Source organism: Streptomyces sp. NPDC042346, from assembly GCF_055581845.1.
Genome location: NZ_JBVJEH010000005.1, coordinates 256,075 through 313,745, shown reverse-complemented (window position 1 = coordinate 313,745; position 57,671 = coordinate 256,075). Strand labels below are relative to the sequence as shown.

42 protein-coding genes and 1 riboswitch (1 of these 43 running past the window's edge) are annotated in these 57,671 nt (G+C 74.1%); of the genes, 25 read left to right on the top strand and 17 right to left on the bottom strand.

All coding sequences use genetic code 11. The annotated features are described in order from the left end of the window. Positions 1–230: 230 nt before the first annotated feature. Genes ACZ6K0_RS22870 through ACZ6K0_RS22860 form a run of 3 tightly spaced genes read left to right on the top strand, consistent with a single transcriptional unit; the run spans position 231 to position 4,470 of the window. Complete coding sequence (locus ACZ6K0_RS22870) at positions 231–1,784, top strand: FGGY family carbohydrate kinase (protein WP_469229982.1); 1,554 nt, start codon at positions 231–233, stop codon at positions 1,782–1,784. Then, on the top strand, positions 1,781–3,205 hold the full coding sequence (locus ACZ6K0_RS22865) for an FAD-dependent oxidoreductase (protein ID WP_469229980.1): 1,425 nt from the start codon (positions 1,781–1,783) through the stop codon (positions 3,203–3,205). The genes ACZ6K0_RS22870 and ACZ6K0_RS22865 overlap by 4 nt, the downstream gene beginning before the upstream one ends. A 41-nt stretch (positions 3,206–3,246) precedes the next feature. Further along, positions 3,247–4,470 (top strand): FAD-dependent oxidoreductase, encoded by a 1,224-nt coding sequence (locus ACZ6K0_RS22860; RefSeq protein ID WP_469229978.1) that lies wholly within the window; start codon positions 3,247–3,249, stop codon positions 4,468–4,470. A gap of 138 nt (positions 4,471–4,608) precedes the next feature. On the opposite strand, the gene ACZ6K0_RS22855 is transcribed toward ACZ6K0_RS22860, so the two are convergent. After that, positions 4,609–6,063 carry a hypothetical protein gene (locus tag ACZ6K0_RS22855; protein ID WP_469229977.1) on the bottom strand — a complete coding sequence of 485 codons (1,455 nt, stop codon included), beginning with the start codon at positions 6,061–6,063 and terminating at the stop codon, positions 4,609–4,611. A 353-nt stretch (positions 6,064–6,416) separates the two neighbouring features. On the opposite strand from ACZ6K0_RS22855, the gene ACZ6K0_RS22850 reads away from it, so the two are divergent. Together ACZ6K0_RS22850 and ACZ6K0_RS22845 are read left to right on the top strand one after the other, a co-directional pair. Then, positions 6,417–6,893: an NUDIX hydrolase gene (locus ACZ6K0_RS22850; protein ID WP_469229975.1), complete on the top strand. Its 477-nt coding sequence runs from the start codon at positions 6,417–6,419 to the stop codon at positions 6,891–6,893. A 62-nt stretch (positions 6,894–6,955) separates the two neighbouring features. Next, entirely contained in the window at positions 6,956–7,201 is a 246-nt protein-coding gene (locus ACZ6K0_RS22845; protein WP_469229973.1) for a hypothetical protein, read from the top strand. Between the two features lie 10 nt (positions 7,202–7,211). Here the strand turns inward: ACZ6K0_RS22845 and ACZ6K0_RS22840 are convergent, their stop codons facing one another. Beyond that, positions 7,212–8,417, bottom strand: coding sequence for a cytochrome P450 family protein (locus ACZ6K0_RS22840; RefSeq protein WP_376403922.1), 1,206 nt, complete (start codon positions 8,415–8,417; stop codon positions 7,212–7,214). A gap of 106 nt (positions 8,418–8,523) precedes the next feature. Then, positions 8,524–10,563 (bottom strand): potassium channel family protein, encoded by a 2,040-nt coding sequence (locus ACZ6K0_RS22835; RefSeq protein ID WP_469230619.1) that lies wholly within the window; start codon positions 10,561–10,563, stop codon positions 8,524–8,526. Positions 10,564–11,011: 448 nt separating this feature from the next. Between ACZ6K0_RS22835 and ACZ6K0_RS22830 the strand changes: the two genes are divergently transcribed. Beyond that, on the top strand, positions 11,012–12,274 hold the full coding sequence (locus ACZ6K0_RS22830; protein WP_469229971.1) for a D-alanyl-D-alanine carboxypeptidase family protein: 1,263 nt from the start codon (positions 11,012–11,014) through the stop codon (positions 12,272–12,274). A 59-nt stretch (positions 12,275–12,333) separates the two neighbouring features. Here ACZ6K0_RS22830 and ACZ6K0_RS22825 read toward each other — a convergent pair whose 3' ends face one another. Together ACZ6K0_RS22825 and ACZ6K0_RS22820 are read right to left on the bottom strand one after the other, a co-directional pair. Beyond that, entirely contained in the window at positions 12,334–14,769 is a 2,436-nt protein-coding gene (locus ACZ6K0_RS22825; RefSeq protein ID WP_376403455.1) for an ATP-binding cassette domain-containing protein, read from the bottom strand. 157 nt (positions 14,770–14,926) lie between these two features. Beyond that, positions 14,927–15,169 (bottom strand): DUF5133 domain-containing protein, encoded by a 243-nt coding sequence (locus tag ACZ6K0_RS22820; RefSeq protein ID WP_376403458.1) that lies wholly within the window; start codon positions 15,167–15,169, stop codon positions 14,927–14,929. A 138-nt stretch (positions 15,170–15,307) separates the two neighbouring features. On the opposite strand from ACZ6K0_RS22820, the gene ACZ6K0_RS22815 reads away from it, so the two are divergent. Then, positions 15,308–16,345, top strand: a complete 1,038-nt coding sequence (locus tag ACZ6K0_RS22815; RefSeq protein ID WP_376403460.1) for an NAD-dependent epimerase/dehydratase family protein — start codon at positions 15,308–15,310, stop codon at positions 16,343–16,345. Positions 16,346–16,431: 86 nt separating this feature from the next. On the opposite strand, the gene ACZ6K0_RS22810 is transcribed toward ACZ6K0_RS22815, so the two are convergent. Beyond that, the gene (locus tag ACZ6K0_RS22810) at positions 16,432–17,292 is read right to left on the bottom strand and encodes a glutathione S-transferase C-terminal domain-containing protein (protein WP_376403463.1); all 861 of its coding nucleotides are present in this window, start codon (positions 17,290–17,292) and stop codon (positions 16,432–16,434) included. Positions 17,293–17,856: 564 nt separating this feature from the next. Between ACZ6K0_RS22810 and ACZ6K0_RS22805 the strand changes: the two genes are divergently transcribed. From ACZ6K0_RS22805 to ACZ6K0_RS22790, 4 genes are all read left to right on the top strand, one after another. Continuing rightward, complete coding sequence (locus ACZ6K0_RS22805) at positions 17,857–18,312, top strand: RrF2 family transcriptional regulator (protein WP_376403466.1); 456 nt, start codon at positions 17,857–17,859, stop codon at positions 18,310–18,312. 228 nt (positions 18,313–18,540) lie between these two features. Beyond that, entirely contained in the window at positions 18,541–19,821 is a 1,281-nt protein-coding gene (locus ACZ6K0_RS22800; protein ID WP_469229968.1) for an acyl-CoA dehydrogenase family protein, read from the top strand. A gap of 136 nt (positions 19,822–19,957) precedes the next feature. Then, the gene (locus ACZ6K0_RS22795) at positions 19,958–20,830 is read left to right on the top strand and encodes a universal stress protein (protein WP_376403472.1); all 873 of its coding nucleotides are present in this window, start codon (positions 19,958–19,960) and stop codon (positions 20,828–20,830) included. Between the two features lie 138 nt (positions 20,831–20,968). Beyond that, positions 20,969–22,036, top strand: a complete 1,068-nt coding sequence (locus ACZ6K0_RS22790) for a CAP domain-containing protein (RefSeq protein WP_469229966.1) — start codon at positions 20,969–20,971, stop codon at positions 22,034–22,036. 18 nt (positions 22,037–22,054) lie between these two features. On the opposite strand, the gene ACZ6K0_RS22785 is transcribed toward ACZ6K0_RS22790, so the two are convergent. The 5 genes from ACZ6K0_RS22785 to ACZ6K0_RS22765 all read right to left on the bottom strand — a co-directional run bounded on the left by ACZ6K0_RS22785 (position 22,055) and on the right by ACZ6K0_RS22765 (position 29,403). Beyond that, positions 22,055–23,509, bottom strand: a complete 1,455-nt coding sequence (locus tag ACZ6K0_RS22785) for a sigma-70 family RNA polymerase sigma factor (protein WP_469229965.1) — start codon at positions 23,507–23,509, stop codon at positions 22,055–22,057. Positions 23,510–23,619: 110 nt separating this feature from the next. After that, positions 23,620–23,910, bottom strand: a complete 291-nt coding sequence (locus tag ACZ6K0_RS22780; RefSeq protein WP_376403481.1) for a hypothetical protein — start codon at positions 23,908–23,910, stop codon at positions 23,620–23,622. A gap of 110 nt (positions 23,911–24,020) precedes the next feature. Next, on the bottom strand, positions 24,021–26,240 hold the full coding sequence (locus ACZ6K0_RS22775) for an NADP-dependent isocitrate dehydrogenase (RefSeq protein WP_469229962.1): 2,220 nt from the start codon (positions 26,238–26,240) through the stop codon (positions 24,021–24,023). Positions 26,241–26,285: 45 nt separating this feature from the next. Beyond that, positions 26,286–27,356, bottom strand: coding sequence for a phosphatase PAP2 family protein (locus ACZ6K0_RS22770; protein ID WP_469229961.1), 1,071 nt, complete (start codon positions 27,354–27,356; stop codon positions 26,286–26,288). 196 nt (positions 27,357–27,552) lie between these two features. Next, positions 27,553–29,403 (bottom strand): glycoside hydrolase family 15 protein, encoded by a 1,851-nt coding sequence (locus tag ACZ6K0_RS22765; RefSeq protein WP_376403490.1) that lies wholly within the window; start codon positions 29,401–29,403, stop codon positions 27,553–27,555. A gap of 156 nt (positions 29,404–29,559) precedes the next feature. Between ACZ6K0_RS22765 and ACZ6K0_RS22760 the strand changes: the two genes are divergently transcribed. The 9 genes from ACZ6K0_RS22760 (at position 29,560) to ACZ6K0_RS22720 (ending at position 42,543) form a co-directional block, all read left to right on the top strand. After that, positions 29,560–30,333, top strand: coding sequence for a glycosyltransferase family 2 protein (locus ACZ6K0_RS22760; protein WP_376403493.1), 774 nt, complete (start codon positions 29,560–29,562; stop codon positions 30,331–30,333). Positions 30,334–30,953: 620 nt separating this feature from the next. Further along, entirely contained in the window at positions 30,954–31,703 is a 750-nt protein-coding gene (locus tag ACZ6K0_RS22755; protein ID WP_376403926.1) for a glycosyltransferase, read from the top strand. Between the two features lie 5 nt (positions 31,704–31,708). Then, entirely contained in the window at positions 31,709–33,316 is a 1,608-nt protein-coding gene (locus ACZ6K0_RS22750) for a glycosyltransferase family 4 protein (protein ID WP_469229958.1), read from the top strand. Then, on the top strand, positions 33,313–35,742 hold the full coding sequence (locus ACZ6K0_RS22745) for a lipopolysaccharide biosynthesis protein (protein WP_469229956.1): 2,430 nt from the start codon (positions 33,313–33,315) through the stop codon (positions 35,740–35,742). The genes ACZ6K0_RS22750 and ACZ6K0_RS22745 overlap by 4 nt, the downstream gene beginning before the upstream one ends. Beyond that, positions 35,739–37,586, top strand: a complete 1,848-nt coding sequence (locus tag ACZ6K0_RS22740; RefSeq protein WP_469229954.1) for a glycosyltransferase — start codon at positions 35,739–35,741, stop codon at positions 37,584–37,586. Before ACZ6K0_RS22745 ends, ACZ6K0_RS22740 begins: the two co-directional genes overlap by 4 nt. Beyond that, positions 37,568–38,509, top strand: a complete 942-nt coding sequence (locus ACZ6K0_RS22735) for a PIG-L deacetylase family protein (RefSeq protein ID WP_469229952.1) — start codon at positions 37,568–37,570, stop codon at positions 38,507–38,509. Before ACZ6K0_RS22740 ends, ACZ6K0_RS22735 begins: the two co-directional genes overlap by 19 nt. Beyond that, complete coding sequence (locus ACZ6K0_RS22730) at positions 38,506–40,188, top strand: phospholipid carrier-dependent glycosyltransferase (protein ID WP_376403508.1); 1,683 nt, start codon at positions 38,506–38,508, stop codon at positions 40,186–40,188. Before ACZ6K0_RS22735 ends, ACZ6K0_RS22730 begins: the two co-directional genes overlap by 4 nt. After that, positions 40,175–41,266 carry a glycosyltransferase family 4 protein gene (locus tag ACZ6K0_RS22725; RefSeq protein WP_469229950.1) on the top strand — a complete coding sequence of 364 codons (1,092 nt, stop codon included), beginning with the start codon at positions 40,175–40,177 and terminating at the stop codon, positions 41,264–41,266. Before ACZ6K0_RS22730 ends, ACZ6K0_RS22725 begins: the two co-directional genes overlap by 14 nt. Beyond that, entirely contained in the window at positions 41,263–42,543 is a 1,281-nt protein-coding gene (locus ACZ6K0_RS22720; RefSeq protein WP_469229949.1) for a beta-galactosidase, read from the top strand. Before ACZ6K0_RS22725 ends, ACZ6K0_RS22720 begins: the two co-directional genes overlap by 4 nt. A gap of 4 nt (positions 42,544–42,547) precedes the next feature. Here the strand turns inward: ACZ6K0_RS22720 and ACZ6K0_RS22715 are convergent, their stop codons facing one another. From ACZ6K0_RS22715 to ACZ6K0_RS22695, 5 genes are all read right to left on the bottom strand, one after another. Further along, the gene (locus ACZ6K0_RS22715) at positions 42,548–43,351 is read right to left on the bottom strand and encodes a class I SAM-dependent methyltransferase (protein ID WP_469229947.1); all 804 of its coding nucleotides are present in this window, start codon (positions 43,349–43,351) and stop codon (positions 42,548–42,550) included. Continuing rightward, a complete protein-coding gene (locus tag ACZ6K0_RS22710) occupies positions 43,351–47,895 on the bottom strand; it encodes an aminotransferase class I/II-fold pyridoxal phosphate-dependent enzyme (protein ID WP_469229945.1) in 4,545 nt (1,514 codons plus the stop codon). Before ACZ6K0_RS22710 ends, ACZ6K0_RS22715 begins: the two co-directional genes overlap by 1 nt. Before the next feature lie 161 nt (positions 47,896–48,056). Beyond that, on the bottom strand, positions 48,057–49,091 hold the full coding sequence (locus tag ACZ6K0_RS22705; protein ID WP_469229944.1) for a LacI family DNA-binding transcriptional regulator: 1,035 nt from the start codon (positions 49,089–49,091) through the stop codon (positions 48,057–48,059). 141 nt (positions 49,092–49,232) lie between these two features. Further along, entirely contained in the window at positions 49,233–49,565 is a 333-nt protein-coding gene (locus ACZ6K0_RS22700) for a putative quinol monooxygenase (RefSeq protein ID WP_376403523.1), read from the bottom strand. Between the two features lie 45 nt (positions 49,566–49,610). After that, positions 49,611–50,453: an IclR family transcriptional regulator gene (locus ACZ6K0_RS22695; RefSeq protein WP_469229942.1), complete on the bottom strand. Its 843-nt coding sequence runs from the start codon at positions 50,451–50,453 to the stop codon at positions 49,611–49,613. Between the two features lie 172 nt (positions 50,454–50,625). Between ACZ6K0_RS22695 and ACZ6K0_RS22690 the strand changes: the two genes are divergently transcribed. The 5 genes from ACZ6K0_RS22690 to ACZ6K0_RS22670 all read left to right on the top strand — a co-directional run bounded on the left by ACZ6K0_RS22690 (position 50,626) and on the right by ACZ6K0_RS22670 (position 57,204). Beyond that, on the top strand, positions 50,626–52,365 hold the full coding sequence (locus ACZ6K0_RS22690; protein WP_469229940.1) for a VanW family protein: 1,740 nt from the start codon (positions 50,626–50,628) through the stop codon (positions 52,363–52,365). A 118-nt stretch (positions 52,366–52,483) separates the two neighbouring features. Next, a complete protein-coding gene (locus ACZ6K0_RS22685) occupies positions 52,484–53,515 on the top strand; it encodes a serine hydrolase domain-containing protein (RefSeq protein WP_469229938.1) in 1,032 nt (343 codons plus the stop codon). 146 nt (positions 53,516–53,661) lie between these two features. Continuing rightward, positions 53,662–54,354 carry a GNAT family N-acetyltransferase gene (locus ACZ6K0_RS22680; protein ID WP_469229937.1) on the top strand — a complete coding sequence of 231 codons (693 nt, stop codon included), beginning with the start codon at positions 53,662–53,664 and terminating at the stop codon, positions 54,352–54,354. Positions 54,355–54,381: 27 nt separating this feature from the next. After that, positions 54,382–55,827 (top strand): glyceraldehyde-3-phosphate dehydrogenase, encoded by a 1,446-nt coding sequence (locus tag ACZ6K0_RS22675; RefSeq protein WP_469229935.1) that lies wholly within the window; start codon positions 54,382–54,384, stop codon positions 55,825–55,827. A 90-nt stretch (positions 55,828–55,917) separates the two neighbouring features. Further along, positions 55,918–56,012: riboswitch (ZMP/ZTP riboswitch) on the top strand. Between the two features lie 34 nt (positions 56,013–56,046). After that, positions 56,047–57,204: a phosphoribosylaminoimidazolecarboxamide formyltransferase gene (locus tag ACZ6K0_RS22670; RefSeq protein ID WP_469229933.1), complete on the top strand. Its 1,158-nt coding sequence runs from the start codon at positions 56,047–56,049 to the stop codon at positions 57,202–57,204. A 47-nt stretch (positions 57,205–57,251) separates the two neighbouring features. On the opposite strand, the gene ACZ6K0_RS22665 is transcribed toward ACZ6K0_RS22670, so the two are convergent. After that, positions 57,252–57,671 carry the 3' end of a glycosyl hydrolase family 8 gene (locus ACZ6K0_RS22665; RefSeq protein WP_469229931.1) on the bottom strand. 1,269 nt of this gene lie beyond the right edge of the window, so 420 of the gene's 1,689 nt are visible here — the last part of the coding sequence; the start codon falls outside the window, past its right edge; its stop codon occupies positions 57,252–57,254.

Below are 57,671 nucleotides of genomic sequence, written 5' to 3'. Positions count from 1 at the left end.
TTCCTGCCGTTGATCGGCGATCACTATAGAGGGCACTGGACTCGACCAGTCCACTCTTCTGGGCGACAGTAACTATTAAGCCAGCGACTGAATTTGACTTGCTGTCAGGAAGGCCGGTCCGACCTGACGGTGTCGGCCGCCGATGCTTGACGCCGGGCCCGGACAGCGGCACCCTGACCCTTTTCGGTGATCGGACGATCACCCTCCGATCCTGCGACGGGAGCAGCGCAATGACGGGCGGCCCGGTACTCGCCGTCGACCAGGGCACCTCGGGCACGAAGGCGCTCGTCCTCTGCCCGGAGCGCGGGGTGATCGGCACGGGCACGGCCCCGGTCCGGCCCCGGTACCTCCCGGGCGGTCTGGTCGAGGTCGACCCGCGTGAGCTGTACGACTCCGTCGTCGCGGCCGGCCGGGCGGCACTGGCCGAGGCGGGCACCCCGGTCACGGCCGTGGGTCTCGCCAACCAGGGCGAGACCGTCCTCGCCTGGGACCCCGCCACCGGCGAGCCCCTCACGGACGCGCTCGTCTGGCAGGACCGCCGGGCCGCCTCCGTCTGCGACGGGCTCGACGACCACGCCGAGCAGCTGCGCCATCTCACCGGCCTGCCCGTGGACCCCTACTTCGCCGCACCCAAGATGGCCTGGATCCGCCGTCACGCCACCGGCGCCGGGGTGGTCACCACCAGCGACTCCTGGCTCGTCCACCGGCTGACGGGCGCTTTCGTCACCGACGCGGCGACCGCCGGGCGCACCGGACTGCTCGATCTGGACACGGTCGCCTGGTCGGAGACGGCCCTCGACCTGTACGGCCTGGGCGGCGAGCGGCTGCCCCGGGTGGTGGACTGCGACACCCCGGTCGGCACGACGACGGCCTTCGGCCCGCCGCTGCCGCTGACCGGCCTCCTCGTCGACCAGCAGGCCGCCCTGCTCGCGCAGAGCGCGAGCGACCCGGCCGCCGCCAAGTGCACCTACGGTACGGGCGCCTTCCTCCTCGCGCAGACCGGGCCCGAGCCCCGGCGCGGCACCTCCGGCCTGGTGAGCTGTGTCGCCTGGCGGCTCGGCGGGCGCGTCGCCCACTGCCTGGACGGCCAGGCGTACACCGTCGCCTCGGCGGTCCGCTGGCTCACCGACCTGGGCGTCCTCGCCGGGGCGGAGGAGCTCGACGCGGTCGGCGGCGGTGTGCCGGACACCGGCGGGGTCACCTTCGTGCCCGCGCTCGCCGGCCTCGCCGCGCCGTGGTGGCGGGGGGACGTGCGCGGCTCGCTCACCGGGCTCGGCCTGGACACCTCCCCCGGCCATCTGGTCCGCGCGCTGTGCGAGGGCATCGCCGCCCAGGTGGTGGAGCTCGCCGCGGCGGTCGCCTCCGACCGGGGCGCACCGCTGACCTCGCTGCGCGCGGACGGGGGCCTGACCCGGTCCGCGCTGCTCATGCAGACCCAGGCCGATCTGCTGCAACTGCCCGTCGAGGTCTCGTCGTTGCCCGATGCCACGGCCCTCGGGGTGGGCGCGGTGGCCCGGCTCGGCCGCCACCCGGGGCTCACGCTCCGCGAGGCGGTCCCGGAGTGGAAGCCCTCGGCCGTCTACGAGCCCCGCATCCCGGCCGACGAGGCCGCCGCACGACTGGCCGCGTTCCGCGCGGAGGTGTCGGCACTCGTCGACCGCGGCAGCGGCGGCGGGGCGGGGGGTGGCGGCGGGGCGGGGGGTGGCGGGCGTACAGGCCCGGGGGACGCCGGGAGCGCCGGCGCGGGGAACGCCGGAAATGCCGGCGCGGGCAGCGCCGGATGAGCGTCACGCGCACCGGCCCGCTGCCCGCGGAACAGGAAGCCGAGTACGACGTCGTGGTCGTGGGGGCGGGGGTCGTGGGCTGCGCCATCGCCCGCGCCCTGGCCCGCCACCCGCTGCGGGTCGCGCTCGTGGAGGCCGCGAACGACGTCGGCGACGGCACGTCCAAGGCCAACACCGCCATCCTGCACACCGGTTTCGACGCCGTCCCGGGCACGCTCGAAGCCCGCCTCGTCCGCGAGGGGCACCGGCTGCTCGGCGCGTTCGCCGGCGAGGCGGGGATTCCCGTCGAGCCGCTCGGCGCGCTGCTCGTCGCCTGGGACGAGCAGCAGCTCGCCACGCTCCCCCGGCTCGCGGAGAAGGCCGAGCGCAACGGCCACCGCACCACCCGGATGCTGTCCGCCGAGGAACTCCGGTCCCGTGAGCCCCACTTGGGCCCGGGGGCGCTCGCCGCGCTCGCCGTTCCCGGCGAATCGGTGATCTGCCCGTGGACGACCACCCTCGCGTACGCGACGCAGGCCGTCCGCTCCGGAGTCGACCTCCACCTCAACTGCCGGGTGGAGAAGGTGCGTACGGGCGATCCGTGGCACCGGCTCGTCACCGGGCGCGGGGTGCTGCGGACCCGGTACCTGGTGAACGCCTGCGGGCTCCACGCGGACGCCTTCGACGCGCTGCTCGACCGCCACGACTTCGCCGTCACCCCCCGCCGGGGCCAGCTGCTCGTCTTCGACAAGTTCGCCCGTGACCTGGTCCGCCACATCCTGCTCCCGGTCCCCGGGCCGCTCGGCAAGGGCGTGCTCGTCTCGCCCACGGTGTACGGGAACGTCATGCTCGGGCCCACCGCCGAGGACCTCGACGACAAGAGCGCCACCGGCACGACGGCGGAAGGGCTCGCCGGCCTCCGCGAGCAGGGCGGACGCATCCTTCCCGCGCTGCTCGACGAGGAGGTCACGGCGGTCTACGCGGGGCTGCGGGCCGCGACCGGGCAGGAGGACTACCGGTGCGCGGCCCATCCCGTGCTGCGGTACGTCACGGTGGGCGGCATCCGCTCCACCGGGCTCACCGCCTCCCTCGCGCTCGCCGAGCACGTCCTCGAACTCCTCGCGGACTGCGGGCTCGCCCCCGGGCCCGAGCGTCCGCTCGCCCCCGTCCGCATGCCGAATCTCGGCGAGGCCTTCCCCCGCCCGTACCGCGACGCGCAACTCATCGCCAAGGACCCCGAGTTCGGCGCGGTCGTCTGCCACTGCGAGCGGGTGACGCGGGGCGAGATCCGGGCCGCGTACGCGTCGACGATCCCCCCGGCGGGCCCGGACGGACTGCGGCGCCGGACGCGCGCCCGGGGCGGGCGGTGCCAGGGCCACTTCTGCGGCGCGGAGGTACGGGCGCTGAGCGAGGAGTACGGGCGGGGGCGGGAGTCGCGGTGAAGGAGGGGCAGGTCAACGGAGGTTCGGCGCAGGGGGTTCCGGTGAGCCGGACGGTCGACGTGCTCGTCGTCGGCGCGGGGCCAGCCGGGCTCGCCGCCGCCGCGCGGCTCGCCGCGGCGGGCGCGGAACGCGTCGAGGTGCTGGAGCGGGAGCGCACGGCCGGCGGCGTACCGCGGCACTGCGGGCATCCCGGTTTCGGCGCGGACCACCGGGGGCGGCCGCTCGACGGCCCGGCGTACGCGCGCCGCACGGTCCGGGCGGCGCTGCGCGCCGGAGCCGTGGTCCGTACCGGGGTCTCCGCGACCGGCTGGGCCGGGCCGCTCACCCTCGACGTCACCGCGCCGACCGGGCTCGAACGGATCCGGGCGCGCGCCGTGGTCCTCGCGACGGGGGCCCGCGAGCGACCGCGCAGCGCCCGGCTCGTACCGGGCTCCCGGCCGTCCGGGGTTCTCACCACGGGCGAACTCCAGCAGACGGCAAGGCTGTTCGGGCCGCGCGACGGGGACGTGCGCGAGCGCGTCGGGCGGCGGGCGGTGGTCGTCGGCGGTGAGCCGGTGGCCCGGCACGCGGTACGGGCGCTGCGCGCGGCGGGCGTGGACGTGGCCGCGGTCGTCACCGAACTGCCGCGCGCGGCAGCCGGGTTCGGAGCCGTACCCGTCCTGACCCGGACGGCGGTGGCCGAGCTGCTCGGCCGGGGCCGGCTGACCGGGGTGGCGGTCCGGGGCCGGGACGGGCGGACGTCCGTGCTGCGCTGCGACACCGTGGTGTTCACCGGGGACTGGATCCCCGACCACGAGCTGGCCCGGGCGCGCGGTCTGGCACCGGCGCCGGGGACCCGCGGGCCCGTCACGGACGACGGGTACCGCACGGCCGAGCCGGGGGTCTTCGCGGTCGGCAACCTGCTGCGCGGGGTGGAGCCGGCGCCGGTGGCCGCCGCCGAGGGCCGGGCGGTCGCCGCCGCCGTCCTCGACCTGCTCGCCGGGGTGCCCCGGGCCGCCGCGGGAGTGCCGGTGCTGACGGAGGGGCCCCTGCGGTGGGTGACACCCGGTCTCCTCGGCCCGGCGTCCGTCCCCCTGCTCGTCCGACCGGACCGGCGTCTCGTACGACCGCTCCTGACCGTCGCCCAGGAGGGCGTCCCGCTCCGGCGGGAGCGGCTGCGCGGGGAGCTCGTGCCCTGGCGTTCGGTGCGGCTCGGGCCGGAGTGGACGAGCGGCGTGGACCTGGCGGGCGGACCGGTCGTGGTCGGCGCGGCGGAGTGCCCCTGATCCGGAGGGGAACGGCATCGGCTCCCGCCACGCGCGATCCGCGCGGCGGGAGCCGATGCTGGTGGGGCCGATGCCAGTGGGGCCGATGCCGCCGAGGGCTGGGCCGCCGAGGACGGGGTCGGCGAGGGCGGGGCCGGACTACGGGGCGTCCAGCTGCGCCTTGCTGTGGGCGTAGAGAACGCGCTCGCACACGAGACCCAGGCACTTCGCCGACTCGCCGTCCTCAAGGGCCTCGGCGTTCACCGCAGGGCCGTAGTGCTCGGAGACCGACCACAGGCGCTGCGCGCCTCGTTCGTAGGAGAGGTCCTCGGCGCCCATGGCGGTCTTGATCGCGCTGCCGTTGGACACCAGCGCGCCGTTGCTCCACTTGTAGCGCCACAGGTTGCCCGGACTGTTGTGACCGGCGCTCTGGTTGACGTACAGCTTGTCGCCCATCGCGAGCGCGCCCTGGGCGCCGCCGTCCGTCATGGGCAGGTAGTTGGCCCAGCCCTCGGCCGCCACCTCGCCGGAACGGTTCTCCAGGCTCTTGACGGGGAACGAGGCGATGCGGCCGGGCGAGGGGTAGCCGCTCTCCGGACGGCAGTACTCGCCCATGATCAGCCGGTCCGGGGTCGTGCTGCGGTCGAGCGACAGGTAGGACGCCTTCGGGGCGCCCGTGCTCACGCACTTGAACGTACCCGTGGGGTTGGTCTGGTCGACCTTGAACTTCCAGGCGGCCACCTGCGGCATGACGTAACGGTAGCCGAAGCTGTACCAGACGTTGTTGTCGCGGCCGACCTTCGTCTTGTCCTCGACGTTGGACGTGGTCTGCACCCCGTCGGTGTCCGCGCCCATCGCGTCACCGGCCTTGCCGTCCCCGTTGGGATCCAGGTCCATGATCTTCTCCATGTCGAAGATCCGGATGCCGTTGCGGGTGTCGGCGACGTAGAGGTAGTGGCCATACCAGACCATGCCGCCCGCGTGCAGCCCGTTCTGCATCTCCTTGTCCGGGTTCGGGACCGTCGAGCCCTCGGAGGCGTGCACGCCGTCGAAGGAGATGTGGTCGGCACCGTTCTCGTACGCCCAGCCCAGCAGCACGTGCCGGTACTTCACCGTGCCGTCGGCGCGGCGCTGCACGAAGGAGACCCGCACGCCCTTCTGGTTGCAGGCGTCGTTCGCCTTCAACTCGTCGGCACTGCAGTCGCCGACCTCGTTCCCGTTGCTGTCGCGTCCCGGGTCCCAGTTGTCGCAGGATGCGTAGAGCTGGATGTTCGTGTCGTTGCCGGTGCCGTACTGCTCGTTGTCCGCGGCGTCCGAGACCCCGGTCATGGCCTGCGGGATCCACTCGCGCGAGGTCGAGTCGTCGTTCTCCAGGCACCACTTGAGGGCCGGAGCCGGCGCCGTGCCGAACGGGTCACGGGCGCACGACGTCGTGTTCACGGTGCGGTTGGCGTCGGCGAGGAGCTTCGACACGCCCGACTTGGGCAGGACGCCGTCGAGGCGGGCGACGCGCTCGGCGGTCGTCCCGTTCATCGCGCCGGCCTGCAGGGTGAAGTCCGAGGGGTCGGCGGCCCCGCCGGGCCCGGTCCATCCCAGGGCACCCACGGGTGCCACGGCGCTCACCGTCGCCTGCGGTTCCTGAAGCCCCGACGGCGCGGCCGTCTCCCCGGCGTGGGCCGGGGCCGACAGACCGGTCAGAGCCAGCGTGACCGCGGTGGCGGCGGTCAGCCACGCCCGGGCCCTACGGGTCCGGGACGTGCGGGGGGGGGATGTGTGGGGGGACATGCGTGGGGGCATGCGGTTCTGCCTCCGTTGTTGCTGCTGCGACAGCCGAATCGAACGAAGGCTTTCAGGACGCTCACGCGGAGGCAAGCCGTTCGATGGGTCAACCACGCACACCTGGACGGGATGTGGGGTGTTGCACCGGAACCTCCGATTCCGGGTGTCGTTCCGTCAGACTTGGCCGTATGTCGGACAAGCGCAGTGCGGGTCTTGTGGTCTTCCGTCGGACGGCGGACAGCGGAGTCGAGGTCCTCATCGGCCACATGGGCGGGCCCTTCTGGGCCTCCCGGGAGCGGGAGGCCTGGTCGATTCCCAAGGGGGAGTACGAGCCGGACGAGCCACCCGAGGCGGCGGCGCGGCGGGAGTTCCTGGAGGAGCTGGGGCTGCCGGCCCCCGAGGGCACCTGGATCGACCTCGGGGAGGCGCGGCAGCGCAGCGGGAAGACCGTCACCGTCTGGGCGGTCGAGGGTGACCTCGACCCGGCGGCGGTGGTGCCGGGCACCTTCACCATGGAATGGCCGCCCCGGTCCGGTGTCCACCAGGAGTTCCCGGAGATCGACCGGGTCGGCTGGTTCGCCCCGGAGACGGCCGCTCCACTGCTCGTCGCCGGCCAGCGGGTCTTCCTGGAACGGCTGGCGGAGCACCTCGGCACACAGGCCTGACCCCCCGTTGTCAGACCCGTGCGAGAGGGTGGTGAGCGCAGACTGTCGAGAGGGAGCCCGACATGACCACGATGACCGCCAACGAGCGCGCGGCGGCCCAGGCGTACCTGCGGCTGCTCGAGTCCACGCAGGCCGTGCTGACCGACCCGCAGCTCGCCCCGTACGCCGGGGTGATGCTCACCCATCCGATGGCGGAGGCCGACGAGGCGCTTCGCGCGGCGGGCCTCTCGGGGAACGAGGACCGACTACTGCGCCTCGTCTCCTCGCTGCGGGCCTCCCCCGCGAACGCCTGGGGAAGGACCGGGTAGGGGGAGTCCGTCAGGGGGTCGGGCGGACCGGGAGCGCCCGGACGCTGTTGCCGACGAAGCCGGAGTGGCGGGTCAGCTCGGCCTCCGGGACGGCCAGGTCCAGGTCGGGGAAGCGGGTGAAGAGCGCCTCCAGGGCGATCGCGGCCTCCATGCGGGCGAGCGGGGCGCCCAGGCAGTAGTGGGGGCCGTGGCCGAGGGAGAGGTGCTTCGCCGCCGACGTGCGGGTGATGTCGAAGCGGTCGGCGTCCGGGCCGTGCGCCTTCGCGTCGCGGCCCGCCGCCGAGTAGCCGGCGAGGACGGGGGTGCCCCGGGGGATGAGGGTGCCGTCGACCGTGAGGTCGCGGGTGGGGTAGCGGAACGGGAAGTAGCTGACCGGGCTGTCCCAGCGCAGGGTCTCCTCCACCACGTCCGCCCACGCGGCCCGGCCTTCGAGGACGAGGGCGAGCTGCTCGCGGTGGCCGCAGAGGGCCCGTACGGCGTTGGTGACGAGGTTCAGCGTGGTCTCGTGGCCCGCGACGATCATCAGGAGCAGGGTGCCGATCAGCTCGGGCTGGCTCAGCCGGTCGCCGCCCTCGTCCCGGGCGGCGATGAGGGCGCTGGTGAGGTCGTCGCCGGGTGCGCGGGCCTTGTCGCCGGCGATGGAGGCGAGGAGCTCCACGAGTTCGCGGTTGGCGGCGACGGCCTGTGCGGGCTCGGTGTCGGTGGCGACGACGAGGCTGGAGAGGTGGTGCAGCCGGTCCTGGTGGGCGGGGTCGACGCCGAAGAGTTCGCAGATGACCCCGAGGGGCAGCGGGAGCGCGTAGTGGCGGCGCAGGTCGGCGACGCCGCCGCCGGTCCCGGCCGCCTCGGCGAGTCCGTCGAGGAGCCCCGCCGTGACGGCCTCGACGCGCGGGCGGAGCTCCTCGACCCGGCGTGCGGTGAAGGCGCTGCTGACCAGGGCGCGCAGGCGGCGGTGGTCGGCGCCGTCCGCGGTGATCATGCCCGGCACGGTGGCGAAGGTGCGCAGGGGCCAGCCGTCGGGTATCCGGCCCTCGGCGAGGGCGGTGAAGTGCTGGGGGCCCTTGGCGACGTCGGGGTGGGAGAGGAAGTCACGGAGGGCGTCGTGGCCGAGCACGGCCATGCCCTCGATGTCGCCGGGCAGGACCACCGGGGTCACGGCGCCCTCGGCGAGGAGCCGGGCGTTGGCCGCGTGCGGGCAGCCGCCGGCCGGGTCCATGCGGTGCGGCGGCCGGCCGGGGGCGGCACTGTGCGGGGTGTTCACGGAAGGCACTCCTGACTGCGGAGGCGGGCCGGTGCGGCACGCGAGCGGTCAGATCCTACGGTCAACCCGACGGTGGTTGTACGGAGTTGTCCGGTGTACGGACGGCGGCGGCGCGGCCCGTCGCGGCCCCGCGGTCCGTCGCGGCCCCGCGGTCCGTCGCGGCGCCACGGCCCGTCGGGGCGCTGCGGCCCGTCGCGGCCCCGCGGCCGAGGAGTTCGGCCAGGCCCCGGCGGGTCGCGGCCACGATCACCCGGTCGGACGGGCCGAGGACGCGCTCCGGGGCGAGGCGCCAGTCCTGGCCCCGGGCCGCGGCCCCGGTGCCGTGCCGGGCGCCGTACGCGGGGGCGGTCCGGTCCAGGGCGATGACCCGCCAGGCTCCCGGCGTGAAGGCCTCGGCGACCGTGCGGTCCTCCAGGAGCGGATGGTCCGCGACGTCGACGGCGGCGAAGAGCAGGACCCGGCGCTCGACGGGGACGGCACCGAGGACCTGGCGGCCCATCATGGCCCCGGCGAAGGCGGGCGCGGCGAGGTGGGAGACGCTGCGGCTGCGGGTGAGCGCCTCGGGGTGGGCGGTGCGCAGGGTGCGGTAGACGGCGGTGGCGAAGTCGTCGTCGTACAGGCGGAGCACGACCCGCAGGTCGGGGGCGACGGAGCGGGCGGAGAGCGCGGCCTCCAGGTTGGTGATGTCGACGCTGGTCAGGGCGAGGAGGGCGTGGGCCCGGTGGATGCGGGCGGCCTCCAGGACGCCTTCCTCCGTGACGTCGCCGATGACGGTGGGGACGCGCAGCCGCCGGGCGACGGCGACGCCGCGCGCCTCCGGGTCGGACTCGACGCACACGACGGGGATGTCCATCCGGCGGAGCCGGGCGAGGACCCGGGTGCCGACCTTGCCGAGGCCGAGGAGGACGACGTGGCCGGAGAGTCCGCGGGGCGGCCGGCGCAGTGTCGTCGCCGTGCGGAAGGTCCCGAGGCCTTCGAGGAGGGCGGCGACGATCACGGGCAGCAGGAGCAGTCCGACGAACCCGGCGAGGATCTGGAGGACCTGACGGCCGGTCGGCTCGCCGACGGCCGGGTCGCCGATGGCGAAGACGTCGAGGAGCGTCAGATAGGCGGCGTGCAGGGGGTGGTCGCCGGTGGTGAAGGTGGAGGCGAGGGCCAGGGCGAGGACGGCGGCGGCCGCCCCGCCGAGGGACCAGCGCAGGCGGCGGGAGAAGAGCGAGGCGACGGGCAGCCCGGAGCCGCCGAAGCGGCCGGCCGGGAGGGTCGGGGCGGCCGAGGTGACCGCTTCGAGGGTGACGGCGGCCCGGCCGGTGGCGGCGGCCACCGTACGGTCGTCCGGCAGGAGGCGCGGGCCCTCGTCGCCGCTGCGCTCGGAGCCCTCGCAGCCCGCCGGGTCGCCGGCCGTGGCGGACAGCAGCGCGAGCGTGCACCGGCCGGGGTCGGGGGCCTCGCCCGCGGGCGGCGTCCGCTCGACGGCGTGCAGCAGGAGTCCGCCCGCCTGGACGACCTTGCTGGTGCCCGCGACGGCCGCCGCGGTGAGCCCCGGGGCGGCGGTGTCGACATCGGAGAGGACGGTGGTGGCGGCGTCGAGCTTCTCGGGGTCGAGGCCCGGTTCGGCGACGGCCGCGGCCTGGTCGAGGAGGGTTTCGAGGTGCTGGCCGAGCTTGCGGTTGTAGAGCCGGATGACCAGGCGCAGCCGGGGGTTGAGGCGGCGGGCGGTGAGCGCGGCCCGGATGTTGGTCTCGTCGTCCTCGTGGACGAGGGCGAGCGCGGCGGCGCGCTCGACTCCGGCGTCCACCAGGGCCCGGTCGTCGGCCTCCGCGGCCTCGACGACCCGCAGCGTGCCGGTCGGCTCGGCGCCGTCCTGGTCGCCGCCGGCCGCGCCCGTGGTCCCGGCCGCGGTGGCGGTGGCGCCGCCGGTGGTGCGGGTGACGGCGGCGGTGACGCGTCCGAAGAGGGCGAGGGCCCTGCCGGTGCGGGCGGTGGGGGTGCGCGGGGCGTCGGGCCGTACCGGTACGAGGAGGGTGACCCGCTCTCCGTACACCCCGTGTAGTTCGCCCGCGAGGCGGTGGGCGAGGGCGTCGTCCCCGCAGACGATCATGTGGCCCGCGGGGGCGGTGCGGGGCTGCCGGTCGGTCCGGAACGCGGGCGCGCCGAAGGGCCCGCCGGCCGGGCTTCCCGGGGCCCGCGCGGGACCGGGCACCGGCCGGGTGGCCCCTTCGGCGGGCGGCAGGGCGGCAGGCGGCACTGCGGTGGGAGGCACGGCGCCGGGAGGCACGGCGGTGGGCGGCGCTCCGGCCTCCGGCGTTCCTGCGGGTGGGGCTCCTCCGGGTGGGGCGTCGGCGCTGCCGGCCGGAACGGCGTTGTTCTGGTTCGGGTGTGAGGGCACGTCACCAGGATGCCCTGTGGCTCGGACAGCGGATGCGGGTGGCCGTGCGGTCCCGTCCTCCCCCGGGCGGGCGCACGCCGTGCGGCCGTCCGCCGGAACCTCTACGCCGGTCGGCGCACTCCGTCCTGCGCGGGACGCACCTCCTCCCTACGGTGACTGAATGATCGTCACGTCAGCTGTCCGTCATGCTGCCGCCGGTACCGCGGCGCTGCTGTTCGTGCTGTCCGCTCCGGCGGCCACGGCCTCCCCCGCTCCTCCCCTCTCGCCCGGATCCTCCGTGGAGGAGCCGACTCCCCCCGCGCCCCGGTTCGTCGACCCGGCGCGGCTCCACCGCCAGGGCACGCAGGTGGAGCGGCTGCCGGGCGCGCCCTCCACGCCGGAGCTCTCCGCGCTCTCGTGGGTGGTCGCGGACGCGTCCTCGGGCGAGGTGCTCGCCGCGCGGAACGCCCACCGGAAGCTGCCGCCGGCCAGCACCCTCAAGGCGCTCTTCGCGCTCACGGCGCTCCCCCACCACGACCCCTCCGAGCAGCACACCGTGGCCGATTCCGAGCTGACCGGGATCGGGGCGGGCAGCAGCCTCGTCGGAGTCAAGGAGGGGTACACGTACAAGGTGTCGGACCTGTGGAACGGGGTCTTCCTCAGCTCGGGCAACGACGCCGTGCACGTCCTCGCCGCGATGAACGGCGGCTGGGACGGGATGTCCGGGCAGATGCAGGAGAAGGCCCGGTCCCTCGGCGCCCGGGACACCCATGTCGTCTCCCCCGACGGGTACGACGCGCCCGGGCAGGTGTCCTCCGCGTTCGACCTCGCGGTCTTCGGGCGGGCCGGGCTCCAGGACCCCGCGTTCACCCGGTACTGCTCCACGCCGTACGCGGACTTCCCCGCGGGTTCCTGGTCGTACGGCATCGCCAACACCAACCGTCTCCTCACGGGCGCGGACGGCGTCGCCCGCTACCCGGGGCTCCTCGGGATCAAGAACGGCTACACGACGAACGCCGGCAACACGCTGATCTCCGCCGCGCGCCGGGGCGACCGGACGCTGGTCGTCTCGGTGATGAACCCGCAGGGCGGCGGCGGGCTCGCCGTCTACGAGGAGGCCCGCGAGCTGCTCGACTGGGGCTTCGAGGCCGCGGGGCGGGTGGAGCCGGTGGGCTCGCTGCTGCCGGGCCGGACGAAGGCCGCGGCCGAGGCGGGCACCCGGGCCGTGACGGCGGGACGGGACGGTGGCCGCGCGGAGGAGGCCGTCTCCGTGGCGGCCGGCGGAGCTCCGCGTGCCGGGGCCGAGGCGGCGTCCGCGTCCGCCGAGGACTCCTCGGGGGAGGGCCCGTCGGCCGGGCTTCCGCTGGCCCTGGTGGGCTCGGCCTGCGCGGCGGCGCTCGCGCTGTGGGCCTGGCGGCGCAGGACGGCCGGCCGGGCCGCCTGACGACGCCGGAGGGGGGTGCCCGGCGATCCGCCGGGCACCCCCTGGGACGGGACGTTCGGTCAGGCGCCCACGTAGGCGGCGAGGTGTTCGCCGGTGAGGGTGGAGCGGTCGGCGACGAGCTTCGCGGGCGGGCCCTCGAAGACGATGGTGCCGCCGTCGTGGCCGGCGCCGGGGCCGAGGTCGATGATCCAGTCGGCGTGGGCCATGACCGCCTGGTGGTGCTCGACGACGATGACCGACTTCCCGGAGTCGACGAGACGGTCGAGCAGGCCGAGGAGCTGCTCGACGTCGGCGAGGTGCAGACCGGTGGTCGGCTCGTCGAGGACGTAGATCCCGCCCTTGTCGCCCATGTGCGTGGCCAGCTTGAGCCGTTGCCGCTCGCCGCCGGACAGGGTCGTGAGCGGCTGACCGAGGCTGAGGTAGCCGAGGCCGACGTCGGCGAGCCGTTCGAGGATCTTGTGCGCGGCCGGCGTGCGCGCGTCGCCGTCGCCGAAGAACTCCTCGGCCTCGGTCACCGACATCGCGAGCACCTCGCTGATGTCCTTGCCGCCGAGGTGGTACTCCAGGACGGAGGCCTGGAACCGCCGGCCCTCGCACTCCTCGCAGGTGCTCGCGACCCCGGCCATCATCCCCAGGTCGGTGTAGATGACGCCCGCGCCGTTGCAGGTCGGGCAGGCGCCCTCGGAGTTGGCGCTGAACAGCGCCGGCTTCACGCCGTTGGCCTTGGCGAACGCCTTGCGGATCGGTTCGAGCAGCCCGGTGTACGTCGCGGGGTTGCTCCGGCGCGAGCCGCGGATGGCGCCCTGGTCGACGGAGACGACGTCCTCGCCGGGCGGGATCGAGCCGTGTACGAGCGAGCTCTTGCCGGAGCCGGCGACTCCGGTGACGACCGCGAGGACGCCGAGCGGGATGTCGACGTCGACGTCGCGGAGGTTGTGCGCCGACGCGCCGCGGATCTCCAGCGTGCCGGTGGGCGTCCGTACCGTCTCCTTGACGGAGGACCGGTCGTCGAAGTGCCGGCCGGTGATGGTGTCGCCCGCCCGCAGCCCGTCGACGGTGCCCTCGAAGCAGACGGTGCCACCGCCCGTACCGGCGCCGGGGCCGAGGTCGACGACGTGGTCGGCGATCGCGATGGTCTCCGGCTTGTGCTCCACGACCAGCACCGTGTTGCCCTTGTCGCGCAGGCGCAGCAGCAGGTCGTTCATCCGCTGGATGTCGTGGGGGTGCAGGCCGATCGTCGGCTCGTCGAAGACGTACGTGACGTCGGTCAGCGAGGAGCCGAGGTGCCGGATCATCTTGACGCGCTGCGCCTCGCCGCCCGACAGAGTGCCCGCGGGCCGGTCGAGCGAGAGGTAGCCGAGGCCGATCTCCACGAACGAGTCGAGGGTGTCCCCGAGGGCGGTGAGCAGCGGTGCCACCGAGGGCTCGTCGAGTCCGCGGACCCACTCGGCCAGGTCGCTGATCTGCATGGCGCAGGCGTCGGCGATGCTGACCTTCTTGATCTTCGAGGCCCGGGCCCCCTCGCTGAGACGGGTGCCGTCGCACTCGGGGCAGCTGGTGAAGGTGACCGCCCGGTCGACGAACGCCCGGATGTGCGGCTGCATGCCCTCCTTGTCCTTGGCCAGGAAGGACTTCTGGATCCGCGGGATCAGCCCCTCGTAGGTCATGTTGATGCCCGCGATCTTCATGCGGGTCGGCTCGTGGTGGAGGAAGGCGTGCAGTTCCTTCTTGGTGTACTTGCGGATCGGCTTGGCCGGGTCGACGAGGCCCGACTCGCTGTAGAGGCGGTAGTTCCAGCCGCCCGGGGTGTAGCCGGGGATGGTGAGCGCGCCCTCGTCGAGCGACTTGGAGTCGTCGTAGAGCTGGGTGAGGTCGATGTCGGAGACGGAGCCCCGGCCCTCGCAGCGCGGACACATGCCGCCGGTGCGCTCGAAGTCCGCCCGGACGGCCTTCTTGTCGCCTCGCTCGACGGTGATCGCTCCGCTCGCGCGGACCGAGGGGACGTTGAAGGCGTAGGCGCTGGGCGGGCCGATGTGGGGCTTCCCGAGGCGGCTGAAGAGGATGCGCAGCATCGCGTTGGCGTCGGTGGCGGTGCCGACGGTGGAGCGGGGGTCGGCGCCCATCCGCTGCTGGTCGACGATGATCGCGGTCGTCAGGCCTTCGAGGACGTCGACCTCCGGCCGCGCGAGGGTCGGCATGAAGCCCTGGACGAAGGCGCTGTACGTCTCGTTGATCAGTCGCTGGGACTCCGCGGCGATCGTGTCGAACACCAGGGAGCTCTTGCCCGAGCCGGAGACGCCCGTGAAGACCGTGAGCCGGCGCTTCGGGATCTCGATGCTGATGTCCTTGAGGTTGTTCTCGCGCGCGCCGAGCACGCGGATCGTGTCGTGGCTGTCGGCGGCGTGCTCCGTGACCTGCTGCTCTGCCGTGCTCTTCGCCGGCCCCTTCGCCGGCGCCTTCGCCGTCTTCTTCGCCGTCCTCGGGGTCTGGCTCATCGTTTCTCCTCCGTCGGACGGGCCGATTCGTGATCTTCGCGACTTTCGTGATCATCGCATCGGGTCGGCTCCGACGTCCGGGAAATCGCGATGTCCACGACGGCCACGCTAACCGGCGCCCGTGGGCCACGCTTCTCGATTCCTGACCGGACTCCGGTCAGCTCCCCGCCAGGCCCCCCAGGGCCTCCCGGGGTGCGGGCGGCCCCTGGGAGACGTACCGCTCGGCCGCGCGGACGGCCTCGTGGGCGGTCCGCTCTCCCATCAGGACGCAGAGGGTGTACGCCGTGTCCTCGAAGCGCCGGCGGACCGACAGGTCGCACGGCCTGGCGAGCACGGACCGCTCCTGGGTGCGGTAGCGCCGGAGCAACCGGTCGACCGTGTTCGTGTCGGGCAGCAGCATCGCGTCCTCCTGGCTCCTGACTCCCGAGTCGCTCCATCCTGCGCGTGGTCGACCACGCCCGCGACCCGCACGGGCACGCTGTGTGACGGGAGGGGTCCCGGAGTGCGCTTCCGCCGCCCATGGCGGAGGGTCGGAGACATGAACCCGAGCACGCAGCAGCGGGTGGTCGTCACCGGCGCCACCGGCAATGTCGGTACGAGCCTGGTGCGGGCGCTCGCCCGCGAGCCGCGGGTCGGCTCCGTCCTCGGGCTCGCCCGGCGCAGGCCCGGCCTGGAGCTGCCCGGCGTGGAGTGGGCCGAGGTCGACCTCTCCCGGGAGGGGGACGAGCCCCGGCTCGCGCAGTACGTCGCGGACGCGGACGCGGTCGTCCACCTGGCCTGGCGGTTCGGGCCGACGCACGATCCGGTGGAGACCTGGCGGACCAACGTCCTGGGCGCGGTGCGCGTCTTCGACGCGGTCGCGGCGGCGCGGGTGCCGGTGCTGGTGCACGCCTCCTCGGTGGGGGCGTACTCCCCCGGTCCGAAGGGCGGGGCCCCGGTGTCCGAGGCCTGGCCGACGCACGGCTGGCCCGGCGCCGCGTACACCCGCGAGAAGGCGTATCTGGAGCGGGTCCTCGACACCTTCGAGCGGGACCATCCGCTGACCCGGGTGGTCCGGATGCGCCCGGCCTTCCTCTTCAAGGAGGAGTCGGCGAGCGGGCAGCGGCGGATCTTCGCGGGCCGGTTCTTCCCCGGCCAACTGATGCGGCCTGAACTGCTGCCGCTGCTCCCGGAGTTCGAGGGACTGCGCTTTCAGGTCCTGCACACCGAGGATGCCGCGGACGCCTACCGGAGGGTGCTCCTCCGGGACGTCCGCGGCGCGTTCAACCTCGCCGCCGAGCCGGTGCTCGACGCCGCGGCCCTCGGCAGGCTGCTGCACGCCCGGCCGGTGAAGGTCCCGGCCGGTGCGGTGCGCGGGGCGCTGTCGGCGGCCTGGCGGCTGCGGCTCGCCCCGGCCTCCCCCGGGCTCTTCGACGCGCTGCGGCAGATGCCCCTGCTCGCCACCGAGCGGGCCCGGCGGGAGCTGGAGTGGGAGCCCGCGGCGACCTCGCTTGAGGCCGTGGAGGCCTTCCTGCGCGGGGTCCGCGCGGGCTCCGGCGACGACACCGCTCCCCTGGCGGGTCACCGCATCGGCTGACACCGCTCAGGGAAGCGACGTGGGCAGCGACAGGGGAGCGACGGGGCAGGGGAGCGACGGGCAGCGAGGACGGCGGCGCCCCGGCGTCAGCCCGTGGTGCCGGACCAGTCGACGATCCGTATCCCGGCGCCCGCGGCCTCGTGGCCGCGACAGTGGGCGCGGTGCCGGCGCAGGACGGCGTCGATGTCGAGGTGGCGGGCGAACTCGGGGCGGGCAGCGAGGCGTTGGGCGTACGCCCAGAGCGCGGGGTGCGCGGCGACCCGCTCCATCGCGGCGGCGTCCAGGTGCCAGCGGTGGACGGTGTCGAGCTGGACGAGGGTGACCCAGACGTGGACGTCGGCGGCGGTCGGCCCGTCGCCGAGGACGTACGGGCGGCCGGTGAGGCGCCGTTCCAGGGAACCGAGCGCCGCGAAGAGGACGCCGAGCGGGTCGTGGTGGGCGGCGTCGCCGTCGAGGCCGAGTTCGCCGGCGCGCTGGGCGGCCCGGTTGACGCTCCGCTCGCACAGGTCGGCGATGGCCTCGATCTCGCCCCGGTGCTCCTCGGGCAGCAGGTCGGGGCCGTCGCCCCGGAAGCGCAGGGCGAGGTCGCGCAGGATGTCGGGCACGTGGGTGCTGACGATGCGCCCGGTCCACCCGTCGCTCAGGACGGGCGCGGCGGCCGGTCCCCGGTACAGGTGGGCGCTGGCCTCGTACAGCGGGCGGAGCGCGGCGTATCCGCCGTCGGGTGTGTCGGGGGCCGCGGGGAGCACGGTGAGCGGAAGCGTGTCGTCGAGACCGAGCAGGCCGTGGGTGAGGGCGATCCTCAGACAGTCGGGGCCGGACGGCGCCAGGTGAAGGCGATAGCGGTGCGGTACGGCGTAGTGGCCGCTGCGCACGTCGCGGCCGATCCGGCCGCGGAAGGCGGGCACGGCGGAGGCCGGCAGGAGCGAGGAGGGAATGACGGACATGCTTCTCCCTGGTGGGTGCTCGGTGCTGGGTCGGGGCGGTGCGCGGCGGTGACGGTCGCGGTGACAGGTCGCGATGGCGCGAGGACGTCGGCCGGTGCGCAGGGCCCGGAGGCAGCAGAGGAACGGGAAGGAGGAGACGGGCGGACGGCGGCGAGGTGCGCGTCCGGACCCGGAGCCGGGCCCGTGCCCGGCCTGGACCGGACCCGACCCGGGGCGCCGGAACGGCGCGGACCGGGCGGGTCAGGACAGGGCAGGACGGTCGGGGCGGACGGGCTCAGCGGACGCGGTGGACGCCCCGGCGGCGACGGCGACCCGCGGCGCTGCAGACCCGCATCAGATCGATGTGACGGCGGGACGTGAGGGGTACGGAGCACGGCAGGAGCACGGCGTGTGCGGGGTCCCGCCGGCCGGTGCGTCCCATGCTTCCCTACCCGTTCACTCGGTTTTTCCCTTTCATGAGTCTCCGACCGGTCACTCGTGGCGTCAAGGGTGCGGGAGGCACCGGCTCGGGACACCCCCGTGGGGCGCACGAATCCGTCCGGGCCGGTACGGAATAATGCGCGCATGCGCATTTCAGCCAGGGCCGACTACGCGGTGCGGGCCGCCCTCCAGCTCGCCGCCGCCCAGGACACGGGGCCGCTGAAGGCCGAGGCGATCGCCGAAGTCCAGGGGATCTCGCACAAGTTCCTGGAGGGCATCCTCGGCGACATGCGCAAGGGCGGGCTCGTCCAGAGCCAGCGCGGCGGCAACGGCGGGTACTGGCTGGCCAGGCCGGCCGAGTCGATCTCGGTCGCGGAGGTCATCCGCTGCGTGGAGGGCCCACTGGTCTCCGTGCGCGGGGAGCGGCCCCCGGACCTGGCGTACACGGGTCCCGCCGAGTCGCTGCTCCCGCTGTGGATCGCCCTCCGGGCGAGCGTGCGCGAGGTGCTCGGAGTCTCGCTCGCGGAGGTGGCGGCGGCCGAGCTGCCGGCGGGGATCACCGCGCTCGCGGACGACCCGGAGGCCTGGACCAACCCCTGACCGGGTGTCCGAAAATCTCCCACCCGGCCGGTTCTCGACGAGGCCAACTCCGCACGACCTGCGCCGACGTGACGCCGTCCCGCCTATCAAGACGGACGTGTCCAGCCCTCGGACGCCCCTTGGGGGCGGGCGACCGCCTCTGCCACTATCCCTAGTATTCCAGTGGGGATACGAGGGATCGGGTGAGGTGACGTGAGTACGCCGAGGAAATCGGTCAGGAGAACCGCGATGCACATCGTCCCGGCACCGGCCGACCGGCCCGCGGACGACGAGATCTGGCCCCGCGTCACCCGCGAGCTCGCCGACGACCTCGCCGTCGACGCGCCCGCTCGGGACCGGGCGGGAAAGGCCCCCTTCGACGAGGTCGCCCGGCTCCAGGAGGCCGGACTGCCCGCCCTCCTCACGGCGCCCGGCGCGAACCGGCGGGGCGCCGACTGGCGGGCCGCGTCCGCCGTCGTCCGGGAGATCTCCGCCGCCGACAGCTCGGTCGGCGAACTCCTCGCCCACCACTACGTCCTGTCCTGGAGCAGCCGGTTCTTCGGCCCTCCGATGCAGGACGCGGCACCCGGCACCGCCCTCGACGCGCGGACGGCCGAGGAGCACTGGGTGCTCGGCGGCGGCGTCGAGCCGCCGCGCACCGAGACGGACCCCGGCCTCCGGCTCACCCCCACCACGAACGGCTGGATCCTGGACGGGCGCCGCGCGTTCGCCTCCGGCGTCGCCGTGGCCGACCGGCTGGTCGTCGGCGCCCGGCCGGGCGGGACCGGCGACTGGCTGATCGTCCTGGTGGACCCGGCGCATCCCGGCGTGTTCACCGACGCCGGTACGGACCGGGTCGGGCAGCGGGTCTCCGGCGCGGGCACCGTCACCTTCGACCACGTCCCGGTCCCGGCCGACCAGGTCCTCGGCGTGCTCCCGCACGACGAGCACGCCGTCAGCCCCTTTGCCACCCTCGCCCCGCTCGCCCTGCGGCTGCTCCTCGTCCAGGTCGGACTCGGCATCGCCGAGGGCGCGCTCGCCGAGGCCCGGGACATCAGCCGCGCCGGGCAGGCCGGACCGGTCCCGGCGCCCTCGCCGGACGGCAGGCCGGCACCGGCCGGCGCGCGTCCGCTCGGCACGGGCGACGACCCGTACCTGCTCCTCGCCTACGGGGAGCTGGCCACGGCCGCCCACGTCGCCTCCGCCGTGGTGGAGCGGGCGACGGACGCCCTGGCCCGCGGGCTGCTCGCCGAAGAGTCGCTGAGCCCCGAGGAGCGCGCCGACATAGCCGTCCTGGTCTCCGCGGCCGAGACGGTCACCGGCCGGGCCGCCGTCCGCATCACGACCCGCGTCCTCGAACTCGTCGACGGCGCCGAGGGCGCCGACGCCCAGTCGGGCGGGCCGGGATTCGACCGCTTCTGGCGCAACGCCCGGGCGCTCACCGCGCACACGCAGCCCTCCCACCGGCTCCGCGACATCGGCGACCACTACCTCAACGGCACCCACGCGCGGCTCACCCTGCCGGCCTGACGGCACGACAGACGGGACGGAAGGTCCGGCATGTCGGGACGTCCGTCCCTCTCGCCGGGCTGCCGATGGGCCCAAGCTGGGAGCAGGAGGGCCCGGCCGCCCGGCGGGCCCGTCAGCTACCGACGGAGGCAGCCCGATGAGTCGTGAGATCGTCGCAGGAGTGGACGGTTCCCCGGAGAGTCTCGCCGCGGCCGACTGGGCCGCCCGCGAGGCCCTCCACCGGAGGCTCCCGCTGCGGCTCGCCCACGCGTGGCGCTGGGAACCCCTCGACATCCCGCTGGTCCAGGACCGGGCGGACCAGGAGCGGGTCGCCGAGGAGGTCCTGCGCACGGCCGAGGCGACGGTCGCGCGGCGCCACCCGGACATCGCCCTGACGGCCGAGGTGCTCCCCGACACGCCCGTCGCGGCGCTGCTCGGCACCGAGTCGCGGGCCGAGATGCTCGTCATCGGCTCGCGCGGTCACGGCGCCGTCGCCGGCTTCCTGCTCGGCTCGTACGGGCAGCAGATCATCGCCGCCGCGACCCGTCCCGTGGTGGCCGTCAGGTCCCGCGACGGCGAGCCCGCCGAGCCGCCGGTCGGCGAGGTCCTCGTCGGCCAGCACGGCAGTCCCGAGGACAGCGCCGCGGCCCTCGGCTTCGCCTTCGAGACCGCCGCCGCGCGCGGGGCGTCGGTGCGGGCCGTCCGCGCCTGGAGCCTGCCGCCGCTCTACGCGTACAGCCCGGCGTCGATGCGGCTCGCCGACGAGGCCGGCGGGCTCGTCCCGTACGAGGAGAAGGCGCTGCGCGAGGCCGTGGAGCCCTGGCGGGAGCGGTTCCCCGAGGTGCCGGTGACGGAGCACGTCGAACTGGGCAGCGCGGGGCAGGTGCTGCTCTCCTCCTCGGGCGCCGCCCAGCTGCTGGTGGTCGGGCGGCGGGCCGGGCGCGGCGCGGTCGGCCCGCGCATCGGCTCCGTGGCGCACGCGGCGCTCCATCTCGCGCCGTGCCCGGTGGCGGTGATCCCGCAGGGCTGAAAGGCTCTGACGTGCGTTGACGCGTCGGGTTGACGAAGGGTGTCGGGGCGGCCGGGGCCGGAAAGTGTTATCGCCGTCGCCCCGGTGGCTCTCCCAGCGCCGGACCGTCCGGCGACCTCGGCGAGAGAGCGGAGCTCCATGCGGCACCACGACCAACCCGGTCACCCCGAGAACCCTGAACACGTCGAACACGTCGAGCACGTCGACCGCTTCGACCGCGAGGAGCGGCACGAGGAGCAGTACGAGGAGCACGTCGTACGGCTCGATCGTCCCGTGCGGGACGGCGGACGGCACCGGAAGGGCCACGGGGCGCGGCGGCGCGCTCCTCGGCGGCCGGGCTTCCGCGCCGCCGTCACCGCCGCCGGGGCCGCGGCCGTCGTCCTGACCGTGGCGGCCGGGGTGTACGTGGCCTCCCCCGCCCCGGCCGCCGGTCCCTGGGTCGCCGCCGCGCCCTCCGCCGTCCCGGACGCCAAGGGGGCGTCGCCCACGGCGGACACGACGGTCCGGGAGGCCGCGGCCCCCTCCACGCCTCCGTCCGCCCCCTCGACCGCGCCCACGCCCGCCCGCCGCACGGCGGACACGACGGCGCCCCGGACCTCGCGCCCCGGGGCGGCCTCCACGCCGGAGACGAAGGCGGCCACCACGTCACCACGGCCGGCGTCCCCCTCCGCGTCCCCGCAGGAGCGGCAGGCGCGGCCCAGGACCGAACAGGTACCGCAGCCGGGCGAAGCCACCGAAGCCGGAGCCGGTGCCGGATCGGGAGCCGGTGCCGGTGCCGGATCCGGCAGCGGTGCCGGTACCGATGCCGCCGGCGGGAAGGTCTCGGAGTACGTCCAGGAGGTCGTCGCCCTCGCCAACGCCGAGCGGGAGAAGGCCGGTTGCGGCCCGCTGCGTACGGAGAGCCATCTGCGCACCGCCGCCCAGGGGCACGCCGACGACATGTCCGCCCGCGACTACTACGAGCACGACAGTCCGGAGGGCCGGGACGCGGGCGACCGGATGACCGGCGCCGGCTACACGTGGCAGACGTGGGGCGAGAACATCCATCGCGGGCCGAAGACCCCGGCCCGGGCGATGGAGGACTGGATGGACAGCCCCGGACACCGCGAGAACATCCTCAACTGCTCCTTCAAGGACATCGGCGTCGGGGTGACCCTCACCGCCAACGGCCCTTGGTGGGTCCAGAACTTCGGCGCCAAGGGCTGACGCCCGGCCGACCGCGGTTCAGGAGGCGGGGGCCGCCAGCTTCTGCACCCAGATCGTGCCGCCGGGACCGGGCGCCGACGCCACACCGGTGTCCCGGTACCGGCAGTCCAGCATGTTCTCCTCGTGCATCGCCCCGTCGGTCCAGCCGTCGACGACGGCCGCCGGGTCCCCCGTCCCCTGGGCCAGGTTCTCGGCCCAGGCACTCCAGTCGTACCCGGCCGCGGTGATCCGGGCGTCCGCGAACTCGCCCTCGGGGCTGCTGTGGGCGAAGTAGCCGCGCGCGACCATGTCGCGGGCGTACCCCCGGGCCGCCGCGACCAGTCGCGGGTCGGTCCGCAGCGGGGCGCAACCCGCCGCCGCCCGGAGCCTGTTGACCTCCGTCGTCACCCGCTCCTCGGCGGTGGGCGCGGGGGGCGTGGTGCGGCGGGGTGCCGGGGTACGGGTCGTGGGGGCCGGGGCGGCGATGGTGGCGGCCCGGGTGGCGGAGGGCTTCGGGGTGGTGGGGGTCGCGGGCGCCGGGGGCGCGGCGCGGGGCCGGTCGGGTGCCACCCGTACCTCCGGCTGCCGCGGTACGAGCACGGCGAGCGCGCCGAGGACGGCGACGGTCACGGCGCCGGCGAGGCAGGCGCGCCGGATCGGCGTCCAGCGGCCGACGGGCTCGGCGGCGAAGGCTTCCGCGCCGCGCCGGGCGACGGCCGCCGCCGCCAGCGGCGGGACGAGACCGATGCCGACGAGCAGGCCCTCGACGGGGGCGAGGCCGCGGCTGCCGGTCGTCTGCCCCGTACAGGCGGCGCAGGTGCGCAGGTGGCGGGCGATCCGCTTGCGCCAGAGGGGCGAGGGGCGGCCGTCCCAGGCGGTGAGGGACTCCGCGAGTCCGGGGCAGGCCGGTTCGGCGTCGAGGGCGCGGACCACGGCCCGGCCGGTCTCCAGGCGTTCCTTCATCCGCTGGACGCGGACGGCGGCGTGCTGCGGGGAGACGGCGAGGCCCTCGGCGAGTTCGGCGCGGGTCAGCTCTCCGGCGGCCTCCAGCCACCACAGGGAGAGGAGCTCGCGGTCCTCGTCGTCGAGCCAGCGGGTGGCGCGGGCCACGTCGCGGCGCTGCCCTGAGAGGCGGAGCCGGAGGATGGTGAGTTCGGTGAAGTCGCCGGCCGGGTCGGCGAGGTCGGCGGCCCGGTCGAGGCCGGGCAGGGGCGCCTGGCGGTTCTCGTGCCAGCGGCGCCGTATCCCGTTCATGGCGATGGCGACGACCCAGGATCGGAAGCGGGCCGGATCACGGAGGCCGGGGAGGCCGTCGAGGGCGCGGACCATCGTCTCCTGGACGATGTCGTCGGTGTCGGCGTGGCCGTCGAGGGCGCGGCCGACGACGTTGTGGACGAGGGGCAGGTACGCGCGTACCAGTTCGTCCCTGGCGTGCGCGTCACCGGCCCGGGCCGCCTCCACCAGGGCGGTGGTGCGGCGCTCGTCGCTGTGCATGGGTCTGCTCCCTCATCCGTGGTCCGAGTCCCCCGTCTTTCGGAGACCCGTGGGAGCGGGAGGGATAACACTTCTTCGGTCCGCCCGGCCTGTGATCCGCCGGGCGGGATCTACAACGATGCGCCGGGAAGTGCCGGAACCGTGGCCCCGTGCCCTTCCCTGACTGCCTCCACGACCGCTTCGTGGAGATCGCGGCTCTCCTCCTCCGTCGCGCACGGAACGGGACTGCCCGACATGGTGAACCAGTCGGATGCGCCGCTGTACTGCACGGCCACGCGTGCCTCCCGCTCGGCCCAGGTCGTGTGCACGGTCAGATCGCCCGTGACGACTCCGGCCTCGTCGGTCAGCACCCCACCACGCCCGGTGTAGACACCGGCGGTCGTCCAAGATGCCCAGCTCATCCATCCAGGTTCACACCCGAACGGCGGATGCGCCACCGACGGGACCGCCCCGGCCGGAATCCTTCCGGCCGGGGCGGTCCATGTCGTCCGCCGGGGCGGACGCGCGCGGATCAGACGAGGGACGCGAGGGCCTCGTTCAGGGTGGCGGACGGGCGCATCACGGCCGCGGCCTTGGCCGGGTCGGGCTGGTAGTAGCCGCCGATCTCGGCCGGGGAGCCCTGGACGGCGACGAGCTCGTCGACGATCTTCTGCTCGTTCGCGGCCAGCGTCTCGGCGAGCGGGGCGAAGGCCTTGGCCAGCTCCGCGTCCTCGGTCTGGGCGGCCAGCTCCTGGGCCCAGTAGAGGCCGAGGTAGAAGTGGCTGCCGCGGTTGTCGATGCCGCCGAGGCGACGGGTCGGCGACTTGTCCTCGTTGAGGAAGGTGCCGGTGGCGCGGTCCAGCGTGTCGGCGAGGACCTGGGCGCGGTCGTTGCCCGTGGTCGTCGCGAGGTGCTCGAAGCTGGCGGCCAGGGCGAAGAACTCGCCGAGGCTGTCCCAGCGGAGGTAGTTCTCCTTGACGAGCTGCTGGACGTGCTTCGGGGCGGAGCCGCCGGCGCCGGTCTCGAAGAGGCCGCCGCCCGCCATCAGCGGGACGACCGACAGCATCTTGGCGCTGGTGCCCAGCTCCAGGATGGGGAAGAGGTCGGTCAGGTAGTCGCGGAGGACGTTGCCGGTGACCGAGATGGTGTCCTCGCCGCGGCGGATGCGCTCCAGGGAGAACTCGGTGGCCTCGACCGGGGACAGGATCTTGATGTCCAGGCCCTCGGTGTCGTGCTCCGGCAGGTACTGCTCGACCTTGGCGATCAGCTGCGCGTCGTGGGCGCGCGCGGCGTCCAGCCAGAAGACGGCCGGGGAGCCGGTGGCGCGGGCGCGGGTGACGGCGAGCTTGACCCAGTCCTGGATGGGCAGGTCCTTGGTCTGGCAGGCGCGGAACAGGTCGCCCTCGGCGACCTCCTGCTCCAGGACGACGTTGCCCGCGGAGTCGACGAGGCGGACGGTGCCGGCCTCGGCGATCTCGAAGGTCTTGTCGTGCGAGCCGTACTCCTCGGCCTTCTGCGCCATGAGGCCGACGTTCGGGACGGAGCCCATGGTCGACGGGTCGAAGGCGCCGTGGGCGCGGCAGTCGTCGAGGACGACCTGGTAGACGCCCGAGTAGCTGTGGTCCGGGAGGACCGCGAGGGTGTCGGCCTCCTGGCCGTCCGGGCCCCACATGTGACCCGAGGTGCGGATCATGGCCGGCATCGAGGCGTCGACGATGACGTCGGACGGCACGTGCAGGTTGGTGATGCCCTTGTCGGAGTCGACCATCGCCAGGGCGGGGCCCGCGGCGAGCTCGGCATCGAAGGAGGCCTTGATCTCCGCGCCCTGCGGGAGGGACTCCAGGCCCTTCAGGACGCCGCCGAGGCCGTCGTTCGGGGTGAGACCGGCGGCGGCGAGCACCTCGCCGTACTTGGCGAAGGTCTCCGGGAAGAAGGCGCGGACGACGTGGCCGAAGACGATCGGGTCGGAGACCTTCATCATCGTGGCCTTGAGGTGCACGGAGAAGAGCACGCCCTCGGCCTTGGCGCGGGCGACCTGCTCGCTGAGGAAGGTGCGCAGCGCGGCGGCGCGCATGACGGCGGCGTCGACGACCTCGCCGGCGATGACCTTCAGCGGCTCGCGGAGCTCGGAGACGGTGCCGTCGGCGGCCGTGAACTCGAAGCGGAGGGTGTCGTCCTGCGCGATGACGGCGGACTTCTCCGTGGAGGCGAAGTCGTTGTCGCTCATGGTGGCGACGTTCGTCTTCGACTCGGAGGACCAGGCGCCCATGCGGTGCGGGTGGGCCTTGGCGTAGTTCTTGACCGAGGCCGGGGCACGGCGGTCGGAGTTGCCCTCGCGCAGGACCGGGTTGACGGCCGAACCCTTGATCTTGTCGTAGCGGGCGCGGACGTCCTTGTCCTGGTCCGTCTGCGGGTCGTCCGGGTAGTCCGGGAGGGCGTAGCCCTGCGCCTGGAGCTCAGCGATCGCGGCCTTCAGCTGCGGGATGGACGCCGAGACGTTCGGCAGCTTGATGATGTTGGCGCCGGGCGTCTTGGCGAGCGCGCCGAGCTCCGCGAGGGCGTCGGCGATGCGCTGGCCCTCCTCCAGGAACTCGGGGAAGACGGCGATGATGCGGCCCGCGAGGGAGATGTCCCGCGTCTCGACCGTGACGCCGGCCTGCGAGGCATACGCCTGGATCACGGGCAGGAACGAGTACGTCGCCAGGGCGGGCGCCTCGTCAGTGTGGGTGTAGATGATGGTCGAGTCAGTCACCAGGGTTCTCCAGCTCCACGTCTGCGTATGCGAGATTGCTCGACATCAAGATATCTCGTGATCGCGGTCCTCCGTAAAGGGCCCCACGAGCTCGCCGTCGGGCGGCGCTCCCGCGGCCTCCACGAAGGGGCCGCCGAGGCGGTACGGGGCGGGGGCCCCGTCCACGTCGACGCGGCGGAGCAGGGTGAGCAGGAGCAGTCCCGCGGCGGCGGTGACGCCCGCGGCGAGGGCCTGTCCGCAGCGGTGCGCGAGCCGGAGCTCGGCGGGGTCGTACGGGGCGGTGGCGGGCAGGGCGAGGGTGTCGCCGAGGAGCCAGAGGCCGGCGCCGAGTCCCACGGCGGCGAGGGCGGCGAGCGGCACGGTCGCGAGGAGGACGCGTGGGAGGGGGGCGCGGGGGGCGGGGCGGACCTTGCCCCTGCGGGCGAGGAGGGTGGCGAGCCCGCAGAAGACGGGGAGGACGACGAGGGCGGCGGCGATGAGGTCGCCGGGGCGGTGGCCACCCGCCGCGACGGTGTAGGCACCGACGGCTCCGGCCCAGAGGGTGCCGGCGAGGACGGTGAGCCCGCGATACCGGTACGGGACGAGGAAGGCGAGACCGAAGGCGGTGCCGAGGGCGAGGGTGGTCTGCCCGCTGGGGAAGCCGCTCTGGAGGACGGCTCCGCCGCTGTCGAGGAGTCGGGGGCGTGGCGCGTACCGCTGGAGGAGGCCCGTCAGCGCGAGGGACGTGACGAGGGCGCCGGCGACGGCGCCGGTGAGCGCGTACCGCTTGCGCAGGAGGCCGACGGCGAGCAGCAGGACGCAGCCGAGGACGAGGGAGAGCGTGGTGAGCCCGGCGAGCGAGGGGTGCTCCCGGAGCAGGGTGGCGGCGGCGGTGTCGGCGCGCCGGCCGGTGAGGGCGGCGTCGCCCCAGCGGCGGCCGGTCGCGGTGAGCACGAGGCCCGCGTAGACGACCGTGAGGAGGAGGACGGTCCCGAGGCAGGCACGCCGGGTCCGGGTGCGGACCCTGGTGCTGAAGGAGCCGGCGGCCTCGCCGGCGACGGCGGCGTACCACCAGGTGCCACCGGTCTCCAGCGGCCTCGGGGAGCCGCCGGCGCGGAGCCTGTCGTAGGAAGCCATGCCCCGATTCGAACCCATGCGCGGCGGATCCGCCCGCTGGCTGCACCCGAACGACACGCCGAAGGACCTGGTGGGCGGCGGTGGGGATCCTCCCGGGTCCAACCGGCTCCTCCCGGCACCCCTCGTCTCCTCCCGGCACCCCTCGTCTCCTCCCGGCACCTCCCGGCCCTCCCGGTCCTTCCTGGGAGGGGTGGGGTCAGGCCACGGCGAGCGGGCGGGGGGCCGTGCGGTCGTGGCGGCGTGTTCCGTACAGCGTGAAGGCCGTGTTCACGAGGGCCACGTGACTGAGCGCCTGCGGCGTGTTGCCGAGCTGGCGGCCGGCCACCGGGTCCCACTCCTCGGAGAGCAGCCCGACGTCGTTGCGGATGGCGAGGACCCGCTCGAAGACGGCCCTGGCCTCGGCGGGGCGGCCGGTCGCGGCGAGGGCGTCGGCGTACCAGAACGTGCAGGCGACGAAGGACCCTTCGGTGCCGCCGAGTTCGTCGAGCGAGTGGGTCCCGCCGTCGCGGACGTCGCCGTACCGGCGCAGGAAGCCGTGGTCGTCGAGGCGGGCCATCGCCGCCACGGTGCCGAGGACCCGGGGGTCGTCGGCGGGGAGGAAGCCGAGCCGGGGGATCAACAGGGCGGTGGCGTCGACCTCGTGGCTGCCGTAGTACTGCGTGAACGACTGCTGTTCCTCGCTCCAGCCGAGGGCGCAGATCTCCGCGTGGAGCTCCCGGCGCAGGGCCTGCCAGCGGCGTACGGAGCCGCGCAGGCCGGCGACACGGGCGAGGCGGACGGCTCGGTCGGCGGCGACCCAGGCCATGACCTTGGAGTGGACGAAGTGGCGGCGCGGGCCCCGGACTTCCCAGATGCCCTCGTCGGGTTCCTGCCAGCGCTTGCCGACGTACTCCAGGAGGGCGGCCACCAGGGCCCAGGCGGGCGGGTCGAGCGCGACCCCGGCCCGGACGGCCGAGTAGACGGTGTTGAGCACCTCGCCGTAGATGTCGAGCTGGAACTGGTCGACGGCCGCGTTGCCGAATCTGACGGGGCGTGAGTTCTCGTAGCCGGGAAGCCAGTCGGCGTACGTCTCGGGGAGCCGGCGCTGCCCTTCGACCCCGTAGAGCGGCTGGAGGTCGGCGGGGTCTCCCGCGACGGCCCGGAGCAGCCAGTCCTTCCAGGCCAGGGCCTCCCGGCGGTATCCGCCGCGCAGCAGGCAGGAGAGCGTGAAGGTGGAGTCGCGCAACCAGCAGAAGCGGTAGTCCCAGTTGCGCTCTCCGCCGATGCTCTCGGGGAGGGAGGCGGTGGCGGCCGCGGCGACTCCGCCGGTGGGGGCGTAGGTGAGGGCCTTGAGGGTGAGGAGGGAGCGGAGGACGGCTTCCCGGGCCGGCCCTTCGTAACGGAGCCCGGCCGCCCAGTCGTTCCAGAAGGCGAGGGTGCGCAGGAGGGTGGCGTCGATCTCGCCGGGTGAGGCGGTGGGGGGCGCGGACACGTGCGAGGGGCGCCAGCCGAGGACGAACGCGACGCTGCTCCCGGCGGTGACGGTGAACTCGACGGTCGTGCGGTCCAGGGTGACGACGGGTTCGGCGCCGGGGCCGCAGGAGAGGTAGGCGGCGTCGGGTCCGGCGACGGAGGCGACGGTCCGCCGGTCCACCGCGCGGGTCCAGGGGACGATGCTGCCGTGGTGGAAGCGGAGCCTCAACTCGCCCCGCATGGCGACCCGTCCGGAGATTCCCTCGACCACGCGGACGATCCTGGGCGCGCCCTCGCGCGGATGGCCCGGGGAGCGCGGGGGCATGAAGTCGGTGACCCGTACGGTGCCGTCGAGGGATTCCCAGAAGGTGTCCAGGACGAGCGTGGCGCCCCGGTAACTCCTGCGTGTGCAGTGGGCGCCGCCGGCCGGGGCGAGGATCCACCGGCCGTGACCGGGGTCGCCCAGGAGCGCCGCGAGACAGGCGGGCGAGTCGAAGCGCGGCGCGCACCACCAGTCAATGGACCCGTCGGTCCCAATGAGCGCTGCCGTCTCCAGGTCTCCGACGAGGGCGTAGTCCTCAATTCGCCCTGCCATGCACGGATTGTATGCCGTCCTGGAATCTCGCGCAGAGAGGGAACCGCATTCTTTCGCGGCGCTCCGCATATTCCTGTCGTTTTCTTGACGCTTCGCGCTCCGCGCAGGATTCTGAAATGCACGGGTTCGCCGCGCGGAAGGCCACAGGCCGTACCCATGAGCAGTGACGCGCACCCCCGCCGCCGGTCGACCGACCGGGCACCCGGCTCCGTCACGCGCACGGTGAGCCTCGTCCTGACGGTCCGCCCCGACGGGACGGACCCTGGGCCCGCGCTCGACCTGCTGCTCGACCAGGTGCCGGAGGTCGTGCGGGACGTGGTCCTGATCGGCGGACCGACCGCTGCGAGGCCCGTGCGGGACGGCATGACCGTCCGGACACTCGGGGCCTGGGACTTCACCCGGGGCGACATTCCGCACGCGGGACTGCGCGCGGCGACGGGTGACCTGATCGTGCTGATGAACGCCGACGGAAGCATGTCGCCGCACGAGATCCCGCACTACCTGCATTACCTGGAGAGCGGATTCGATTTCGTCAAGGGATCCCGATTCATCGCGGGCGGGGACGTCGCCGACTATCCGCTCGCACGACGTCTGGGCCACCGCACGCTGCTGCGCGTCGCGCGCCGGCTGTACGGCCAGCAGCTGACCGATCTCTGGTACGGATTCTGCGCGTTCCGGCGCGGTTTCGTCGACCTGCTCGACCTGCGCGAGGACGGTGTCGAGCTGGGCGCGGAGCTCGTGACGCACGCCCTGCACTACGGGCTCCGCGTCGCCGAGGTGCCCAGTCGTGAGCTGCCTCGCCGCCACGGTCCATCACACCCGCGCACGGTCCGTGACGGCGCCCGCATCCTCGGCACGCTCCTCGACGAACGGCCGCACAACGCCCTCTCGCGGTTCGCCCACGGCCGTTCCCGGCACTCCACCGGTTGACGGATCGCACCCGAGGGGCTAAGGGTGGAAACAGCACCATTTTAGGCCAGACCAGATCAGACCCGATCAGAACAGATCAGGTAAGAGCAGACCCTCGGCAGGGTCGGTTGCCGGAAGAGGCTCGTCGTGACCTCACTCCATTTCAACCGCGCGCCGGCGGCACCCGCTCCGCATCCTCTGCGGCGGGTGACCGACTGGCCCTTCGCCGAGGCCCGGCGCCGTCCGGCCCGCCGCACCCCGCACCTCCCGACCGCGCACCCGGCACGCCGGGTCTCCGACCGGCTCCGCGCCACCGCGCCGCCGCCCCTCAGCAGGGCGTGCAGGCCCCGGGGCGCCGCCCGTCGCCGCCGCGCCCGTACGGTCAGGACGCACGCCCCGCACCGCGACGGCTCCGGCGGCCCAGCCGGATCCGACGGTCCCTCGGGATCCGACGGCCCCCACGGGCCGGACGGCTCTGACGGATCCGACGGATCCGACGGCCCGGCAGCCCCGGCGTGCCGCGTGCGCAGCGGGCGCCTCGGGCGCCGCCCCGGCCGACGTACCGCCCCCGCACTGATCGCCGTCCCCCGCCCTTCCGCGCGACCCCCGCGCCGCGCCTTCCCCCGAGGAGGCGAGGCGTGATGGCGACCCCGCGCACCCACGAACCTCTCCCCCGCCGGCTCGTCCGCCCGCCGGTGGAACTGGAACTGCTCATCCCCGCCTTCAACGAACAGCGCCGGCTGCCGTCCACGGTCGCCGCGACCGTCGACTACCTGAGCGAACGGTCCTGGTCCTCGGCGGTCGTCGTCGTCGACAACAACAGCGCCGACGGCACCCTCGACGTCCTCGCCCGCTTCGCCGACTCCCCCGTCCCCGTCCATGCGATCGGCTGCAGCGACCAGGGCAAGGGCGCGGCCGTGCGGCGCGGCATCGAGACCTCGTCGGCCCGGTTCATCGGCTTCGCCGACGCCGACAACGCCACGCCGGTGGACACCCTGGACCGGGTCATGCGGCTGCTGCGGGCCGGCCACGGCGCCGTGATCGCCTCGCGCCACATGCCCGGCGCCCACCTCGACGTGGAGCAGTCGGCACTGCGACGCGGCGGCGGCCTGCTGTTCCGGTCGCTGGCGCACCTGTCGCTGCCCGGCGTCGCCGACACGCAGTGCGGATTCAAGTTCTTCCCCGGCCCGCTCGCCCGCGCGATCGCGCCCCGGTGCCGCATCGACGGCTTCGCCTTCGACGTCGAGCTCCTCGCCCAGGTCGTGCGCGCCGGGCGGGACGTCGTCGAGGTCCCCGTCGTCTGGCACGACGTACCCGGCTCGACGTTCTCGGCACGGCGCGACGGGCTTCGCTCGATGGCCGACCTCCTGCGCATCTCTCTGGCCCGGTGATTCCCGTGACCGCTCCGACCCCCCTGACCGCCCCGGTTCCCGTGACCGCGCTCGACCGGCTCGCCCGCGCCGACCTCGCCTTCCTCAACTGGCGGGACCCCGGGCACCCCGACGCCGGCGGGGCCGAGGCGTACTGCTGGGAGATCGCCCGGCGGTTCGCCGCGGCCGGCGCTCACATCACCCTCGTCTCGTCGCGGTACCCCGGCTCGCGCGCCCTGGAGTACCGCGACGGGATCCGCGTCGTGCGGGCCGGCGGGACGTTCGGCGTGTACGCGTCGGCCGCGGCGCACCTGCTGCGGAACCGTCACGCGTACGACGCCGTCGTCGACTTCCAGAACGGCATCCCGTTCTTCTCGCCACTGTTCACGCCCCGCTGGACCGCGGACATCTGCGTCATCCACCACGTCCACCAGCACCAGTTCGACACCCGGTTCCGCTGGCCGATGAACGCCGTGGGCCGGGTCCTGGAGAAGCAGGTCAGCCGCCGGGTCTACCGGGGACGGCCGGTGGTGGTCGTCTCACCCTCGACCCGCGAGGGCGCCCGGCGCGAACTCGGCTTCGGCAACCCGCTCCACATCGTTCCCAACGGCCGCCCGGGCGCGGCGGCCCGCGCCCCCGCCGGGCAGCGGTCCGACCGCCCCGCGGTCACCGTCGTCAGCCGGCTCGTCCCGCAGAAGCGGGTCGACCTGATCCTGCGGGCCGTGCCCGCGCTGCTGCGACGCCGGCCCGAACTGCGCGTCGACATCTGCGGGGACGGCCCGGAGGCGGAGGCGCTGCGGAAGCTCGCCGCCGACCTCGGCGTCGCCTCGGCCGTCGTCTTCCACGGACACGTGACCGAGGAGCGCAAGCAGGAGCTGTTCCACCACGCGTGGCTGACGGTCGTGCCGTCCGTCGCCGAGGGCTGGGGGCTCGCCGTGATCGAGGCGAACACCGTCGGCACCCCCGCCCTCGCCTTCGACGTGCCGGGGCTGCGCGACGCGATCAGGCCGGGCGTCAACGGCTGGCTGCTGGACCCGGACGCGGAGCTCGCGGACGGGATCGACACGGCCCTCGACGACCTGTCCACGCCGGAGACGCGCCGGCTCGCCGCCGCCCGCTGCCGTGCCTGGGCGGCCGCGTTCTCCTGGGACGCCAGCGCCGAGCGGCTCGCGCAGGTCGTCCTGGAGGACGTCCAGCGCATCCACCGCCACCTCCGCTCCCGCCGCTCCGCGAGCGACCTGTCGGTCGTGACCCGCTTCTCCTCCCCCGATCCCGCCGCCACCGAGCGAGCGGTACGGAACTCCCTGCGCCAGACGGACGCCTGGAGCCGTGACGGGAACGTCTTCCGCGTCCTGCTCCACGGCTGCGACGAGGTCCGGGCGCTCGGCGCCCTGCGCCGCCTCGACGTCGCGGACGCCGACATCGCCCTGGCGAACGGCCACGACGTCCTGGTGGGCGCGGCCGACACCCTCGCGGCGGAGACCCGACCGATGAAGATCCGACCGGCGGAAGCCCACCCGTCGAAGACCCACCCTGCGGACACCCTCGCACCGGAGCCCCTCGCGGCCGACACCCTCGCGCCGCGTCCGGACGCCGGAGAGACCCGCTCCACACCGCCCCGGAGCCGGCCGTGACCTCCGTCGATCGTGCGATCACCCCGACGTCCGTCCCGCAGGACGAGGTCACGGCCGTCCACGGCGCGCGCTGGATCGCCACCGCCGCCGTCACGGTCGGTGCGCTGAACTACATGTACGCGCTGGTCCTCACCCGGCTCCTCGACGTCTCCGAGTACGCCACCTTCGCCGCCGGCCAGGGGCTCATCGTGTGCACGGCGGCCGTCGCCGTCGTCACCGTGCCGTGGATGCTGGCGCAGGCGCTCGCGCGGGCCGGCTCGGACACCGAGCGCGCCGAGGCGGTGCGCTTCTCCATCGTCACGTCGATCGCGGGCGGCACGCTCGCGGCGGTCGTCGTGGGCGCCGTGGCGAGGGAGTTCGCGGGCACGTTGACGACGCTCGTGGTCGCGGGCTCGACCTTCGCCATCTACGTCACCCGGGTGAGCGCCGGCTGGCTCCAGGGCACCGAGCGGCTGCGGACCCTCGCGGTCCTCAACTCCGGCGAGGCCTTCCTCAAGTTCGGTGTGGGGCTGTTCTTCGTCGCGGCGCTCGGCCTCGGCGAGGCCGGTGCACTCGCGGCCTTCGCCGTCGCCGTCCTGCCGTACGCGTTCTTCCTGCCGCACCGGTTCCGCGCCGCGCCTCAACGGCCCTGGCGGGCGGTGACCGTCGACCGGGCGCTGTGGCGGCGCGCCATCGGGGTCGCCTCCCTCCAGGGCGTCGTCGCGATGCTCGCGGCCTCGGACATCGTCCTCGTCGCGATGCTGCCCACCGACCGGTCGGCGGCTGCCAGCTACCAGGCGGCCGTGATGCTCGGTAGGATCCCGCTCTTCCTCGCCGGCGCCGTCTCCATCGCCTTCCTGCCCGCGCTCTCGCGGCGGCGGGCGGGCGACCCCCTGACCGCGGGCGCGCTCCGGATGTACCTCACGGTGGCCGTGCCCCTGACGGTGGTGGCCGCCACGGCGCCCGGAGCCGTCCTGACGGCGGTCTTCCCGGCCGGGTACACGATGGTCTCCACCCTCATGGCCTGCACGGCGACGGCGGGACTCGCGCTCGGCGCGCTCGCCCTCCTCGTGACCTTCGCGCAGGCCGCGAACGACTACGCGTGTCTGCGGACGCTCCTCGTCGGTCTGGGCGTGTACCTCACCGCCCTGGTGACCGGCTGGGCCGTCAACGGCGTGCTGGGCATGGCGATCGGCGGACTGTGCGGGACGGTCGTCGCCCTCGTGCTGCTCGCCGTCCGGCACGCCCGGCAGCACGGCTTCGGGGTCACGGAGCGGCCGTTCGGCCGTGTCGTGCTGCCCCTCCTCGCGCTCGCCGGAGCGCTCACGCTGCTGCGCCCGTACGCGGTGCTCTGGCTCGTCGCCGCGGTGACGGTCACCGTCGTCGCGCTGTGGCGGTTCTTCGGCCGGCGGAGCAACCCGGTCCCGGCCGGGGAGACCGACGGGACGCCTCCCGCTCCGGTCGCGGGAGCCGTGCCGCCCGAGCGGGGGAACCGGGCCGCGGTCCACGACGAGCACGCCGAGCGGCTCCTCGTCGACACCGTGTGGCGGGGCCGGGTCCGGCCCGCCGGTGCCGAGGAGCTGCGCGGCGCGCTGGCCGCGGCCCGGCGCAACCAGGTCGAGGGACGCCTGGCCCGCGCCTACCCCCGCGAGCTCGCGGGGACGGTCGCCGAGGTGGAGAGCGCGACCGCGCTCTTCCGGCGGAATCTCATCGAGTCCACCGACCTGCTGCGGGCGGCGGGCATCCCCACCGTCCTGATCAAGGCCGACCTCGGCGGCGACTACGTGTACGGCAACTTCGACCTGGTGGTGCCCCCGGGACGCATGCGGGCCGCGCAGACCGCGCTCGACGGCTGGTACGTGCGCCGGACGGTCTACTGGCTGGAGCGGACGAGCAAGGTGCTCCTCGAACCGCCGACCGGCCCCGCGGCCCATCTGCACAGCGCGGTCTCGTGGTTCGGCGTGCCGGTGGTCCCCACCGAGCGGCTCTTCGCCCGGGCCGAACGCCCCGGAGCGAACGGCGACCCCGCTGCCGATTCCTCCGCCGACGGCCACGCCTGGCTGGCGCCGTGCCCGTCCGACCGGCTGCGGATCTGGCTGGCCCACGCACTCTTCCAGAACCTGACGCTCGACCTCTCCGAACTGCTCGCGCTGCGCTCGCTGCTGCACCCCGAGATCCTGGCGGAGGCGCGCTGCGAAGCCGTCCGCGAGGGCTGGAGCGCGGGCGGCCGCAGGGCGCTCGACACCGCCGTCGCGGCGATGGCACGGCTCGACCGGGGCGAGTCCGTCCCGCTGCCGCTGCCTCTCCCGGTGGCGACCTCGCTGCGGGTCGGCGCCGAACACTCCGGTCATCTCCTCGTCGAGGGCCGGCTCCGCGCCGCGACCCGCGAGGCGTCGCTGCGGGTACCGCTCGTGGTGGCCAAGAAGCTGAGGGGGCGAGTGCCGTGACGACCTCACGAAGCGTTCTCCTTGTCGCGGTGTCCGGTCCGGACGGCGCGGGCAAGTCCTCGCTGGTCCGCAGGCTCGCGACGCTGCTCGGCGAGCGGGGTGTCCCGGTCGCCACCACGCACTGCTACGGCTGCTTCCTGTGCCGCAGTTTCCCGGTCCCCCCGCGGGTGAGGGAAGAAGGGGAACCGGGTGAGCGGTGGGCACGGCGGGCATCGGATCCCGAGCGCCGGGGATCCCTGCCGCGCCGCGCCCACGCGTTCCTCGACGCCGCCGACCTCGCGACCCGGATCGCGACGGCCCGGCTGACGGCGACCGCGCGGGCGCGCGGCCGGCAGGCCGTGGTCATCACCGACCGCGGGCCCCTCGACGGACTCGTGAAGTTCAACCTGCCGACCTCGTCGGCGGCGGCGGGCGCCTTCCGCCGGATCGCCGCGCGATACGGTCTGACGCTCCTCGTGGAGACCGAGCCCGACACGCTGCTCGAACGCGGCTGGGAGGACGTCGCGGGTTCCCCGGCCGCCTGGTGGGCCCGCTACCGGACCTGGGCCGCACGCCTGCCGGGGGTGGCGCGCCTCGACGGCGAGCGGGCCCCGTCGCTCGTGGCGGCCAGCGCCGCGGAGCGGATCCTCGACGTGGTGCGGGAACACGAGGAGAAGAAGGAGCACGGCGGGGACCCGGCGGGCAGGTCCGACACGCGTCCGCACGTGGTCGTGTCGATCTACGACGACGCCGACAACCCCGCCTACCGGGGCGGCGGCGCCCTGGTCGTCGGCAAGGTGGCCCGCAGGCTCGCGGAGGACTTCCGCGTGACGGTGGTGACCGCGGGCCGCAGCGCCGGGACCGAGTACCGCGACGGCATCCGGTACGTCCGGCTGCCGGTGTGCCGGGCGGGTCCGCGCGCCGGGCAGCTGCTGTTCCTGTCGCTGCTGCCGTTCGTGGCCCGCCGCATCCCGCACGACCTGTGGCTGGAGAGCTTCACTCCCCCGTTCTCGACCAGCTTCCTGCCCCTGGTGACCCGCGCCCCCGTCGTCGGCATCGACCAGGGTCGCAGCGCCGAGGCGCTGTGGCACCGCTACCACCTGCCGTTCTTCCTGGTCGAGCGGCTCGGGCTGCGCTTCTACCGGCACCTCGTGACGATGAACGCGGCGGACGGCTCGGCGATCCGGCGGCGCAGCCCCCGGGCCGACGTCCAGGTCATCGCCAACGGCGTGGAGCCGCGCCTCCTCGACGAGTCCCGGCTCGGCGACGGGCAGTTCATCCTCTTCCTGGGGCGGATCGACACCTGGGTGAAGGGCCTCGACCTGCTCCTCGACGCCTACGACCGGGCCGCGCCCCCGCTGGAGCTGCTGCTCGCGGGCAGCGGCACACCGGCCGAGGAACGCCGGCTCGAGGCCCTCGTCGCCGCCCACACCCGGGGGCCCGAGCCCCGGATCCACTGGGTGGGCTACGCCGACGAGGCGCGCAAGCGGCAACTGCTGCGCGACAGCGCCTTCCTCGTGGTGCCCTCCCGTCACGAGACGTTCGGTCTCGTCGCGCTCGAAGGCATGTCGTACGGCAAGCCCGTCCTCCACTTCGACCTGCCCGCCCTGCGCTGGATGCGCGACGGCGGCGAGGTGACCGTCCCGCCGTTCGACGTGGCGGCCCTCGGCGAGCGGATGGGCGAACTGGCCCGCGACGCCACGCTCCGTCGCGACCTGGGCCGCCGCTCCGCGCTCGCCGCCCAGCACTACACCTGGGACGAGATGACGGGCCGCTATCTGGCCCTGGCCCACCGTCTTCTGGACACACCCGCCCACACCCGGCGGCAGAGGAAGAGGGGGACGTCATGGCAGACGACCCGCTGACCAGCTTCGTCCGGACCGTCGTCGGATCCGGCGCCCCCATACTCGTCCTCTCTCCGCACCTGGACGACGCCGTGCTCTCCTGCGGCGGGCTGCTCGGCTGGGCCGGGCGGCGGGCGCCGGTGACGGTCGCCACGCTGTTCACGGAGGCCACGCCACCGCCGCACACCCTCTCGGCCCGGCAGTACCTGAAGCAGACGGGGGCCGGGGACGCGGAGGAGCTGTTCGCCGACCGGCGGGCGGAGGACCGGGACGTCCTGGGCCTGCTCGACGTCGGCGTGCTCCACGTCGGCCTCGTCGACGGCCTGTTCCGCCGCCTCGCGCGCCCCCGCGCCGGTACGGAGCGGCTCGCCCGGCTGCTGCCCGAGCTGGCCCATGTGTACCCGACGTACCGGCTCCATCTGTCCCGGGGCCGGGTCTCCGCGCGCGACGACGACACGCTGCGCGCGGTCCGCGAGACCGTCGAGGCGCTGCTGCCCGCGTGCTCCGGCGGCGTGGTGCTCGCGCCGCTGGGCGTCGGCGGGCACGCCGACCACGTCCTCGTCCGCACCGCCGCCGAGCGGAGCGGCCGCCGGGTCGTGTACTACAGCGACTTCCCGTACAACCAGCACGCCGCCGCCGACGCCGGCTTCACCGGGCGCCACCGGCTCGTGGCCCGCGCCTGGGAGCGGGGCCTCGACCGGAAGGCCGAGCTGATCCGGGGCTACCGGACGCAAGCCGACGCGCTGTTCCCCGAGGGACGGATCCCGCGCGTGCCCGAGGTGTACCTGATGCCCGAGTCCGATGCGGCACCTTCCGCGCCCGAACCCGGCACTCCCGAATCCGCCGTTTCCGGGCCCACCGCTTCCGGGCCCACCGCTTTCGAACCCACCCGTGCCGTCCCGGAGGATCCCCGCCGGGCCCGTACCGCCGGAGGTGTGTCGTGACGTTCTCCCGTACGACCGCGGCCACCGCCGCCGCCGTCGAGCCGGTGTCGCCGCCGCGACCGCGACCGCGTCCCCGCTCCCGGGACCGCATGCCGGTGCCGACGGTCGTCTGGGCCGCCCTCGCCGCCGTCGTCACGACGGCCCTGCGACTGGTGCAGATCGGGCGCGCGGGCGACCTGTTCGTCGACGAGACGATCTACCGCCAGCTGGGCGTCAGCGCCGGTCAGGGCGAGTTCCCGCGCACCGACGAAGGCCTGTTCTTCCTCCACCCGCCGGGTCACTTCTACATGGAGGCGGGCTGGGCACGGCTCGTCGGGGACCACTCGGACGTGATCGCGAGCGTGCACTCGATGCGGGTGCTCAACGCGCTCCTCGCCGGCGTCACGGCGGCCCTGATCGTCTTCCTCGTCGCCCGGGTGCGCTCGCGCGGCGCGGGCCTGTTCGCGGGGCTCGTGTTCGCCCTGGACCAGTTCTGCATCCGGCAGAACGACCGGGTGCTCCTGGAGACCGGGACGATGGTGTGGGTGCTCGCCGGCTACCTGGTCCTCGTCGGGCTGACCCGGCCCGAACCGCCGCCACGGGCGCGGGGCCGGGCGCTGCTCGCCGGTTTCCTCCTCGGTCTCGCGGTCCTGACGAAGGACCACGCGGCACTCATCACGGTGCTGCCGCTGCTCGTCGCCCTGCTGCTCGGCTGGGGACCGCCCCGGCGGCTCGTGGCCCTCGCCCTCACGACGATCGTCGCCATGTACGGCGTGTACGTCGCGCTGATCGCCGGGTTCGGGCACTTCGACGAGTTCTGGTTTGCGAAGACGTCCGGCGTGCGGCGGCTGCTCGGCCTCGAGCAGGAGACCGGCTTCAACGCCCCGGGCACTCCCTCGCTCTCGGGGCGGCTCCTCGACGAGCTTCCGGGGTACACGACCACCTATCTGCTGCTCGTGCTGACGCCGGTGGCGCTGGTGCTGCTCCTGCGCCGCAAGGAGCCGGTCTACCGGCTGCTCGCGCTCTTCCACGCCTCGGCGATCGTCACCCTGGGGTACGCGCTGAGCATCGGGACGCTGGAGGAGCAGGCCCTGTACCTGCTGTTCGTGCCGAACCTGGTGGCCCTCGCCGTCACCGTCCCGGTGCCGCACGTCGGGCGGCGCGTCCTGCGGACGGCCGTCATCGGCGCCCTCGCCGCCATGCTCGCGGTGCCTGCCGTCGTGTACGCGCAGAGCCGCTGGACGGCCGACGACGGCTTCTCCCGGCTCCGGTCGTACCTCCTGACCAACGTGCCGGCGGGGAGCGGAATCGTCACGGTGGACGGACAGCGGACCCGGGGCGTGACGAGCTGGGCCTTCGACGACACCTACCGGCTCGGCAACTGGACGACGCCCGAGGCGCGGGCCGCGGAGAACGCCACGTATCTGATCGTGCCCTGGAAGGTCATCGAGCAGGGGTACGGACGCTCCAGCCTCGCGGAGGTCCATGAGCTCACGGACGGACTGCGGCCCGTGTTCTCCTTCGACGGGCCCACGTACGGCACGCTGGCCCTGTACCGGCTGCCGGCGCCGCTGCCCGGACCGGACATCGCCGACCTGGCGGTGCCCTCGGCGGCCTCGACGGGACCCCTGCTCCCGGCCCCCGGCCCGCTGGGACCGGCCGCGACGACGGGCACGGAGGTGCGTGATGGCCCGCCGTGACCGGCCTCGTGTCCTGCTCCTGACCAGCAGCCCGCTGGACGGGGCGGAAGGGTGCGACGTCCGGCTCGCCTCGAACGTCCTCGAAACGCTGCCGGACTTCGACTTCGTCTGGTTCACGCAGTGGCCGGAAGGACGGCAGGACCCGCCGCGGCGCGGGCGCCCGGTCCGCATCCTCTCCCGGGACGGCATCCCCCACATCCCGCAGCGGATCCAGGCCGCGCTCGCCGGGGCCGTGTTCGCCCGCCGGGTCGACCTCGTCCACGCCTTCCTCACCGTCGGCCGCACCTTCCCCGCCTTCTCCCGGCTCCGCCCGCTGCTCCTCGGGGGACGGCCGGTCGTCCACACCGTGCCCGGCGTGATGGACTCCCGCTTCCTCACCCGCACCAGGCCCCTGGGGACGACGGTCGCCCTGTCGGAGTCGATGGCGCGGCGGCTGCGGGCCGCGGACTTCGGGGACGTACGGGTGATCCCTCCCATGATCGACCTGGACGCGTGGCCGTATCTGCCGCGCCCGCAGGGATATCCGGTGGTCCTCTTCGCCGGGCACCACGATCCGAAGGGCGGCGCGGAGGCGGCGATCGACTCGGCGGCGGAGGCCTGGCGGGAGGGGGCGAGGTTCCGGCTGGTCCTCGCGATGCGCGGGCGTCCGGGGCAGAACCCCACGCTGCTCAACGAGGCGCTGCGGGAGCGGGCCGGAGCGGCCGGACTGCCCGACGTCGAGGTCATGGGGTACGTCGAGGACATGCGGGCCCTGATCGCCACGGTCCACGTGCTGCTCTTCCCGCCGACCGTGCTCGGCGGGAAGGCGGACATCCCGCTCACCGTGCTCCAGTCGCTGGCGTCCGGCCGACCGGCGGTCCTCAGTGACCTGCCCCAGTTCGCGGACTTCGGCCACGCCGTGCTGCGGGCGCCCACGGGCGACGCCCGCCGCACCGGGCAGCAGCTCGCGTGGCTCCTCGACCAGCCGCGTTCCTGGGACGTGCTCGCGGAGCGGGGCCGGTCGCTGATCGAGGACCACTTCGGTCCCGAACGGTTCGCCGCCCGGCACGCGGCGCTCTACCGGGAGCTCCTGTCATGACCGGGCCCCGGTGGGCAGGGGTGCTCACGGCCGTCACCGTCCTCGTCGTCGTCGCTCTGCTCGTCCTGCTCACGGGCGCGCCGGGCGGGGCGCGCCGGTCCGATCCCGGGCCGGACCCCGGGCGGTACTGGTACGGCACGCTGCAGACCGATCCGGAGAAGGCGCGCACGGAGTACGAGCACGGCATCCGGGTCGCCCACCTCCAGATCGACTGGGGCAGGTTCGAGCCGGAGCAGGGCGTGTACGACGAGGCGTACGCGCGGGAGATCGCGGGCCGGCTGCGGGAGTTCCGCGACGCGGGACTGCGGGTCGAGGCGGGGCTCGGTCTCAACCATCCGCCGCCCTGGCTGCGGGACGCCTTCCCCGAGTCGGTCTTCGAGAACCAGTTCGGCAAGCAGACGGACACCACGCCGAACATCGTCTTCAGCGAGCCCGTACGGGAGCACGTCGCCGCCTACGCACGGGCCGTGGACCGGCTCGTCGGGCTGGAGAACTTCTGGGCGATCCGGGTCGGCATCAACGAGAGCGGTGAGTTCGCCTATCCGGCGCCGCTGTCGGAGGGCAGCGGCAAGGCCGAGTTCTGGGCGTACGACCGGCACGCCCAGGAGAGCAGCCCGTTCCCGGGGTGGCGGCCCGGGGACCGGACCTACAACGGGAAGCCGTTCACCCGCGCGCAGGTGGCTCGCTGGTACGACTGGTACGCGGGTGCGCTGGCCGGGGCCGTGAACTGGCAGCTCGACCTGTACGCCTCGCTCGGTCACACCGGCCCGCTCAAGGTCCTCGTGCCGGGGGCCGGCTTCTACCCGTCCGACCTGCGGGCGGCCCTCGACGCCCGGCTCGTGGGCTCCCCGTCGATCCGGCTGGTGGGCCGCGCCGCGGGATTCTTCCTGACCCTCGGGCGCGTCGAGCACCGGGACCAGGTGCGGATCGTGACGACCGCCCTGGTCGACGGCACGGGCGACCCCGACGACAACGGCTGCGCGCCCGGCGACGCGAAGGTGGACGTGAAGAACCCGGACGACGCGACGGTGCGGGACTGGTCGTCGTCCCGGTGGGTGGCGGCCGTGGCCCGGAGCGCGGGGTTCACGCGGCTGACCGGGGAGAGCGCGGGCCCTCAGGTGGCCGAGTACCGGCCTGGGGTGACGGAGAAGGCGTACGAGCAGATGGCCTCCTGCGGCCTCGAGGGCATGATGTGGGCCTTCGACTGGCAGCTCTACGACGGGACGCCGGGCTCCTCGCTCGCGGACTACGCGGAGACGATCCGGCGGCACCCCTGAGGCGTCACCGGCCGGCCCGCGGAGCGGGAGTGTCCCGCCGTAGCGCGGTCAGGAGCAGGATGCCGGTGTCGCCGTACTCGGGCAGGGTGCGGTCCTTCGCCAGCCGCTCGACGCGCAGGCCCGTGGTGTGTGGCGCGAAGACGGCCCGCAGGGCGGCCGCGTCGACCGGACAGGCCGGCCAGACCGGTCCCGTACCGATGCGGTAGCTCGGCATGCGTTCCATGAAGGAGGCCACGAGCCGGCCGCCGGGGCGGACCGCCCGGACGAACGCGTCGCAGAGGGCGGTGAACTCGGCGAAGTCCTCGGTGACGCTCTCGGCGACGAAGTTCATCGACGCGAGGGCGTACGTGCCGTCGGTCAGGTCCTCCGCGACGCCCCGCACGACCCGGACCCGGCGGAGGGCGTCCGCGCAGCTCGCCGGGAGCGCGGGGTCGAGGCCGCGGCACAGCGCGTAGAAGGACCGCCAGCTGTCGTCGGGGCCGTCGGCGAGCTGGTGCCGCAGGTAGCGGACGCTCGCCGCGCTCGGTTCCAGGGCGTCGATGCGGCGGCTCGCGGCGCCGGCGAGCATGAGGGGGTACAGGTTGGGGCCCGCGCCGAGTTCGAGGGTGCGGGGGAGGCTGCCGGGGGCGATGGTCCGGTAGACGGCGGCGTGGTGACGGATGACGCCGATGTCGCAGGGGTGGAGCCTGCGGTAGTTCTCGGCGAGGTAGTCGGCGACGGGCCAGGCGTTCCAGTCGGCGTCCTTGTTGCGGCGCGGCCCCGCCCGGTCCGGCGGGTACGCCCGGCCGGCGACCCCAGCCGTGTCCATCACCGCTCCGGGGGCCGGCGGCCGGCCGTGACGGCGCCGGGGCGCGGGGGGTCGGCGTGCTGGAGGGTGAACCGCTCGGCGAGCGCCGTGAGGACCTCGCAGAGCCGGCCGATCTCCTCGTCGGTGTTGGCCGCGGTGACCTGGATGCGGAAGCCGACGCGGTCACGCGGCACGAGCGGGTAGGAGGCGAGCGTCACGTAGATCCCGTGCTCCCAGAGGAAGGCGGCGACGCCGTCGAGGTCCGCGGAGTCGGCGAGCGGGATCTCGATGATCGGGAGTCCGTCCGTGTTCGGGGTGGCGAGGCCGAGGCCCCGGACGTGGGCGAGGACCCGGGCCGTCTTGCGGTAGAGCCCGGCCCTGATCTCGTCGCCGCGCTCGTCGTTGACGTCGAGCCCGGCGAGGGCGGTGGCGAGCGAGGCCGTCGGCGAGGGCCCGGAGTAGAGGTACGGGGCCGCGGCCACCTTCAGATGCTCCTTGAGCCACTTCGGGACGGCGAGGAAGGCGAGCAGCGAGGAGAAGGCCTTGGAGAAGCCGCCGACCAGGATCAGGTCGTCGTAGGTCTCGCCGAGGTGGCGGACGATGCTGTTGCCGCGCGAGCCGTACGGGCTGGTCTCGCCGGGGCCGCGCTCGCCGATGACGCCGAAACCGTGGGCGTCGTCGACGTACAGCAGGGCGCCGTTCTCCCGGCAGATCCGGGCCACGGTGGGCAGGTCCGGGAAGTTGCCGGTCATGCTGTTGACGCCGTCCATGCAGACGAGCCGGCCCGCGTCGCCGGGTGCGCCGCGGAGGAGGGTCGCCAGCTCCTCGGGGCGTTCGGAGCGGAAGCGGTGGATCTCGGCGCCCTGGCCCCGGGCGGCGACGCAGCCGTCGTACACGGTGCGGTGGGCCTGTGCCTCGACGAAGACCTGGCCGGTGCCGGCGAGGAGCGGGATGACGGACTGGTGGATGAGGGTGATCGTGGGCAGCAGGAGGGTGTCGGGGGCGCCCAGGAGCTCGGTGAGCCGCTCCTCGATGCGCGGGTAGAGCCGCGGGCTGCCGATGAGCCGGGACCAGCTGGGGTGGGTGCCCCACCGTCTGACCTCGGGCTCGATCGAGGCCATGATCGTGGGGTCGAGGTCGAAGCCCAGGTAGTTGCAGGAGGCGAAGTCGACGAGCCAGTCGTCGCCGACGCGGATGCGGCGGCCGTCGACCTCGTCGATGACGGCGTCGCACATGAGGCTGGTCCGCTGGAGGTGCTCCAGGTCGCGCCAGCGGGACGGGCGCGGCGGGCGGCCGGTCCGGGCGGCGGCGCTCGGCGGGGTGATGCCGGCGGCGGTGACGGTTCCGGCGGTGGCCGGGGGGGCCTGCGGAGCGGGGCGGACGGCGGGCTGGGGGCCCACCGGCGGGGCGCGGTGCAGGTACGACTCGGCCTGGTGGGCGGTCATCGGCCGGGCGAAGAGGTAGCCCTGACCGTAGCGGCAGCCCATCTCGGCGAGGAGCTCCCGCTGCTCCTCGTGCTCGATGCCCTCGGCGACGACCATGAGGCCGAGGACGTCGGCGATGCGCACGATGCCCTCCACGAGGGCGACCTGCTGGGGGTCGGTCGTGATGTCGTCGATGAACGACTTGTCGACCTTGAGGATGTCGATGGGGAACTCGCGGAGATAGCTGAGCGAGGAGAATCCGGTGCCGAAGTCGTCGATGGCGATGGAGACCCCGAGGTCCTTCAGGGCCGCCATGGTCGTACTGATCTGGGTGTCCTGGCGCATGAGGACGGTCTCGGTGAGCTCCAGGACGAGCGAGCCCGGGGCGAGCCCGGAGGAGCGGAGGGTGCGCCGTACCCCGTCGAGGAAGCCCGGGTCGCGGAACTGGCGGGCGGAGACGTTGACGTTGGCGTACAGGGGTGGGCGGCGCGGGCGGGAGCGCTGCCAGCGGGCGATGTCGAGGGCCGCGTGTTCGAGGACCCAGGCGCCCAGCGGCATGATGTGGCCGCTCTCCTCGGCGAGGGTGATGAACTGGTCGGGCGGCACCATCCCGCGGCGGGCGTGGGGCCAGCGGATGAGCGCTTCCAGGCCTGCGGGGGCGCCGCCCTCGACCTCGACGATGGGCTGGTAGCGCAGGGCGAAGGCGTGGTCGGCGATGGCCGTGTCCATGCCCGCCTGGAGTTCGTGCCGGGCGACGAGCCGGGAGTGGAGCTCGGGGTGGAAGAGCCGCCACCGCTTCTTGCCGGCCGCCTTCGCGGCGTACAGGGCGAGGTCGGCGTGGCCGAGGAGCTCCTCGGCGTGCGCGCTGTCGAGGACGGTCGCGATGCCGACGCTGGTGGAGACCGATACGGCTCCGTCGGTGAGGTGGAAGGGCTGGCTGAGGGTGTGCACGATCTCGGCGGCGAGGGTCTCGGCGTCCCGGGGTTCCCTGGCCCCTTCGATGAGGACGGCGAACTCGTCGCCGCCGAGCCGGGCCGCCGTGTCGGTGAGCCGCAGGACGGAGGTGAGGCGGCGGGCGACGGCGACGAGGAGTTCGTCGCCGACGGAGTGCCCCATGGTGTCGTTGACGACCTTGAAGTCGTCGAGGTCGACGAAGAGCATGCAGGTCAGGGTGGATTCGCGGCGGCCGCGGAGCAGGGCGCGCTCGATCCGTTCGAGCAGCAGGACGCGGTTGGGGAGGCCGGTGAGGGAGTCGTGGAAGGCCCGGTGGGTGAGCTCCCGTTCCAGTTTCCGCTGTTCGGTGACGTCCCGGAGGGTGAGGACGAGACCGTGGACGGTGCGTTCGTCGCGGAGGTTGCTGCACCGGACCTCGACCTGGAGATCGGCGGAGCCGCCGGGGCCGCCGGGGCCGCCGTGGAGCAGCTTCCAGTCGTCGCGGGCGTCGACGGACGTGCGGGACCGGGCGTCGGCGAGGACGCGCAGGGCGCTGGCCTTGTCGGCGGGGGCGAGCAGCTCGGTGAGCGGGGTGCCCGGGAGCAGGGAGTGACCGAACATGGACTCGGCGGACGGGCTGGCGTACCGGACGGTGTCGTCGTCGTCGACGATGAGGATGACGTCCGAGGTGTTGTGCACGAGCGTGCGGAAGTACGCCTCGCTCGTCCGGCGGTTGACCTCCTCGGTCAGCCCGAAGCGTTCCAGGGCGAGGGCCGCCTGGGAGGCGAGCGACTGGGCGGGGCCCGCGATCTCGGAGAGCTTCTTCTCGGGTCCCGCGAGGAGCAGCACGCCGAGCAGCGGTTCGCGTCCGGCGGGGGTCTGGAGCTCCAGGGGGCAGAGCAGGGCGTGCGACTCGGGCGCCACCTCGGCGGCGACGGCGGGGTCGAGGCGGGTCACGGGGAGGATCCGGGTGCCGTGGGCGACGAGCTCGGGCCAGGCCGTCGCGGGAGGGACGGTGAGCCGGTCGGTGCGGCAGCTCCACGGGTGGGCCACGGTCGCCACGGCGTTGAGGCCGCCCCGGCGGTCCCGGGTGAGGAGCAGGACGCGGTGGTCGGTGCCGGGGCCGAAGAGCGTGGCGGAGGCGGTCTCCACCGCTCCGCCGACCTCGCGCGGGCTCAGGGCGGCGACGAGGGAGGCGGCGGCGACGCGGAGGCTGCGTTCGCGTGCCTCGGCCTTCCCGTGGGCGTTCATCATGCTCCACAGCCGGGCGAGGACCAGCAGGAACATGAGGGCCGAGAAGATCGCGATGACGCCGATGTCCTGGTCCCCGTCGTCGCGGAGGGACTGGAGGAGGAGCAGGGCGGGGGCGATGAGCGAGGCGCCGGCGAGGAGCGCGAGTCGGCGCTCCGCGACGCGGGGTGTCGGCTCGGGGGCCCGTTCGGTCAGCCCGGTCATCGAGGGGTGGAGGGCGGCGAGGCCCCAGGCGGTGAAGAACACGACCCAGCCGAGGTCGAAGGGCGTGCCGACCTGCCAGGTGCCGTTGAGCTGGAGGGCGCCGTAGATGACGTCGGAGGTGAGGATGCCGCAGGTGCCGAGGGTGAGGAGCTGCACCGACCGGGAGCGCAGGCCGCCGGGGACGAGCAGCCGGGCGAGCATCGCGAGCATCAGGACGTCGCCGAGGGGATAGGCGATGGAGATGGCCTTCTCGATCCAGGTCATGTCCTCGCTTCTGGCGAGCGGGGTGATGAGGTTGACCCAGGAGAGCAGCGCGAGTCCCGAGGTGAGGATCAGCGCGTCGAGGACGACCGCGAGGTCGCGGCCGGCGGCCCGGTAGCGGATGAAGCCGAACAGGCCGATGGCGAACAGCGGGTACGTGGCCAGGTAGAAGGCGTCGGCGACGGAGGGGAAGGGCCTGGTCTGCCCGAAGAAGGCCTCCAGGGCGTTGTAGGCGGTGTCGCCGGCGACGAAGGCGAAGTTGGCGGCGGCCAGCACCAGCCAGGGCCAGCGCCGGGCGGGCCGGTGGAGACGGACGCCGATGAGGATGGCGGCGACGCCACCGAGACCGATGAGTGCCCAGAGGACGGTGTGGCGGGCGGGGAACTGCAGGTACGCGACGGTCAGCAGGGTCACGACCAGGAGATAGACCAGCGTCCACGTGCGGAGTGACGCGGACGCGCTGAGTGACCGGATCGGCTTCCGCAACGCCATCGTCGACCGCCCCCTTGCCGGGTCGGACGCCGAGGGGAGCGCCCTGGTCGCGGAGACGGAATCCGTACGGACCCCGTACGGAGTCCATTCTCCGGGGGCCCGGAGACGGCTGCATCTCGGCCGTCGCCTCCCGGCCGTGCGGGGCGCCTTCGCGGGACCCGTCAGGAGGAGGCTCGGACGACCAGTTCGGTGGGCAGCATCCGGCGGGGCTGTTCGTCCGGCTCGCTGGGCGCGACGATCTCCTGGAGGAGCAGGCGCGCCATGGTGCGGCCCATCTCCTCGATGGGCTGCCGGACGCTCGTCAGCGGCGGGTCCATGTGCCGGGCGACGGCCGAGTCGTCGACGCCGACGAGCGCGACGTCCTCGGGGACCCGGCGGCCCGCCTCGCGCAGCACCGCGCGCGCCCCGGCCGCCATCACGTCGGAGGCGGCGAAGACGGCGTCCAGGTCCGGCCTGCGGTCCAGGAGTTCCCGCATGGCGCGCCGGCCGCCCTCCTCGGTGAAGTCGCCGTTGGCGACGAGCGCCTCGTCGTGTGCGAGCCCGGCGTCCGTCAGGCCCTCGCGGTAGCCGTCGAGTCGGCAGCGGGCCACGTACATGTCGAGGGGGCCGGTGACGGTGGCGATCGCGCGCCGGCCGCGCGCGGCGAGATGGGCGACGGCGGTCCGGCCCGCGCCGGTGTTGTCGGAGTCGACGAAGGCGACGCGCTCGTCCTCGCGGCGGCGGCCGTTGAGGACGGCGGGCAGGCCGAGGGCGCGGACCTGGTCGGGGAGCGGGTCGTCGCCGTGCACGGAGACGAGCAGGACGCCGTCGACGCGTTGGGCCGCGAGGTACTGCTCGAAGCGCTGGCGCTCCTGCTCGCTGCGGATCAGGGTGAGCAGCAACTGCTTGTCGGCGTCGGCGAGTTCGGCGCTGACGCCGCGGATGATGTCGAGGAAGTAGGGCTCGGCGAAGAGCCGTGCCTCGGTCTCGGGGATCACCAGGGCGACGGCGTCGGTGCGGCTGCCGGCGAGGGCGCGGGCGGCCCGGTTGGGGACGTAGCCGAGTTCGGCGACGGCCTGTTCGACGGCGGCCTTGGCCTGTTCGCTGACCTTCGGGGAGCCGTTGATGACCCGGGAGACCGTGCCGCGGCCGACTCCGGCCCGGGCCGCGACCTCTTCCAGGGTGGGCCTGCCGGTCTGCCGTCCGCTCACCGCCATGTGCCGCTTCTCCCCTCGGGCCGCCGCCCCGCCTGCGTTTCCCGCGAACCTATCAGGCGGGACGGCGGCGGCCCGGGGCGTCGGGCCGGGGGGTGTGCGGGACCGGTCGGGGCCGGTCCGGCCCCGACCGCAGGACACCCCCTAGGGGGTGTCGGTCGGGGTGAGTTCGGCCATGGCGCCCCAGCCCTGCTGCGGGACCTCGACGTTGATGATCTCGGGGGTGGTGGCGATGGCTCCGGCCATGGCGGCGAGGCCGGCAGTGAAGTGGGCGGAGGAGACGTGGGCGGCGCCGGCCTCGGCGTCGGCGAACGCCTCCAGGAGAACGAAGACGTTCGGGTCGTCGACGCTGCGGGACCAGTCGAAGAAGAGGTTGCCGGGCTCCTCGCGGGTGGCGCGGGTGAAGTCGGCGACCAGGTCGAGCCAGCGGTCGGCGTGGTCGGGGCGGGCGGTGAAGCGGACGGCGATGAAGATCATGCGTCCACCTTGCGGCGGTCCCGCCCGGTCGGCCAGCCGGGCCGGTCAGGATTCCGGCAGGGCCGGAAACTCGGGTACGGCGCGGGCGAGCGCCGCCCGGATCTCTCCCTGCCGCCGTCCGAAGTCGGCGGTGGGGAGCGAGACGGAGAGCGCGTGCACGATGCCGTCGCCGCGCTCGGGCAGGGCCACGGCGAGGCAGGTGTAGGCGAGGTCCGCCTCCCCCACCGACACGGCGAATCCCTGGCCGCGCACCCGGGCGGCCTCCGCCTCGAACCGCTCGGCGCTGGTGATGGTCCGCTCGGTGAAGCGGGCCATGCCGTGCTCCGCGAGGTAGCGGCGGCGCAGGGGGCGCGGGAGCGCGGCGAGGAGCGCCTTGCCGTGGGCGGTGGCGTGCGCCCGGTCCTCGGGGCCCGGGGTGAAGGGGTGGGCGGCGTCGGTCACCGGGGCGGTGGTGTCGACGACGGTGATCAGGCCGTCGCGGTAGGCCGTGTGGTACGCCTCCGCTCCCGTGGCCCGTCGCAGCCGGCCGAGGAGCTCGCCGGTGCCGGCACCGAGGCCGTGGTGGCGCTGGTGGGAGCGGTGGAGGGCGGGGACGCGGGGCCCGGGTGCGTACCCCTCGGCGGTGCGGACGAGGTAGCCGCGGGCGAGCAGGGGCCCGGTGACGTGGTAGACGGTCGAGAGGGCGCAGCCGAGCCGCCGGGCCAGCGTCTTCGCCCCGACGGGCCGGTCGGCGTCCGCGACGGCGTCGAGCACGGCGAGGGCCCGGTCGACGGACTGGGGGCCGGGACTCGGGCTGGGGCTTGGGCTGGGGCTGGGGCTGGGGCTCGGGCTGGAGCCCAGGCCCGGGCTCGGCGCGGGGCCCGGGCTCGGGCTCGGGGTGGCGGGCATCGTTCCAGCTTAGGCGGCCCCGTGCGGCCACCCTCCCCGTACCCCGGAACACTCCGTACCGCTTCCGCCTCGCTCCGTATCCCCGCAGGTCACCACAGCTTTATGTGCATTTGACACTCTTTCGGCGTACCGTCGTGGAGATCCCTCCATCCTCGACGCCCCGGGAGAGCGTGTGCCCCGCTCCAGGACCGACCATGCCCCGACGCCCCGCGAGGGGCGCAGTCCGCGCCTCCGGACGGCGGCGATCGCGACAGGTGTGGTCGCCGTCGCCGCGGGCGGACTGTACGTGGCGGGACTGGTCACGACCGGGGACGACATATCCGCCGGCACCAGCGTCGCGGGCGTGGACGTGGGCGGCATGAGCCGCGCCGAGGCGCAGGCGAAGCTCGCGGCCGAGGCCCCGGCCTCCTGGAGCGCGCCGATACCCGTGCAGGTCGGCGACCGCGCCGCGACCGTATCCCCCACCGCCGCGGGCCTGACCGTGGACGTGGCGAAGACCGCCGACCTGGCGGCCGACCCGTCCCGCGACCCCGTGACGGTCATCGGCCGGCTCTTCTCCTCGGGCGAGCGCGAGATCCAGCCGGTGTTCTCCTACGACGAGGCCAAGGCGAAGGCCGTCGTGGACGAGCTGGCCGAGAAGAACGACCGGAAGGTCCGCGAGGGCTCCGTCGCCTTCCGCGACGGCGAGGCCGTCGCGACCCGGGCGGTGACCGGCCAGAAGCTGGACACCGGGCGGGCCGTCGAGAACATCCGAGCGGCCTATCCCGCCGCTTCGGGCGCCTCGCCCGTGACCCTCCCCGTCACCCTCACGGAACCGAAGCTGGGCGACTCCGAGGTCACCCGCTTCCTCGACTCCTACGCGAAGCCCGCCGTCTCGGGCCCGGTGACGCTGACGGCCGGCAGCGAGCGGCTGCGGATCTCCGCCGCCACGCTCGCCGACCACCTCTCCGTGAAGACCGAGAACGGCAGGCTCAGCCCCGCGCTCGACGCCGAGGCCCTCCTCCGCGACCCCGACGTCGCCCAGCCCCTCGCGGCCATGACGGGCGCGCCGGTGGAGGCGACCCTCGGCGTGCGGGACGGCAAGGTCGTCGTCGAGTCGGAGGGCAAGCCGGGGCAGGAGGTGACGGCGAAGGCCCTCGGCGACGCCGTGCGCCCGCTGCTCGCCAAGAACGGCGCCACGGCCCGTACGGCTCCGGTGGCCACCACGGTCACGCAGCCCCAGCTGACGGCCGACTCGCTGGCCCGCCTCGGCATCACCGAGCAGATGTCGACCTTCACCGTCGACTTCCCGACCGCGCCCTACCGGACGACGAACATCGGCCGGGCCGCCGAGCTGATCAACGGCTCGGTCGTGCAGCCCGGCGAGGTGTGGAGCTTCAACGAGACGGTCGGCGAGCGCACCCCCGACAACGGCTTCGTGGACGGCACGATGATCCTCGACGGCCAGTACCGGTCCGCGCCCGGCGGCGGCGTGTCGGCCATGGCGACCACCGTCTTCAACGCGATGTTCTTCGCCGGTGTGAAGCCCGTCGAGTACGGCGCCCACTCCTTCTACATCGAGCGCTACCCCGCCGGCCGCGAGGCCACCGTCGCCTGGGGCAGCCTGGACCTGAAGTTCCGCAACGACTCGGGCAAGCCGATCTACATCAAGGCCGGCGCGACGGACTCCTCGGTCACCGTGAGCTTCCTCGGGACGAAGAAGTACGACTCCGTGGAGGCGGTGGCCGGCCCGCGCACCAACCTCACGGAGCCCGCGAAGCGCGAGGGCACCGGCGAGGCCTGCATGCCGCAGGAGCCCCTCGAGGGCTTCGACATCTCGGTGGACCGGGTCTTCAAGAACGACGGCGTCGAGGTGAAGCGCGAGGCCTTCAAGACCCACTACACCCCGCGTGACGAGGTCACCTGCAAGTGAACTCCTGGGACAGGAGCTGACGGAAGGGTGTCTTCCCCACCTGCCCGGGCATGACTCCGGAGCGCGGCCCGTCGACCCCCCGGGGACGGGGGCGCACCGACCCCGCCGGAGGCACGCCTTGGCCCAGCGCAGCGACCCCTTCGAACGGCTCCTCGACGACGGTGTGCGCGCGGGCGTGTACCCCGGGGCGGTGTGGGCCGTGGGCGACGCCCGGACGACCCTCTCCGAGGGGGCCGTCGGCGTGCTCGATCCCGCGCGGCCCGGCGAGCCGACGCTCCCGGACACGCTCTTCGACGTCGCGAGCCTGACCAAGATCCTCGCGGCCTGGGCCGTGGTCGGCACCCTCGTCGACGCGGGGAAGCTGGACCCGGGCGCGCCGCTCGGCTCGTACTGGCCGGAGGCCACGGGGCGGCCCCTCGCCGGCGTCACGGCCCTGAACCTCCTCACCCACACCGCCGGGCTGCCGCTGCGCGCCAATCTGCGGCCCCTGTACGGCTCCGACCCGCAGGACGTCCGGGACGGGGTCCTCGCCGAGCCCCTGCGGCACCGGCCCGGGGAGGCCGTCGCGTACACCGACCGGGCGGCACTGCTCCTCGGCTACCTCGCCGAGCACCTCACGCGCCTGCCGCTGACCCGGCTCGCCCAGGACCGGGTCTGGACGCCGCTCGGCATGACGGAGACCCCGTACGGACCGCTGCCCGCCGCACTCGGGGAGCGCTGCGCGCCCACCGAGTACGACGAGGAGAGCGGCGCGCCCCTGCGGGGGAGCGTGCACGACTTCTCGGCCCGGCTGCTCGGCGGCGCCTGCGGGATCGCCGGGGTCTTCACCACCGCCGGCGACGTCGGCCGGTTCCTGCGGCACCTCCTCGTCCCGGTGCCCGGGACCTTCTCCGCCGATTGGACGGCGGCCTCGCTGCGCGTCCGCACCGGCGCGCTCACCCCGCCGCGCGGCCTCTTCTGGCACCCGGCGCCCGGCACGGACCCGGCGGACGACGTCTGGGCGCACTTCGGCTTCACCGGCACGGGCCTGTGGGTCTCGCCCGCGCGGGGCCGCTGGGCGGTCCTCCTCACGAACCGGCTGTACTTCACCCGGGACCCCGGCCCGCTGGCCCGCGTCCGTGACGCCTTCCGCACACGCGCACTCCCCTGACCAGCCCCCCGACCGACCCCCATCAGCCCCTGACCAGCCCCTGGCTCAGCCTCTGAAACAGGGATGCCCCCACGGCCGGAGTCTGCGATTCTGCTCGCCGCTGGGTGATGTTCGACGAACTCGACACGTACACGGGGTGCGGATCCATGGGTTCCACGCTGGAAGGGCCGGTTCTGGAGGGCGCGTTCGTGCGCCTGGAGCCGCTGGGGCACCAGCACGCCGCCGGTCTGGCCGAGGCCGCCGGGGAGAGCCGGGACTCGTACGGCTTCACCTGGGTGCCCGGGCCGGAGGAGACGGCGGCGTACGTCGAGACGCAGCTCGGCCGCGCCGCCGAGGGCAGCCTCGCCCCGTACGCGCAGGTGGACGTGGCGAGCGGCCGGGTGGTCGGCGCCACCTCGTTCTGGGATCCGCGTTTCTGGCCGTCCGGTGAGCGCCTCTGCGCGATCGAGATCGGCTTCACCTGGCTCGCGGCCTCCGCCCAGGGGACGGGCGTGAACGCCGAGGCCAAGTACCTGCTCTTCCGGCACGCCTTCGAGAGCTGGGGCGTGGGCCGGGTCGACCTCAAGACGGACGCGCGCAACGCCCGCTCCCGGGCGGCGATCGAGCGGGTGGGCGCCGCCTTCGAGGGCGTCCTGCGGAGCTCGGCCCCGTCCCGGGTCCCGGGCGAGGAGGACCGCCTCCGCGACTCCGCCGTCTACTCGATCGTGGCCGAGGAGTGGCCCGAGCGCCGGGCGGCTCTGGAGGAGCGGCTGGCGCGGGTCCGCGAGCGGCGAACGGGGGCGGAGCGTGGGATGCGCCACCCCTCTGAAGCACCGCACAGACCTGGGGTTACCATATGAGCGCCGCCTAGCTCGAAAGATAAACTTGTGACTGTCAATGACGACTCGTTCACCAGCTGGAAGAACCGCGAGGAGATCGCGGAGTCGATGATCCCGATCATCGGGAAGCTGCACCGGGAGCAGGACGTCACCGTCCTGGTCCACAGCCGCTCCCTGGTGAACAAGTCGGTGGTCAGCATCCTCAAGACCCACCGCTTCGCCCGGCAGATCGACGGCGAGGAACTCTCGGTCACCGAGACGCTCCCGTTCCTCCAGACGCTCACGACCCTCGACCTGGGCCCGTGCCAGATCGACATCGGCGTGCTGGCCGCGGACTACAAGACCGACGACCGCGGTCTGACCGTGGCCGAGTTCACCGCACAGGCCGTCGCCGGCGCCATCGGCGAGAACAAGATCGAGCGCCGTGACGGACGCGACGTCGTCCTCTACGGCTTCGGCCGCATCGGCCGCCTCGTCGCCCGCCTCCTCATCGAGAAGGCCGGCTCCGGCAACGGTCTGCGCCTGCGGGCCATCGTCGTCCGCGGCGGCGGCGACCAGGATCTCGTGAAGCGCGCCTCGCTGCTGCGCCGCGACTCGATCCACGGCCAGTTCCAGGGCACGATCACGGTCGACGAGGCGAACAGCACGATCGTCGCCAACGGCAACACGATCAAGGTGATCTACGCCAACGACCCCTCCGAGGTCGACTACACGGCGTACGGCATCGAGAACGCCATCCTCATCGACAACACCGGCAAGTGGCGCGACCGCGAGGGCCTCTCCAAGCACCTGCGCCCCGGCATCGACAAGGTCGTCCTGACCGCGCCCGGCAAGGGCGACGTGCCCAACATCGTGCACGGTGTGAACCACGAGACGGTCAAGCCGGACGAGAAGATCCTGTCCTGCGCGTCCTGCACGACCAACGCGATCGTCCCGCCGCTGAAGGCGATGGACGACGAGTACGGCGTGCTCCGCGGCCACGTCGAGACGGTCCACTCGTTCACGAACGACCAGAACCTGCTCGACAACTACCACAAGGCCGACCGTCGCGGCCGCTCGGCGCCGCTGAACATGGTGATCACCGAGACCGGCGCCGCCTCGGCCGTCGCCAAGGCGCTGCCGGACCTCAAGGCCCCGATCACCGGCAGCTCCATCCGCGTGCCCGTGCCGGACGTCTCGATCGCCATCCTGAGCCTGCGCCTGGGCCGCGAGACCACCCGCGAAGAGGTCCTCGAGTACCTCCGCGACGTCTCGCTGCACTCGCCGCTCAAGCGTCAGATCGACTTCACCACGGCCCCCGACGCCGTCTCGATGGACTTCGTCGGCTCGCGCCACGCGTCGATCGTCGACGCCGGCGCGACCAAGGTCGACGGCGACAACGCGATCCTCTACCTGTGGTACGACAACGAGTTCGGCTACTCGTGCCAGGTCATCCGGGTCGTCCAGCACGTCTCCGGCGTGGAGTACCCGACCTTCCCGGTCCCGGCGGTCTGATCCCCCGGATCCGAACGCACGGCCGCGCGCCGCACTTCTCCCGTACGGGGAGGGGTGCGGCGCGCCGCGTTTCCGCCGTACGGGTAGCATCGTGCCCGCCGCGACTGGCGAAGGTGGATCACCACCGGGGAGCGGCAGTTCGGCCTGTTCTTCCCGCGTGCGCGTCGACCGCCTGGGCGCCTGCGTCAGTGATGTCCCGCTGACCCAGGAGGTCTTGAGATGGAACTGCGTTACGGCATCAATCCCCAACAGCTGGTGGCGACCACCACGCCGGTGGAGCCCGGGAGCCGGCCGGTCCGGGTGGTGAACGGCAGCCCGTCCTACATCAACCTCCTGGACGCGCTGAACAGTTGGCAGCTCGTACGGGACGCGAGCCGCGCTCTGGGACGGCCGGCCGCCGCGTCCTTCAAGCACGTGTCCCCGGCCGGCGCGGCGCTGGCCGGTCCGGTCGACGAGGTGACGGCCGAGGTGTACGGCGTGGACCGGGACCGCGTCGGCGCGCTCACCAGCGCCTATCTGCGGGCCCGTGACGCCGATCCGAAGTCCTCGTACGGCGACTTCGCCGCCGTCTCGCACCCGGTCGACGCCGAACTCGCCGAGGTGCTGACCCGGGTGGTCTGCGACGGTGTCATCGCGCCCGGCTACGCCCCCGGCACCGTCGAGACGCTCAGCCGGAAGAAGAGCGGCCGCTTCCTGGTGATGGAGGCCGACGAGGCCTTCACCCCGCCGGGCCAGGAGGCCCGGGAGGTGTTCGGCATGCGGCTGACCCAGCAGCGCGACGACGTGCCGCTCTCCCCTGCCCTCCTGGACGACGTCGTCTGCGGTGACCTCACCGCCCAAGCCGCGGAGGACCTGCTGCTCGGACTCGCGGTGCTGCGCTACACCCAGTCCAACTCGGTCTGTTACGTACGCGACGGGGTCACGCTCGGGATCGGCGCCGGGCAGCAGTCCCGGGTGGACTGCACCCGGCTGGCGGGCGCGAAGACCGACACGTGGTGGCTGCGCCGCCATCCCGCCGTCCGCGCGCTCGCCTTCCGGCCGGGCGTCCGCCGGCAGGACCGGATCAACTGGCGGATCCGGTACGTCGAGGGCGACCTCACCCCGGACGAGCGCGCGCGCCTGTCCGAGGTCCTGTCCGTGCCCGCCCCCGACCTGACCGACCGCCGGCGCGCCGAGTGGCTCGCGGAGCTGACCGGGGTGGCGTTCGCCTCGGACGGCGCGCTGCCCTTCCGCGACAACGTCGACCACGCGCACCGGCACGGTGTCGGCTTCATCGCCGAACCCGGCGGGTCGATCCGCTCCGCCGACGTGGAGGACGCCTGCCGCGAGCACGGCATCACGCTCGCCCGCACCGGACTGCGGCTCTTCCACCACTGATCTGCACGGCGCGCCCTACCGGCCTACGGGCCTGCCGACCTACGGGCCTACGGGACCCAGTGGTTCCCCGAGGCCGTGATCATGACCTGGAGCTGGATGCTGGCCGAGAAGTAGCTGCTCGTGTCGACCGGCGTGGTCAGCATCTTGTTCCAGAGGGCGTCCAGCCAGGCCTGGCTGCCCGGGTCGGTCATGGCCGCGACGGCGAACGGCGCGAAGAAGGCGGCCTCGCTGCCCGCCGAGATCTGGGTGCCGTTGAGCTTGTAGCCGATGGCGATCTTGTTCGGGTCGCCGCCGGTCTTCGTCTTGATCCAGCTGTTGACCTTCCGCGCGGCGGCGAGCGAGGCGGCGTCCCCGCTGGTCACCGCGTCGTCCGCGATGCGCCACGGGGTACGACACGCGTTCCACCAGTACGCGCCGTCGTTCGGGTCCTCCAGGACCTGGCCGGGGGCGGGCTTGGGCGTGGTGTT

Bases quoted from the DNA above. Each gene is read 5' to 3' on its own strand.
- ACZ6K0_RS22720 (WP_469229949.1), top strand. From the start codon at position 41,263: ATGACCGGGCCCCGGTGGGCAGGGGTGCTCACGGCCGTCACCGTCCTC.
- ACZ6K0_RS22765 (WP_376403490.1), bottom strand. From the start codon at position 29,403: ATGGCAGGGCGAATTGAGGACTACGCCCTCGTCGGAGACCTGGAGACG.
- ACZ6K0_RS22755 (WP_376403926.1), top strand. From the start codon at position 30,954: ATGGCGACCCCGCGCACCCACGAACCTCTCCCCCGCCGGCTCGTCCGC.
- ACZ6K0_RS22780 (WP_376403481.1), bottom strand. From the start codon at position 23,910: ATGAGCTGGGCATCTTGGACGACCGCCGGTGTCTACACCGGGCGTGGT.
- ACZ6K0_RS22680 (WP_469229937.1), top strand. From the start codon at position 53,662: ATGGGTTCCACGCTGGAAGGGCCGGTTCTGGAGGGCGCGTTCGTGCGC.
- ACZ6K0_RS22700 (WP_376403523.1), bottom strand. From the start codon at position 49,565: ATGATCTTCATCGCCGTCCGCTTCACCGCCCGCCCCGACCACGCCGAC.
- ACZ6K0_RS22830 (WP_469229971.1), top strand. From the start codon at position 11,012: ATGATCGTCACGTCAGCTGTCCGTCATGCTGCCGCCGGTACCGCGGCG.
- ACZ6K0_RS22825 (WP_376403455.1), bottom strand. From the start codon at position 14,769: ATGAGCCAGACCCCGAGGACGGCGAAGAAGACGGCGAAGGCGCCGGCG.
- ACZ6K0_RS22670 (WP_469229933.1), top strand. From the start codon at position 56,047: ATGGAACTGCGTTACGGCATCAATCCCCAACAGCTGGTGGCGACCACC.
- ACZ6K0_RS22760 (WP_376403493.1), top strand. From the start codon at position 29,560: ATGAGCAGTGACGCGCACCCCCGCCGCCGGTCGACCGACCGGGCACCC.
- ACZ6K0_RS22790 (WP_469229966.1), top strand. From the start codon at position 20,969: ATGCGGCACCACGACCAACCCGGTCACCCCGAGAACCCTGAACACGTC.
- ACZ6K0_RS22820 (WP_376403458.1), bottom strand. From the start codon at position 15,169: ATGCTGCTGCCCGACACGAACACGGTCGACCGGTTGCTCCGGCGCTAC.
- ACZ6K0_RS22705 (WP_469229944.1), bottom strand. From the start codon at position 49,091: ATGGCGGTGAGCGGACGGCAGACCGGCAGGCCCACCCTGGAAGAGGTC.
- ACZ6K0_RS22845 (WP_469229973.1), top strand. From the start codon at position 6,956: ATGACCACGATGACCGCCAACGAGCGCGCGGCGGCCCAGGCGTACCTG.
- ACZ6K0_RS22785 (WP_469229965.1), bottom strand. From the start codon at position 23,509: ATGCACAGCGACGAGCGCCGCACCACCGCCCTGGTGGAGGCGGCCCGG.
- ACZ6K0_RS22805 (WP_376403466.1), top strand. From the start codon at position 17,857: ATGCGCATTTCAGCCAGGGCCGACTACGCGGTGCGGGCCGCCCTCCAG.
- ACZ6K0_RS22695 (WP_469229942.1), bottom strand. From the start codon at position 50,453: ATGCCCGCCACCCCGAGCCCGAGCCCGGGCCCCGCGCCGAGCCCGGGC.
- ACZ6K0_RS22715 (WP_469229947.1), bottom strand. From the start codon at position 43,351: ATGGACACGGCTGGGGTCGCCGGCCGGGCGTACCCGCCGGACCGGGCG.
- ACZ6K0_RS22770 (WP_469229961.1), bottom strand. From the start codon at position 27,356: ATGGCTTCCTACGACAGGCTCCGCGCCGGCGGCTCCCCGAGGCCGCTG.
- ACZ6K0_RS22850 (WP_469229975.1), top strand. From the start codon at position 6,417: ATGTCGGACAAGCGCAGTGCGGGTCTTGTGGTCTTCCGTCGGACGGCG.
- ACZ6K0_RS22810 (WP_376403463.1), bottom strand. From the start codon at position 17,292: ATGTCCGTCATTCCCTCCTCGCTCCTGCCGGCCTCCGCCGTGCCCGCC.
- ACZ6K0_RS22710 (WP_469229945.1), bottom strand. From the start codon at position 47,895: ATGGCGTTGCGGAAGCCGATCCGGTCACTCAGCGCGTCCGCGTCACTC.
- ACZ6K0_RS22800 (WP_469229968.1), top strand. From the start codon at position 18,541: ATGCACATCGTCCCGGCACCGGCCGACCGGCCCGCGGACGACGAGATC.
- ACZ6K0_RS22840 (WP_376403922.1), bottom strand. From the start codon at position 8,417: ATGGACCCGGCCGGCGGCTGCCCGCACGCGGCCAACGCCCGGCTCCTC.
- ACZ6K0_RS22870 (WP_469229982.1), top strand. From the start codon at position 231: ATGACGGGCGGCCCGGTACTCGCCGTCGACCAGGGCACCTCGGGCACG.
- ACZ6K0_RS22725 (WP_469229950.1), top strand. From the start codon at position 40,175: ATGGCCCGCCGTGACCGGCCTCGTGTCCTGCTCCTGACCAGCAGCCCG.
- ACZ6K0_RS22815 (WP_376403460.1), top strand. From the start codon at position 15,308: ATGAACCCGAGCACGCAGCAGCGGGTGGTCGTCACCGGCGCCACCGGC.
- ACZ6K0_RS22735 (WP_469229952.1), top strand. From the start codon at position 37,568: ATGGCAGACGACCCGCTGACCAGCTTCGTCCGGACCGTCGTCGGATCC.
- ACZ6K0_RS22865 (WP_469229980.1), top strand. From the start codon at position 1,781: ATGAGCGTCACGCGCACCGGCCCGCTGCCCGCGGAACAGGAAGCCGAG.
- ACZ6K0_RS22795 (WP_376403472.1), top strand. From the start codon at position 19,958: ATGAGTCGTGAGATCGTCGCAGGAGTGGACGGTTCCCCGGAGAGTCTC.
- ACZ6K0_RS22835 (WP_469230619.1), bottom strand. From the start codon at position 10,563: ATGATCGTCTGCGGGGACGACGCCCTCGCCCACCGCCTCGCGGGCGAA.